The 53835-nt window shown below is 61.3% G+C and carries 58 protein-coding genes and 1 tRNA gene (1 of these 59 only partly in view); 39 read left to right on the top strand and 20 right to left on the bottom strand.

The genetic code is table 11. The features are described from left to right. From rplR to bfr, 13 genes are all read left to right on the top strand, one after another. Positions 1-122, top strand: partial view of a 50S ribosomal protein L18 gene (rplR, locus tag I5S59_RS20140; RefSeq protein ID WP_043861927.1) — the 3' end only. Its footprint begins 229 nt before the window's first position; the window shows 122 of its 351 coding nt (coding positions 230-351); the start codon falls outside the window, past its left edge; its stop codon occupies positions 120-122. 3 nt (positions 123-125) lie between these two features. After that, positions 126-626 (top strand): 30S ribosomal protein S5, encoded by a 501-nt coding sequence (rpsE, locus tag I5S59_RS20135; protein WP_128323184.1) that lies wholly within the window; start codon positions 126-128, stop codon positions 624-626. A gap of 2 nt (positions 627-628) precedes the next feature. Next, positions 629-805 carry a 50S ribosomal protein L30 gene (rpmD, locus tag I5S59_RS20130; protein ID WP_010220317.1) on the top strand — a complete coding sequence of 59 codons (177 nt, stop codon included), beginning with the start codon at positions 629-631 and terminating at the stop codon, positions 803-805. Positions 806-808: 3 nt separating this feature from the next. Beyond that, positions 809-1243: a 50S ribosomal protein L15 gene (gene rplO, locus I5S59_RS20125; protein WP_010220318.1), complete on the top strand. Its 435-nt coding sequence runs from the start codon at positions 809-811 to the stop codon at positions 1241-1243. Further along, on the top strand, positions 1244-2575 hold the full coding sequence (gene secY, locus I5S59_RS20120) for a preprotein translocase subunit SecY (RefSeq protein ID WP_010220319.1): 1332 nt from the start codon (positions 1244-1246) through the stop codon (positions 2573-2575). Positions 2576-2603: 28 nt separating this feature from the next. Further along, on the top strand, positions 2604-2720 hold the full coding sequence (rpmJ, locus tag I5S59_RS20115) for a 50S ribosomal protein L36 (RefSeq protein ID WP_002555468.1): 117 nt from the start codon (positions 2604-2606) through the stop codon (positions 2718-2720). Positions 2721-2851: 131 nt separating this feature from the next. Next, complete coding sequence (gene rpsM / locus I5S59_RS20110) at positions 2852-3208, top strand: 30S ribosomal protein S13 (RefSeq protein WP_128323183.1); 357 nt, start codon at positions 2852-2854, stop codon at positions 3206-3208. Between the two features lie 30 nt (positions 3209-3238). Next, positions 3239-3628 (top strand): 30S ribosomal protein S11, encoded by a 390-nt coding sequence (rpsK, locus tag I5S59_RS20105; RefSeq protein ID WP_002555466.1) that lies wholly within the window; start codon positions 3239-3241, stop codon positions 3626-3628. 15 nt (positions 3629-3643) lie between these two features. Continuing rightward, the gene (gene rpsD, locus I5S59_RS20100) at positions 3644-4264 is read left to right on the top strand and encodes a 30S ribosomal protein S4 (RefSeq protein WP_128323182.1); all 621 of its coding nucleotides are present in this window, start codon (positions 3644-3646) and stop codon (positions 4262-4264) included. A 22-nt stretch (positions 4265-4286) separates the two neighbouring features. Further along, the gene (locus I5S59_RS20095; protein ID WP_003186012.1) at positions 4287-5288 is read left to right on the top strand and encodes a DNA-directed RNA polymerase subunit alpha; all 1002 of its coding nucleotides are present in this window, start codon (positions 4287-4289) and stop codon (positions 5286-5288) included. Between the two features lie 42 nt (positions 5289-5330). After that, positions 5331-5717 carry a 50S ribosomal protein L17 gene (rplQ, locus tag I5S59_RS20090; RefSeq protein WP_002555463.1) on the top strand — a complete coding sequence of 129 codons (387 nt, stop codon included), beginning with the start codon at positions 5331-5333 and terminating at the stop codon, positions 5715-5717. A 204-nt stretch (positions 5718-5921) separates the two neighbouring features. After that, a complete protein-coding gene (locus tag I5S59_RS20085) occupies positions 5922-7370 on the top strand; it encodes a catalase (RefSeq protein WP_197878180.1) in 1449 nt (482 codons plus the stop codon). 155 nt (positions 7371-7525) lie between these two features. Next, positions 7526-7990 (top strand): bacterioferritin, encoded by a 465-nt coding sequence (bfr, locus tag I5S59_RS20080; protein WP_128323180.1) that lies wholly within the window; start codon positions 7526-7528, stop codon positions 7988-7990. Positions 7991-8047: 57 nt separating this feature from the next. Here bfr and uvrA read toward each other — a convergent pair whose 3' ends face one another. Next, positions 8048-10882, bottom strand: a complete 2835-nt coding sequence (gene uvrA, locus I5S59_RS20075; RefSeq protein ID WP_197878179.1) for an excinuclease ABC subunit UvrA — start codon at positions 10880-10882, stop codon at positions 8048-8050. Positions 10883-11011: 129 nt separating this feature from the next. Between uvrA and I5S59_RS20070 the strand changes: the two genes are divergently transcribed. Further along, complete coding sequence (locus I5S59_RS20070) at positions 11012-12406, top strand: MFS transporter (protein WP_197878178.1); 1395 nt, start codon at positions 11012-11014, stop codon at positions 12404-12406. A 9-nt stretch (positions 12407-12415) separates the two neighbouring features. Then, positions 12416-12946: a single-stranded DNA-binding protein gene (locus I5S59_RS20065; RefSeq protein WP_128323177.1), complete on the top strand. Its 531-nt coding sequence runs from the start codon at positions 12416-12418 to the stop codon at positions 12944-12946. A gap of 115 nt (positions 12947-13061) precedes the next feature. Here I5S59_RS20065 and I5S59_RS20060 read toward each other — a convergent pair whose 3' ends face one another. After that, positions 13062-13541: a GlcG/HbpS family heme-binding protein gene (locus I5S59_RS20060; RefSeq protein WP_232239875.1), complete on the bottom strand. Its 480-nt coding sequence runs from the start codon at positions 13539-13541 to the stop codon at positions 13062-13064. A 121-nt stretch (positions 13542-13662) separates the two neighbouring features. Beyond that, positions 13663-14187, bottom strand: a complete 525-nt coding sequence (locus I5S59_RS20055; protein ID WP_197878177.1) for a gamma carbonic anhydrase family protein — start codon at positions 14185-14187, stop codon at positions 13663-13665. A gap of 213 nt (positions 14188-14400) precedes the next feature. Between I5S59_RS20055 and I5S59_RS20050 the strand changes: the two genes are divergently transcribed. Next, on the top strand, positions 14401-15093 hold the full coding sequence (locus tag I5S59_RS20050; RefSeq protein ID WP_232239874.1) for a GntR family transcriptional regulator: 693 nt from the start codon (positions 14401-14403) through the stop codon (positions 15091-15093). 63 nt (positions 15094-15156) lie between these two features. On the opposite strand, the gene I5S59_RS20045 is transcribed toward I5S59_RS20050, so the two are convergent. From I5S59_RS20045 to I5S59_RS20025, 5 genes are all read right to left on the bottom strand, one after another. Beyond that, complete coding sequence (locus I5S59_RS20045) at positions 15157-16689, bottom strand: UxaA family hydrolase (protein WP_197878175.1); 1533 nt, start codon at positions 16687-16689, stop codon at positions 15157-15159. Continuing rightward, complete coding sequence (locus I5S59_RS20040; protein WP_197878174.1) at positions 16686-18053, bottom strand: MFS transporter; 1368 nt, start codon at positions 18051-18053, stop codon at positions 16686-16688. The genes I5S59_RS20045 and I5S59_RS20040 overlap by 4 nt, the downstream gene beginning before the upstream one ends. A 107-nt stretch (positions 18054-18160) precedes the next feature. Further along, positions 18161-19087: a 3-keto-5-aminohexanoate cleavage protein gene (locus I5S59_RS20035; protein ID WP_197878173.1), complete on the bottom strand. Its 927-nt coding sequence runs from the start codon at positions 19085-19087 to the stop codon at positions 18161-18163. A gap of 49 nt (positions 19088-19136) precedes the next feature. After that, positions 19137-20099: a 3-hydroxyacyl-CoA dehydrogenase gene (locus I5S59_RS20030; RefSeq protein ID WP_197878172.1), complete on the bottom strand. Its 963-nt coding sequence runs from the start codon at positions 20097-20099 to the stop codon at positions 19137-19139. 116 nt (positions 20100-20215) lie between these two features. Further along, positions 20216-21004 carry an SDR family oxidoreductase gene (locus tag I5S59_RS20025; protein ID WP_197878171.1) on the bottom strand — a complete coding sequence of 263 codons (789 nt, stop codon included), beginning with the start codon at positions 21002-21004 and terminating at the stop codon, positions 20216-20218. Between the two features lie 229 nt (positions 21005-21233). Here I5S59_RS20025 and fdnG point away from each other — a divergent pair, with 229 nt between their 5' ends. From fdnG to I5S59_RS19990, 7 genes are all read left to right on the top strand, one after another. After that, entirely contained in the window at positions 21234-24299 is a 3066-nt protein-coding gene (gene fdnG, locus I5S59_RS20020; RefSeq protein ID WP_197878170.1) for a formate dehydrogenase-N subunit alpha, read from the top strand. Then, positions 24299-25249, top strand: a complete 951-nt coding sequence (fdxH, locus tag I5S59_RS20015) for a formate dehydrogenase subunit beta (protein ID WP_197878169.1) — start codon at positions 24299-24301, stop codon at positions 25247-25249. Before fdnG ends, fdxH begins: the two co-directional genes overlap by 1 nt. Next, positions 25246-25899: a formate dehydrogenase subunit gamma gene (locus tag I5S59_RS20010; RefSeq protein WP_197878168.1), complete on the top strand. Its 654-nt coding sequence runs from the start codon at positions 25246-25248 to the stop codon at positions 25897-25899. The genes fdxH and I5S59_RS20010 overlap by 4 nt, the downstream gene beginning before the upstream one ends. 4 nt (positions 25900-25903) lie before the next feature. Beyond that, on the top strand, positions 25904-26830 hold the full coding sequence (gene fdhE, locus I5S59_RS20005) for a formate dehydrogenase accessory protein FdhE (protein WP_197878167.1): 927 nt from the start codon (positions 25904-25906) through the stop codon (positions 26828-26830). A 75-nt stretch (positions 26831-26905) separates the two neighbouring features. Further along, positions 26906-28336 carry an L-seryl-tRNA(Sec) selenium transferase gene (selA, locus tag I5S59_RS20000; RefSeq protein WP_197878166.1) on the top strand — a complete coding sequence of 477 codons (1431 nt, stop codon included), beginning with the start codon at positions 26906-26908 and terminating at the stop codon, positions 28334-28336. Continuing rightward, a complete protein-coding gene (gene selB / locus I5S59_RS19995; protein WP_197878165.1) occupies positions 28333-30252 on the top strand; it encodes a selenocysteine-specific translation elongation factor in 1920 nt (639 codons plus the stop codon). Before selA ends, selB begins: the two co-directional genes overlap by 4 nt. Before the next feature lie 6 nt (positions 30253-30258). After that, a tRNA-Sec gene (locus I5S59_RS19990) sits at positions 30259-30354 on the top strand. Between the two features lie 4 nt (positions 30355-30358). Here I5S59_RS19990 and I5S59_RS19985 read toward each other — a convergent pair. Both I5S59_RS19985 and I5S59_RS19980 read right to left on the bottom strand, forming a co-directional pair. Continuing rightward, on the bottom strand, positions 30359-31351 hold the full coding sequence (locus I5S59_RS19985) for an asparaginase (RefSeq protein WP_197878164.1): 993 nt from the start codon (positions 31349-31351) through the stop codon (positions 30359-30361). 1 nt (position 31352) lies between these two features. After that, a complete protein-coding gene (locus tag I5S59_RS19980; protein ID WP_197878163.1) occupies positions 31353-32795 on the bottom strand; it encodes an alanine/glycine:cation symporter family protein in 1443 nt (480 codons plus the stop codon). 176 nt (positions 32796-32971) lie between these two features. On the opposite strand from I5S59_RS19980, the gene I5S59_RS19975 reads away from it, so the two are divergent. Next, positions 32972-33790: a helix-turn-helix domain-containing protein gene (locus I5S59_RS19975; protein WP_197878162.1), complete on the top strand. Its 819-nt coding sequence runs from the start codon at positions 32972-32974 to the stop codon at positions 33788-33790. Here the strand turns inward: I5S59_RS19975 and I5S59_RS19970 are convergent, their stop codons facing one another. Next, entirely contained in the window at positions 33791-34636 is an 846-nt protein-coding gene (locus I5S59_RS19970; RefSeq protein WP_197878161.1) for an alpha/beta hydrolase, read from the bottom strand. Between the two features lie 164 nt (positions 34637-34800). Here I5S59_RS19970 and I5S59_RS19965 point away from each other — a divergent pair, with 164 nt between their 5' ends. Both I5S59_RS19965 and I5S59_RS19960 read left to right on the top strand, forming a co-directional pair. Next, positions 34801-35685: a sugar nucleotide-binding protein gene (locus tag I5S59_RS19965; RefSeq protein WP_128323157.1), complete on the top strand. Its 885-nt coding sequence runs from the start codon at positions 34801-34803 to the stop codon at positions 35683-35685. Then, complete coding sequence (locus I5S59_RS19960; protein WP_197878160.1) at positions 35678-36613, top strand: NAD-dependent epimerase/dehydratase family protein; 936 nt, start codon at positions 35678-35680, stop codon at positions 36611-36613. The genes I5S59_RS19965 and I5S59_RS19960 overlap by 8 nt, the downstream gene beginning before the upstream one ends. Before the next feature lie 48 nt (positions 36614-36661). Here I5S59_RS19960 and I5S59_RS19955 read toward each other — a convergent pair whose 3' ends face one another. From I5S59_RS19955 to I5S59_RS19935, 5 genes are all read right to left on the bottom strand, one after another. Further along, complete coding sequence (locus I5S59_RS19955) at positions 36662-37345, bottom strand: OmpW/AlkL family protein (RefSeq protein ID WP_197878159.1); 684 nt, start codon at positions 37343-37345, stop codon at positions 36662-36664. A 109-nt stretch (positions 37346-37454) separates the two neighbouring features. Further along, positions 37455-37973 (bottom strand): DUF3299 domain-containing protein, encoded by a 519-nt coding sequence (locus I5S59_RS19950; RefSeq protein WP_420066463.1) that lies wholly within the window; start codon positions 37971-37973, stop codon positions 37455-37457. A 5-nt stretch (positions 37974-37978) separates the two neighbouring features. Then, the gene (locus I5S59_RS19945) at positions 37979-39244 is read right to left on the bottom strand and encodes an ABC transporter permease (protein ID WP_197878158.1); all 1266 of its coding nucleotides are present in this window, start codon (positions 39242-39244) and stop codon (positions 37979-37981) included. After that, positions 39244-39954 (bottom strand): ABC transporter ATP-binding protein, encoded by a 711-nt coding sequence (locus tag I5S59_RS19940; protein ID WP_197878157.1) that lies wholly within the window; start codon positions 39952-39954, stop codon positions 39244-39246. The genes I5S59_RS19945 and I5S59_RS19940 overlap by 1 nt, the downstream gene beginning before the upstream one ends. Before the next feature lie 46 nt (positions 39955-40000). Next, entirely contained in the window at positions 40001-40573 is a 573-nt protein-coding gene (locus tag I5S59_RS19935) for a DUF2796 domain-containing protein (protein ID WP_197878156.1), read from the bottom strand. 132 nt (positions 40574-40705) lie between these two features. On the opposite strand from I5S59_RS19935, the gene I5S59_RS19930 reads away from it, so the two are divergent. Further along, complete coding sequence (locus tag I5S59_RS19930) at positions 40706-41050, top strand: hypothetical protein (RefSeq protein WP_197878155.1); 345 nt, start codon at positions 40706-40708, stop codon at positions 41048-41050. Positions 41051-41114: 64 nt separating this feature from the next. Here I5S59_RS19930 and trxA read toward each other — a convergent pair whose 3' ends face one another. Genes trxA through I5S59_RS19915 form a run of 3 tightly spaced genes read right to left on the bottom strand, consistent with a single transcriptional unit; the run spans position 41115 to position 43124 of the window. After that, positions 41115-41987 (bottom strand): thioredoxin, encoded by an 873-nt coding sequence (gene trxA, locus I5S59_RS19925; RefSeq protein ID WP_197878154.1) that lies wholly within the window; start codon positions 41985-41987, stop codon positions 41115-41117. Positions 41988-42018: 31 nt separating this feature from the next. Continuing rightward, entirely contained in the window at positions 42019-42678 is a 660-nt protein-coding gene (locus tag I5S59_RS19920) for a class I SAM-dependent methyltransferase (RefSeq protein WP_197878153.1), read from the bottom strand. Further along, positions 42678-43124, bottom strand: a complete 447-nt coding sequence (locus I5S59_RS19915) for a hypothetical protein (protein ID WP_197878152.1) — start codon at positions 43122-43124, stop codon at positions 42678-42680. The genes I5S59_RS19920 and I5S59_RS19915 overlap by 1 nt, the downstream gene beginning before the upstream one ends. A gap of 107 nt (positions 43125-43231) precedes the next feature. Between I5S59_RS19915 and nrdR the strand changes: the two genes are divergently transcribed. The 12 genes from nrdR (at position 43232) to I5S59_RS19855 (ending at position 51920) form a co-directional block, all read left to right on the top strand. After that, positions 43232-43696, top strand: a complete 465-nt coding sequence (gene nrdR / locus I5S59_RS19910; protein ID WP_164897222.1) for a transcriptional regulator NrdR — start codon at positions 43232-43234, stop codon at positions 43694-43696. A gap of 2 nt (positions 43697-43698) precedes the next feature. Continuing rightward, positions 43699-44829: a bifunctional diaminohydroxyphosphoribosylaminopyrimidine deaminase/5-amino-6-(5-phosphoribosylamino)uracil reductase RibD gene (gene ribD, locus I5S59_RS19905; protein ID WP_197878151.1), complete on the top strand. Its 1131-nt coding sequence runs from the start codon at positions 43699-43701 to the stop codon at positions 44827-44829. A gap of 42 nt (positions 44830-44871) precedes the next feature. Next, entirely contained in the window at positions 44872-45537 is a 666-nt protein-coding gene (locus tag I5S59_RS19900) for a riboflavin synthase (protein ID WP_128323144.1), read from the top strand. A gap of 18 nt (positions 45538-45555) precedes the next feature. After that, positions 45556-46647: a bifunctional 3,4-dihydroxy-2-butanone-4-phosphate synthase/GTP cyclohydrolase II gene (gene ribBA, locus I5S59_RS19895; RefSeq protein WP_128323143.1), complete on the top strand. Its 1092-nt coding sequence runs from the start codon at positions 45556-45558 to the stop codon at positions 46645-46647. 89 nt (positions 46648-46736) lie between these two features. Then, complete coding sequence (ribE, locus tag I5S59_RS19890; protein ID WP_028944446.1) at positions 46737-47213, top strand: 6,7-dimethyl-8-ribityllumazine synthase; 477 nt, start codon at positions 46737-46739, stop codon at positions 47211-47213. Further along, the gene (nusB, locus tag I5S59_RS19885) at positions 47210-47710 is read left to right on the top strand and encodes a transcription antitermination factor NusB (protein ID WP_128323142.1); all 501 of its coding nucleotides are present in this window, start codon (positions 47210-47212) and stop codon (positions 47708-47710) included. The genes ribE and nusB overlap by 4 nt, the downstream gene beginning before the upstream one ends. An 18-nt stretch (positions 47711-47728) precedes the next feature. Next, a complete protein-coding gene (gene thiL / locus I5S59_RS19880; protein ID WP_197878150.1) occupies positions 47729-48694 on the top strand; it encodes a thiamine-phosphate kinase in 966 nt (321 codons plus the stop codon). Continuing rightward, positions 48691-49194, top strand: coding sequence for a phosphatidylglycerophosphatase A (locus tag I5S59_RS19875; protein ID WP_128323140.1), 504 nt, complete (start codon positions 48691-48693; stop codon positions 49192-49194). The genes thiL and I5S59_RS19875 overlap by 4 nt, the downstream gene beginning before the upstream one ends. Before the next feature lie 14 nt (positions 49195-49208). Continuing rightward, the gene (locus I5S59_RS19870) at positions 49209-49964 is read left to right on the top strand and encodes a substrate-binding periplasmic protein (protein ID WP_197878149.1); all 756 of its coding nucleotides are present in this window, start codon (positions 49209-49211) and stop codon (positions 49962-49964) included. Positions 49965-50077: 113 nt separating this feature from the next. Further along, positions 50078-50695 (top strand): GTP cyclohydrolase II, encoded by a 618-nt coding sequence (ribA, locus tag I5S59_RS19865; protein WP_197878148.1) that lies wholly within the window; start codon positions 50078-50080, stop codon positions 50693-50695. Beyond that, positions 50692-51111, top strand: coding sequence for an MFS transporter (locus I5S59_RS19860; protein WP_197878147.1), 420 nt, complete (start codon positions 50692-50694; stop codon positions 51109-51111). Before ribA ends, I5S59_RS19860 begins: the two co-directional genes overlap by 4 nt. Beyond that, the gene (locus tag I5S59_RS19855; protein WP_197878146.1) at positions 51111-51920 is read left to right on the top strand and encodes a cobalamin-binding protein; all 810 of its coding nucleotides are present in this window, start codon (positions 51111-51113) and stop codon (positions 51918-51920) included. The genes I5S59_RS19860 and I5S59_RS19855 overlap by 1 nt, the downstream gene beginning before the upstream one ends. Here I5S59_RS19855 and I5S59_RS19850 read toward each other — a convergent pair. Then, complete coding sequence (locus tag I5S59_RS19850) at positions 51898-53778, bottom strand: TonB-dependent receptor domain-containing protein (RefSeq protein WP_197878145.1); 1881 nt, start codon at positions 53776-53778, stop codon at positions 51898-51900. The two genes, I5S59_RS19855 and I5S59_RS19850, sit on opposite strands and share 23 nt — an antisense overlap. Between the last annotated feature and the right edge of the window lie 57 nt (positions 53779-53835).

Raw genomic sequence — 53835 nt, 5'->3', positions numbered from 1 at the left:
TAGCTGAGCGCGCGAAAGCCGCCGGTGTATCTCAAGTTGCCTTTGACCGTTCTGGCTTCAAGTATCACGGCCGTGTGAAAGCGCTGGCTGATGGTGCTCGTGAAGGCGGACTGGAGTTCTAAGTTATGTCAAATAACGATCAAAAGCGCGACGAAGGCTACATCGAGAAGCTGGTTCAAGTTAACCGCGTAGCAAAAACCGTTAAAGGCGGCCGTATCTTCACTTTCACCGCGTTGACCGTGGTTGGTGATGGTAAAGGTCGTGTCGGCTTCGGCCGTGGCAAATCGCGCGAAGTACCTGCTGCGATCCAGAAAGCCATGGAAGCTGCCCGCCGCAACATGATTCAGGTTGACCTGAACGGCACCACTCTGCAGTACGCTACCAAGTCCGCCCATGGCGCGTCGAAGGTGTACATGCAGCCTGCCTCTGAAGGTACCGGTATCATCGCCGGTGGCGCAATGCGTGCCGTCCTGGAAGTTGCTGGCGTTCAGAACGTCCTGGCCAAGTGCTACGGCTCGACTAACCCTGTAAACGTGGTTCACGCCACTTTCAAGGGTCTGAAGGCTATGCAGTCTCCTGAATCCATTGCTGCCAAGCGCGGCAAGAGCGTTGAGGAGATCCGCTGATCATGGCTACCGTTAAAGTAACGCTGATCAAAAGCACCGCCGGCCGTCTCCCTAACCACAAACTGTGTGTTAAGGGTCTGGGTCTGCGCCGCATCGGTCACACTGTAGAAGTCCTGGATACTCCCGAGAATCGCGGGATGATCAACAAGGCTTACTACATGCTGCGCGTCGAGGGTTAATCGATGAAACTCAATGATCTGAGTCCAGCGCCGGGTTCCCGTCGCGAGAAGCATCGTCCGGGCCGTGGTATCGGTAGCGGTTTGGGTAAGACTGGTGGCCGTGGTCACAAAGGTCAAACCTCCCGTTCCGGTGGCACCATTGCTCCAGGCTTTGAAGGCGGTCAACAGCCGCTGCACCGTCGTCTGCCGAAATTCGGCTTCGTTTCCCTGAAAGCCATGGACCGCGCAGAAGTGCGTCTGTCCGAGCTGGCCAAAGTGGAAGGCGACGTTGTCACCGTGCAATCCCTGAAGGATGCCAACGTGATTAACCAGAACGTACAGCGTGTGAAAATCATGCTGTCGGGCGAAGTTACTCGCGCAGTCACCATCAAGGGTATCGCAGCCACCAAAGGTGCGCGTGCGGCTATCGAAGCAGCTGGCGGCAAGTTCGAGGAATAAATGGCTAAGCAAGGTGCTCTCTCTTCGCTCGGTAAAGGCGGGATGTCTGAACTTTGGGCTCGTCTGCGTTTTCTGTTCCTGGCGATCATCGTCTATCGGATAGGCGCACACATCCCAGTTCCAGGTATCAACCCGGACCGGCTGGCGGAACTGTTTCGACAGAATGAGGGGACCATTCTTAGCTTGTTCAACATGTTTTCCGGCGGCGCGCTGGAACGGATGAGCATCTTTGCACTGGGGATCATGCCGTACATTTCGGCATCGATCATCATGCAGCTGATGACCGCCGTCAGCCCGCAGCTGGAGCAGTTGAAGAAGGAAGGTGAAGCTGGCCGTCGCAAGATCAGCCAGTACACCCGCTACGGCACCGTAATCCTGGCGCTGGTCCAGGCCATTGGCATGTCCATTGGTCTGGCCGGTCAGGGCGTGGCGTTCTCTGCTGATTTTGGCTTCCATTTCGTTGCGGTCTCCACGTTTGTGGCTGGCGCAATGTTCATGATGTGGCTGGGTGAGCAGATCACGGAGCGCGGTGTAGGCAACGGTATCTCGATGTTGATCTTCGCAGGTATCGTCGCCGGTCTTCCGAGAGCAATCGGGCAGTCTTTCGAGTCTGCACGTACGGGCGATATCAACATTTTCGCTCTGGTCGCAATCGGTTTGCTGGCAGTAGCGATTATCGGTTTTGTGGTGTTCATTGAGCGTGGTCAGCGTCGAATCGCCGTTCACTACGCCAAGCGTCAGCAGGGCCGTAAGGTCTTCGCTGCGCAGACTAGCCACTTGCCGCTGAAGGTGAACATGGCGGGCGTAATTCCTGCCATTTTCGCGAGCAGCATTTTGCTGTTCCCGGCTTCGCTGGGTGCCTGGTTCGGTCAGTCCGAAGGTATGGGCTGGTTGCAGGACATCTCGCAGTCGATCGCTCCTGGTCAGCCGTTGAATATTCTGCTGTTTAGTGCAGGGATTATTTTCTTCTGCTTCTTCTATACGGCGTTGATGTTCAATCCGAAAGACGTAGCGGAAAACCTGAAGAAGTCCGGTGCCTTTATTCCGGGCATCCGTCCAGGTGAGCAGTCGGCGCGCTACATTGATGGCGTTCTGACCCGCTTGACCATGTTCGGTGCTCTTTATATGACGGCCGTCTGTCTGCTTCCCCAGTTCCTGGTGGTTGCGGCAAACGTTCCGTTCTACCTTGGCGGGACCTCGTTGCTGATTGTGGTAGTGGTTGTGATGGACTTCATGTCCCAAGTACAATCGCACCTCGTTTCGCACCAGTACGAATCCCTGATGAAGAAAGCCAACCTGAAAGGCTACGGCGGCAGCGGTTTGCTGCGCTGAGAGACCCTTAAGGTTCGAGGAGTTGGTGATGAAAGTTCGTGCATCGGTGAAAAAGCTGTGCCGTAACTGCAAAATTATTCGCCGCGAAGGTGTTGTTCGAGTAATTTGCAGTGCGGAACCACGTCACAAACAGCGCCAAGGCTGAGTGTGATCTGCGCTTCAAACCCAGCAGCTAGTGTGCTGCTGGGTTGATTATTTGTTTCTACAGCGATATTATCTCGCGCCCTATTTCTTGGCTTCCGGGGCGTAGGTAGCTGTCAATTGGAGTCCCACTGAATGGCCCGTATTGCAGGCGTCAACATTCCAGATAACAAGCATACTGTTATCTCGCTGACCTACATCTATGGTGTTGGTCGCACTACTTCGCAGAAAATCTGCGAAGCTACTGGGGTCAACCCAGCCGCAAAGATCAAGGATCTGAGCGACGAGCAGGTTGAATCGCTGCGTACTGAAGTTGCGAAGTACATCACCGAAGGTGATCTGCGTCGTGACATCAACATGAAAATCAAGCGTTTGATGGACCTGGGTTGCTACCGCGGCCTGCGTCATCGTCGGGGTCTGCCAGTACGCGGTCAGCGTACCAAGACCAATGCGCGTACCCGTAAAGGTCCGCGTAAGCCGATCCGCAAGTAATCGCACCAGCGAATCGACAGGAATTTAGAAATGGCAAAACCTGCTGCTCGTCCTCGTAAAAAAGTTAAAAAGACAGTGGTTGATGGCATCGCCCACATCCATGCCTCTTTTAACAACACCATCGTGACCATTACCGATCGTCAAGGTAACGCCCTGTCCTGGGCTACCTCCGGCGGTTCGGGTTTCCGCGGTTCCCGCAAGTCCACCCCGTTCGCTGCTCAAGTAGCTGCTGAGCGTGCTGGTCAAGCTGCGCTGGAATATGGTCTGAAGAACCTCGACGTAAACGTCAAGGGTCCAGGTCCAGGTCGTGAGTCCGCTGTTCGTGCTTTGAACGGTTGTGGCTATAAGATCGCCAGCATCACCGACGTGACGCCAATCCCGCATAACGGGTGCCGTCCGCCGAAGAAGCGCCGCGTGTAATCAGGAGACAGATAAATGGCACGTTACATTGGTCCAAAATGCAAACTGTCTCGTCGTGAAGGCACCGATCTGTTCCTGAAGAGCGGCGTTCGCGCTCTGGAATCGAAGTGCAACATCGAAGCAGCCCCAGGTATCCACGGCCAGCGCCGTGGCCGTCAGTCCGACTACGGTACCCAGCTGCGCGAGAAACAAAAAGTACGTCGCATCTATGGCGTTCTCGAGCGTCAGTTCAGTGGTTACTACAAGGAAGCAGCCGCCAAGAAGGGTGCTACCGGTGAGAACCTGCTGCAACTGCTCGAATGCCGTCTGGATAACGTCGTTTATCGTATGGGCTTTGGCGCTACTCGTGCCGAATCTCGTCAGCTGGTTTCGCATAAAGCGATCAGCATCAACGGCAAGACTGTAAACATTCCGTCCTACCAAGTTCGTCCGGGTGACGTGGTCGCAGTTCGCGAGAAATCGCTGAACCAGCTGCGCATTGTTCAAGCCCTTGAACTGTGCGCCCAGCGTGGCCGCGTTGAGTGGGTAGATGTGGATGCTGCCAAGAAGTCGGGCGTTTTCAAGAACGTTCCAGCTCGCAGTGACCTGTCCGCCGACATCAACGAAAGCCTGATTGTCGAGCTCTACTCCAAGTAAGGGCTAGAAAATAGGTGCATCCATGCAGATTTCGGTAAATGAGTTCCTGACGCCCCGCCACATTGATGTGCAGGTCGTCAGTCCAACCCGCGCTAAAATCACGCTCGAGCCTCTCGAGCGTGGCTTTGGCCATACCCTGGGCAACGCGCTGCGCCGCATCCTGTTGTCCTCTATGCCTGGCTGTGCAGTAGTCGAGGCCGAGATTGACGGTGTACTCCATGAGTACTCGGCAATCGAAGGTGTACAGGAAGATGTCATTGAAATCCTGTTGAACCTGAAAGGCCTGGCTATCAAACTGCACGGTCGTGACGAAGTTACGCTGACCTTGTCGAAAAAGGGTTCGGGGGTGGTTACCGCTGCCGATATTCAGCTGGATCATGATGTCGAGATCGTTAACCCCGATCACGTAATCGCTAACCTGGCGTCTAACGGCGCCCTGAACATGAAGCTCACCGTAGCTCGTGGTCGTGGTTATGAGCCGGCCGATTCGCGTCAGAGCGATGAAGACGAAAGCCGCAGCATTGGTCGCTTGCAGCTTGACTCTTCGTTCAGCCCGGTTCGCCGTATCGCATACGTGGTGGAAAACGCCCGTGTCGAGCAGCGTACCAACCTGGACAAGCTGGTTATTGATCTGGAAACCAACGGTACTCTGGATCCTGAAGAGGCTATCCGTCGTGCTGCAACCATTCTGCAACAGCAGTTGGCTGCGTTCGTCGACCTCAAAGGTGACAGCGAACCAGTGGTAGTCGAACAGGAAGACGAGATCGATCCGATCCTGCTTCGTCCGGTTGACGATCTGGAATTGACCGTACGTTCGGCCAACTGCCTTAAGGCGGAGAACATTTACTACATCGGCGATCTGATTCAGCGCACCGAAGTAGAACTGTTGAAGACTCCGAACCTGGGCAAGAAGTCCCTGACTGAAATCAAGGACGTTCTGGCCTCCCGTGGTCTGTCCCTCGGCATGCGCCTCGACAACTGGCCGCCTGCAAGTCTTAAGAAGGACGACAAGGCGACTGCCTGATCGTCGTAATCACCGAACGTAGTGTTTGGTAAGGAATGAATCATGCGTCATCGTAAAAGTGGACGTCACCTGAGCCGTACCAGCTCTCACCGCAAGGCTATGTTCCAGAACATGGCGGTGTCGCTGTTCGAGCACGAGCTGATCAAAACTACCCTGCCAAAAGCCAAGGAACTGCGCCGCGTTGCCGAGCCGCTGATCACCCTGGCCAAGGAAGACAGCGTAGCTAACCGTCGTCTGGCTTTCGACCGTACCCGTTCGAAAGAAATCGTCGGTAAGCTGTTCAACGATCTGGGCAAGCGCTATGCCACCCGTCAGGGCGGCTACCTGCGTATCCTCAAGTGCGGCTTCCGCGCTGGCGATAACGCACCAATGGCGTACGTCGAGCTGGTTGATCGTCCTGTCGGTGGCTCGGTAGAAGCTGCTGAATAAGACGTCAGTCTGAAACAAAAAACCGGGCCTAGTGTCCGGTTTTTTGTGTCTACATGTATTGTAATAATCTATTGATGTAAGTCAGGTAATAAATTTGTTGCTGTCATAGTTCTGGTCGATACTCACTGCAAGCCGATTAGCCGGCCGTTTGGGACCGATGCATGTCGAGACCGATGCAGTTCAAGACCGATAAGGAGATAGCGCATGAGCCAGACCAAGACACTGACGACCGCCAGCGGCGCACCGGTTGCCGATAACCAGAACTCGCGCTCTGCGGGTCCACGCGGGCCGTTGTTGCTGGATGATTTTCACCTGATTGAAAAGCTTGCCCACTTCAATCGCGAAAACATCCCCGAGCGTCGCGTACACGCGAAGGGTTCGGGCGCCTATGGCACCTTCACTGTGACGCGGGACATTTCCCAGTACAGCTATGCCAAGCTGTTCAGCGCTGTCGGCAAGCAGACCGAAACCTTCCTGCGCTTTTCCACTGTCGGCGGCGAGCGCGGCTCGGCGGATACCGAGCGTGACCCGCGTGGTTTTGCGGTCAAGTTCTATACCGAAGAGGGTAACTGGGACATCGTCGGTAACAACACCCCGGTGTTTTTCATTCGCGACCCGCTGAAATTCCCCGACTTCATCCACACCCAGAAGCGTCTGCCGCAAAGTAACCTGAAAAGTGCGCAGATGATGTGGGACTTCTGGTCGCACTCGCCCGAGGCGCTGCACCAGGTCACCATTCTGTTCTCCGACCGCGGCATTCCTGATGGCTATCGCCACATGCACGGTTTTGGCAGTCACACCTACAGCTTGATCAATGCCTGCGGTCAGCGCACCTGGGTCAAGTGGCACTTCAAGACCAAGCAGGGCATCAAGAACCTGGCACCTGCCGATGCAGCACGCCTGGCCGGTACTGACCCGGATTACGCCCAACGCGATCTGTTCGAAGCGATCGAGCGCGGCGACTTCCCGAAATGGGCAGTGTGCATCCAGGTAATGAGCGAAGAAGAAGCGGCAAGCCGCGACGAGAACCCGTTCGACGTGACCAAGACCTGGTCGCAAAAGGACTTCCCGCTGATCGAGATCGGCGAGCTGGAACTCAACCGCAACCCGCTCAACTACTTCGCCGAAGTCGAGCAGGCCGCGTTCGGGCCGAGCAACATGGTTCCGGGTGTTGGCCTGTCGCCTGACCGCATGCTCCAGGGGCGCGTGTTTGCCTATGCAGATGCCCACCGCTACCGTGTTGGTACCAACCATCAGCAATTGCCGGTAAACGCCCCACGTAGCCCGGTGAACAGCTACCAGCGCGATGGCAGCATGGCGTTTGGCACTAACGGTGGTGCGACCCCGAACTATGAGCCGAACAGCTACAGTAATGCGCCCAAACAGGCCCCACAGTTCGCCGAGCCGGCACTGGAGCTCAACGGTGTGGCGGATCGTTACGATCATCGCGAAGACACCGATTACTACAGCCACGCCGGTGCACTGTTCCGGTTGATGGACACTGACCAGAAAGCCCTGCTGATCAGCAACATTGCCGGCGCGATGGCCGGGGTTTCGGCGGATGTTGTGCAGCGTCAGCTGCAGCACTTCTTTAAGGCCGATCCGGCCTATGGAGAAGGCATTGCCAAGGCTTTGGGCATAAATCTCGCCTAAGTCGAAGTGATAAGAAGAACCGCCCTCATTTGGGCGGTTTTTCAATGAATATCACTACTGTTTACCCGCTTTTTTGCACTTTTTTGCCCAATCCCAAGTGACCTCTCGATGATCCTGGTTCAAACTATGACTTTCACACAGGGAGAGGCAGGGCGATGCAAGGTCACCCGGACGTAATCGATTATCTCAACACGTTGCTGACGGGCGAACTGGCGGCACGCGATCAGTATTTCATCCATTCGCGCATGTACGAAGACTGGGGCCTGAGCAAGCTCTACGAGCGTATCAACCACGAGATGGAAGAAGAGACCCAGCACGCCGATGCCCTGATGCGTCGTATCCTCATGCTTGAAGGTACACCGCGCATGCGTCCTGATGATCTGGACGTTGGCACCACTGTGCCGGAAATGATCGCTGCTGACCTGCGCCTGGAGTACAAAGTGCGCGCAGCGCTGTGTAAAGGCATCGAGTTGTGCGAGCTGCACAAGGACTACATCAGCCGCGATATCCTGCGCTTGCAGCTGGCCGACACCGAAGAAGATCACACCTACTGGCTGGAGAAGCAGCAGGGCCTGATCAAGTCCATCGGCCTGGAGAACTACCTGCAGTCGCAGATGTAATCTGCCTGCTGTTAAAAAGCCCCTGTCATGCGAATGACAGGGGCTTTTTCATGGGCGTCAGACCCGGTCGCGTTCCAGCAGCGGCTTGAGGTAGTAGCCGGTGTGGGACTGTTTCATCTCGGCCACTTCCTCCGGTGTACCGAAGCCGATGATCTGGCCGCCCTTGGAGCCCCCCTCGGGGCCGAGGTCGACAATCCAGTCGGCGGTCTTGATCACGTCTAGGTTGTGCTCGATCACCACCACGGTGTTGCCGTGATCGCGTAGGCGGTGCAGCACATCGAGCAATTGCTGAATGTCGGCAAAGTGCAAGCCTGTCGTCGGTTCGTCGAGGATGTACAGGGTCTTGCCGGTATCGCGCTTGGACAGCTCACGGGACAGTTTCACCCGCTGCGCTTCACCGCCGGAGAGGGTGGTCGCCGACTGCCCCAGCTTGATGTAGGACAGACCGACATCCATCAGGGTCTGCAGCTTGCGCGCCAAGGCGGGCACCGCGTCGAAGAACTCACGGGCTTCCTCGATGGTCATTTCCAGGACTTCGTGGATGTTCTTGCCCTTGTATTTGATTTCCAGGGTTTCGCGGTTGTAGCGCTTGCTCTTGCAGACATCGCAGGGCACGTAGATGTCCGGCAGAAAGTGCATCTCGACCTTGATCAGGCCGTCGCCCTGGCACGCTTCGCAGCGGCCGCCTTTGACGTTGAACGAAAAGCGCCCCGGCCCGTAACCACGCGAGCGTGACTCGGGCACGCCGGAAAACAGTTCGCGGATCGGGGTAAACAGCCCGGTGTAGGTCGCCGGGTTCGAGCGCGGCGTACGACCGATCGGGCTCTGGTCGATGTCCACCACTTTGTCCAGGTGCTGCAGGCCATCACAACTGTCGTGAGCCGCCGCCTCAAGGGTGCTGGCGCCGTTGAGGGCGGTGGCACTCAGCGGAAACAGCGTGTTGTTGATCAGCGTCGACTTGCCTGAGCCAGAGACTCCGGTGACACAGGTCAGCAGGCCGATCGGGATTTCCAGGTCGACGTTTTGCAGGTTGTTGCCGCGTGCGCCTTTGAGCTTGATCGACAGCTTCTTGTTACGAGGGGTGCGTTTGGCCGGTACCGCGATCTTGACCCGGCCCGACAGGTACTTGCCGGTCAACGAATCGGGATGGGCCATTACCTCGGCGGGGGTGCCTTCAGCGACGATCTGGCCGCCGTGCACGCCGGCACCGGGGCCGATGTCGACGACATAGTCGGCCAGACGGATCGCGTCTTCATCGTGCTCGACCACGATGACCGTGTTGCCGATGTCACGCAGGTGGTTGAGGGTGCCCAGCAGGCGGTCGTTGTCGCGCTGGTGCAGGCCGATGGACGGTTCGTCGAGGATGTACATCACCCCGACCAGGCCGGCGCCGATCTGGCTGGCCAGGCGAATGCGCTGGGCTTCACCGCCGGACAGGGTGTCGGCACTGCGGTCCAGGGTGAGGTAGTCGAGACCGACATTGACCAGAAACTGCAGGCGTTCGCAGATTTCCTTGAGGATCTTGTCGGCGATTTCGCCGCGACGGCCAGTCAGCTTGAGGCCACCGAAGTAATCGCTGGCATCGCCGATGGGCAGGTTGGTGACGGCCGGCAGGGTCTTCTCACCGACCCAGACGTGGCGCGCCTCGCGGCGCAAGCGCGTGCCGCGGCAATCGGGGCAGGGCTGGGTGCTGAGGAACTTGGCCAGCTCTTCGCGCACGGTCGCCGACTCGGTCTCGCGGTAGCGGCGCTCAAGGTTTGGCACGATCCCTTCGAACGGGTGCGAACGTTTGACGATGTCGCCGCGGTCGTTCAGGTACTTGAAGTCGACGTTTTGCTTGCCGCTGCCATTGAGGATGACTTTCTGCTGGTCGGCCGGCAGTTCGCCAAAAGGCACTTCCAGGCTGAAATCATAGTGGGCGGCCAGGGAGCCGAGCATCTGGAAGTAATAGACGTTGCGCCGGTCCCAGCCGCGGATCGCGCCTTCGGCCAGGGTGAGTTCGCTGTTGACCAGGCGCTTGATGTCGAAGAACTGCTTGACCCCCAGGCCATCGCAGGTCGGGCAGGCGCCCGCGGGGTTGTTGAACGAAAACAGCTTGGGCTCTAGCTCGCTGATGGCATGTCCGCAGATCGGGCAGGCGAAGCGGGCCGAGAAGATCATCTCCTCGAAGGGCTCATCGTCCATCGAGGCCACCAGGGCAATGCCGTCGGCCAGTTTCAGCGCAGTCTCGAACGACTCGGCCAGGCGCTGCTGCAGGTCCTCGCGGACTTTGAAGCGGTCCACCACGACTTCGATGGTGTGCTTTTTCTGTTTGTCGAGCTTGGGCAGTTCATCGAGCTCGAACAGTTTGCCGTTGACCCGGGCGCGAACGAAGCCTTGCGCGCGCAGTTCCTCAAACACCGCCAGGTGTTCGCCCTTGCGCTCGCGAATCACCGGGGCCAGCAGCATCAGCTTGCTGCCTTCGGGTTGGGCCAGCACCAGGTCGACCATCTGGCTGACAGTCTGGGCTTCCAGCGGGATGTCGTGATCCGGGCAGCGAGGAGTCCCCACACGGGCGTAGAGCAGGCGCAGGTAGTCGTAGATCTCGGTGATGGTGCCGACCGTCGAGCGCGGGTTGTGCGAGGTCGACTTCTGCTCGATGGAGATGGCGGGTGACAGTCCCTCGATCGTGTCGACATCAGGCTTTTCCATCATCGACAGGAATTGCCGCGCGTAGGCAGACAGCGATTCGACGTAGCGCCGCTGTCCTTCGGCATACAGCGTATCGAAGGCCAGCGACGACTTGCCGGAACCGGACAGGCCGGTGATAACGATCAGCTTGTCCCGGGGGAGCGTCAGGTCGATGTTCTTCAGGTTGTGGGTCCGTGCCCCACGAATCAGGATCTTGTCCACTGCGGCCTCGCTTGGCGGGCTTAAACGGTTGAGTATACGGCTCCCTGCCAGTACGCGGCAAAGCGTCACGTAGATGCCGTTACGCGATGGGACTGGTAGAATCGCCGCCGGTTCACACGAGGTTTATCCATGCACGATACCCACAGCGAACGCATGAGTGGCAGCGAAACCCGCGCCGCAGGCGGCCTGGCCCTGGTATTTGCCTTCCGCATGCTGGGCATGTTCATGGTCCTGCCGGTACTTGCCACCTATGGCATGGACCTGGCTGGTGCCACCCCCGCGTTGATTGGCCTGGCCATTGGTGCCTACGGCCTGACCCAGGCATTCCTGCAAATCCCGTTCGGGGTCATTTCCGATCGCATTGGTCGACGCCCGGTGATTTACCTGGGCCTGGTCATCTTTGCCCTTGGCAGCGTATTGGCGGCCCAGGCCGATTCGATCTGGGGCGTGATTGCCGGTCGTGTCCTGCAGGGCGCCGGGGCGATATCTGCCGCCGTGATGGCGCTGCTCTCGGACCTGACCCGCGAGCAACACCGGACCAAGGCCATGGCCATGATCGGCATGAGCATCGGTTTGTCGTTTGCCGTGGCCATGGTCGTGGGGCCCTTGCTAACCCGCGCCTTTGGCTTGTCGGGGCTGTTCCTGGCCACCGCGGCCATGGCCCTGGTCGGCATCGCCCTGATCGCGTTTGTCGTGCCGGCCTCGCATGGCGCATTGCAGCACCGTGAATCCGGTGTGGCCAAGCAGGCCTTGGGGCCGACCTTGCGCCATCCGGATCTGTTGCGCCTGGATGTTGGCATCTTCGTCCTGCATGCAATCCTGATGGCCAGCTTCGTTGCCTTGCCGCTGGCGTTCGTCGAACGTGGCGGGCTGCCTAAAGAAGAACACTGGTGGGTCTACCTGACAGCGCTGCTGATCTCATTTTTTGCAATGATCCCGTTCATTATCTACGGCGAAAAAAAGCGCAAGATGAAACGTGTCCTGCTGGGCGCGGTCAGTGTGTTGATGCTTACCGAACTGTTCTTCTGGCTGTCGGCTGACAACTTGCACGAACTGGTGATCGGCACCGTGATATTCTTTACGGCATTCAACCTGCTGGAGGCATCGCTGCCTTCGCTGGTGAGCAAGGTGTCGCCTGCCGGTGGCAAGGGTACGGCCATGGGGGTGTATTCCACCAGCCAGTTCCTGGGTGCCGCGCTGGGAGGAATTCTCGGTGGCTGGTTGTTCCAGCACGGTGGTCTGAGCACGGTGTTCCTGGGCTGTGCAGCCTTGTGTGCGGTGTGGTGGATCGTTGCCCTGAGCATGCGTGAGCCACCGTACGTGACCAGCCTGCGCATGCCGTTGTCGGCCGAGGCGGTCCGCGAGTCTGGACTGACCGAGCGGCTGTTGGCCGTTCCGGGTGTGACCGACGCAGTGGTGGTGGCCGATGAAGGCGCCATCTATATCAAACTTGATACACAAATTTTGGATCGTACGACTCTGGAGCGCCTGGTAAACCCGGCCTCCGCAGCGTGCGAAGCCTAGGAGAACGTTATGGCCCGTGGGGTTAACAAAGTCATTCTGGTCGGCACTTGCGGTCAGGATCCCGAAGTCCGCTACCTGCCCAACGGTAACGCCGTGACCAACCTGAGCCTGGCTACCAGCGAGCAGTGGACCGACAAGCAGACCGGCCAGAAGGTCGAGCGTACCGAGTGGCACCGCGTTTCGATGTTCGGCAAGGTTGCCGAAATCGCCGGCGAGTACCTGCGCAAAGGTTCGCAGGTCTACATCGAAGGCAAGCTGCAGACCCGCGAGTGGGAAAAAGACGGCATCAAGCGCTACACCACTGAAATCATCGTCGACATGCAGGGCACCATGCAGCTGCTGGGCGGCCGTCCGCAGAACCAGGAAGGTGGCAACCAGTACAACCAGGGTGGCAACCAGGGCGGTAACTACAACCAGGCGCCACGCCAGCAAGCACCGCGTCCGCAGCAGTCGGCACCGCAGCAGCGCCCTGCACCACAGCAGGCCGCTCCGCAGCCGGCTCCGGATTTCGACAGCTTTGATGACGACATTCCGTTCTGATTGCCAGGCGGCGAGGGTATTTGCCCCGGCCTGCTTTGAACTCAGCCCCGTCACCAGAAGGTGATGGGGCTTTTTATTGGGGGAGAGCTTCCCGGGATTCCGTGACGTACCGTGTTTACTGATTCAACCGATTAATCGCCGCTTGGGCAAATGCCGCATCCAGCTCAGGCGTTGCGCCGCTGATGCCAATGCCGCCGATATGCACACCGTTCTTGCTCATGATGGGCAATCCACCTTCCAGCAACAGGAAGCCTGGAATCGCGGCGTAGGGGTTACTTGCAAACCCGGTACTGCGTTCGGCCAGCACTTTGGTTGAGACCGGAAAATGAGCGGAGGTCGACGCCTTGAGTCGGGACACCTCGATGCTGCCAGCGCTGGTGTTATCCATGCGATGCAGGTGTTTGAGGTTGCCATGGTTATCGACAATGCTCACTACGATCGAAAAGCCCTTTTCCCGGGCAGCCTGTGCTGCGGCATCGGCCATGGTTTGCGCCATGTGCGATGTGATCGAAGCAGAGGCAGCCTGTGCGGGGGCAAAGAACATCAACGGCCCAATCAGGGCGATAAGCGCAGCCAGGTGACGTGCTGTTTTCATGGCGTTTCGCACTCCTTGAGTACGGCGTGCCAACGTAGCAAGGGACCTCTCGATGATGGAGTAGGCTTATTCCTCTAAAACAGTCAGCCCTTTCTGATCGCCTTCACGCAATTTCCTGAAGTCAGTTGTGATCGTCTACAAGCTCCGTCAGAAAGCGATGTGCATTGGCGACATAGCCCACTGCGTTGGCGCGAATGCCTGCTTGCTGCTGCTCGCTGAGTGTACGCACAACCTTGGCAGGCGAGCCCACTACCAACGACCCGTCCGGGATGACCATCTTTTCAGTGACAAGCGCCTTGGCGCCAATCAGGCAGTTCGCACCGACCTGGGCGCCGTTGAGGACAACCGCCTGAATGCCGATCAGGCTGCCATCACCAATTACACATCCATGAAGCATGGCTTGGTGACCAATGGTGACATCGTTCCCCACGGTCAATGGAAACCCTTCATCCGTGTGCAGAATGGCACCGTCCTGGACATTGGAGCCCTCACCAATCGTGATCAGTTCGTTGTCGCCGCGAATGACCGCACCGAACCAGACACTGGCATTCTTCTCCAGGCGCACCCGGCCTATCACGGTGGCGGTGGGGGCTACCCAGCTCTGTGGATGAGCATCAACGCTGAGGTCTCCCAAACGATATTTCATAACGTGTTACTTCCCTTTGGCGGTGTGGAGGAATGTTGTTTGTGAGTGATATGTGATCACGGTTGTGGTTCGTTGCACAAGCCTGAATTACGCAGGAAATACCGGTTGGCAGCTTGCTCTGGGCTGTGATCACAGATGCCATTTTGTTGTATGCCGGGGCGGTTGAATCTGCTTATAATCCTGTCCATGAACCTATCGACACTCGTAACACCCATGGTCCGCCAGACCCTCAGTGCGGACGTTTACGCCCAGCTGCGCGACCTGCTGATCAGCGGACGCGTGATGCCCGGGGAAAAACTTTCACTCAGGTCCATCGCGGATGCGCTGGGCGTCAGCGTCATGCCGGTTCGAGAGGCGGTGCACAGGCTGGTTGCCGAGCAGGCGCTGGAAATGTCGGCGAACCGCTTCATTCGCGTGCCAGTGCTGACTGTCAGCCAGTTCCGGGAAATCACCAGTATCCGCTTGAATCTGGAAGGGCAGGCGGCGGCGCGCGCTGCGGAACTGGTTGGCGCCAAGGCATTGCGGGAGATCGAGGGTATTCACGAAGCCTCTTGCCGCGAGTTTGCCAAGAGCACGCCTGATGAGTCCCGACTCATTGCACTGAATAAAGAATTGCATTTCGCAATCTACAACCAGGCGCAGATGCCTATCCTGCTTCAGATCGTTGAGTCGCTGTGGCTAAGAATCGGGCCCATCCTCAATTACGACTTGCGCTCCGGCACTGAACGGGTGGTTCAGCGGGTACAAGCCAGCCACCACGCGGCGATGGTCGAAGCGTTGAAGAATCGAGACCCTGTTGCTGCTTGTCAGTCACTGCAGAACGACATTACCAGTGCGGCTGAATTCATCCTGAATACGGGTGCACTGATCGTGGCCGATTCAGTTAAGCCTGCCGAAACTGAATAGTTTTATACGGCAACAAAACAGAGGCGATCTGGTAAACAGACCGCCTCTTTTTTTGCTTGCTACTTACATCTGGGCACCGATCATCCAGGGCACTGTTTCTTCGTTACCTACGCCCAACGCTTCACTTCTGGATTTTTCCCCAGACGCCACGCGAATGAACATGTCGAAGATTTCTTTTCCCTTCGACTCAAGTGTTGCATCGCCATCCATGACATCGCCGCAATTGATGTCCATGTCGTCCTTCATCCGTGTGTACATCCTGGTGTTGGTCGCAAGCTTGATCGACGGGGCAGGCTTGGCGCCAAAACACGAGCCTCGGCCGGTGGTGAACGCTACCAGGTTGGCGCCGCTGGCGATCTGGCCCGTAGCGCCCATCGGGTCATAGCCAGGTGCATCCATGAACACCAGGCCCCGGGCGGTAATGGGTTCGGCGTAACGGTACACCCCCATGAGTGCCGAGGAGCCGCTCTTGGCAACAGCGCCCAGCGACTTTTCCAGAATGGTCGTCAGGCCGCCCGCCTTGTTGCCGGGTGTGGGGTTGTTATCGATGCTGCCTTTTTCGCGGTCTGCATAGTTTTCCCACCATTTGATCAGGTCGACGATACCCTGGCCGACCTCACGGGTTGCCGCGCGGCGGGTCAGCAGGTGTTCGGCGCCGTAGATCTCGGGCGTTTCGCTCAGGATGGCCGTTCCGCCCTGGGCGACGAGCAGATCGACAGCTACACCGAGAGCGGGGTTGGCGGTGATTCCCGAGTACCCGTCTGAACCGCCGCACTGCAGCGCGACGGTCAGGTGTTTGGCCGATACCGGCTCGCGCCGGCACGCGTCGGCAACCGGCAGCATGGATTCCACTGCGGCAATGGCTGCATCTGCGGCATTGCGGGTTCCGCCCACGTCCTGAATCACCACAGGGGCGATAAGCGTGCCGGTTTCGATGCCCTGGGCCATGAACAGCGCGTCCATCTGGTTGGCTTCACAGCCAAGACCGATGACCACCACGCCAGCAAAGTTGGCGTGCTTGATGAAGCCGCCAAGCGTGCGCCGCAGCTGATTGACCCCCTCGCCGTTATGCTCGATGCAGCACCCAAAGCTGTGGGTGATCGGCACCACGCCATCCACGTTCGGGTAAGCCTCAAGTGCACCGCTGCGTGAGAAATGTTCGACGACCATCTTGGTCACCGTGGCGGAGCAGTTCACGGTGCTCACTACACCGATGTAGTTACGGGTGGCCACCCGACCGTCGGCGCGGACGAAGCCTTGAAAGGTGACGGGAGAGGCGGCGGGGGAGGCGATCCGGGCATCCTCACCGAAGGCGTAATCCCTCTCGAACGTTGCCATCTCCAGGTTGTGCGTGTGCACATAATCACCTGGCTCAATGGGTTGTGTAGCAAACCCGATGATTTGCCCATAGCGCAAAACAGGCTCGCCAGAGTTCACGTGTGCAAGCGCGATCTTGTGCGCCGCAGGTATATCGGCGCGCACCACGATAGGGGCATTGCCGAACTCGGTGACCACGTCGCCTTGAGAGACAGGCGCGCGTGCGATCGCGACGTTATCGTTGGGGTGCAGTTTCAGTGCCAGAGAAGTGCTGTTCATTTTGTCCTCGAGTTTTCAGCAATGCACGGTGTGGCGTGGGGCAATACGATGTTGTCCCGAGAGGGCGTGATTGTTTCGTGCGCCTGACGCAAACGCAGGCTCAGGAAGGCGGCCAGGGTCAAAAGAGCGGCAACAATGATCAGCCCGTTTTTGGTGCTTCCTGTTGTTTGCTCGACGAAACCCAGCAGTGAAGGGCCGAAGAAACCACCGGTGATGCCAAAGGTGTTTACCAGCGCAAGCCCGGCCGCCATACCGGCACCCGCCAGACGTGAACTGGCGAAGAGGAATATCACCGGTTGAACAACAAAAAACATCGAGGCCGTCAGCGTAAAGCCGATAAGGGCAACTAAGGGCGAGGTAAATGCGGCGAGGGTCAACCCGGCCGACATGAGCAGGAGGCCGGAAAACATTATGTTGCGGGATAACTTTGGCGTTGTTGCGTATTTGGGCAGGAACGCGGCGCCGAGTGCCGCAGCCACCCAGGGGATTGAGTTGAGCAGCCCGATTTGCACAGAGGTCAAACCGCCGTAGGTGCCGATAATGCCCGGCAAAAAGAAGATCACCGAGTAAACGCTGATCTGATGCAGGAAATACACAACGATGGCCAGCCACAGTTGCGGGATTTTAATGACACCCTTGAAAGAGTGGCCCACGTTGCCGGAAGCAACTTCCTCGTCATGTTCTTTCTTGAGGTTCTGCTCCACTTCACGGGCTTGTTCCTTTGACAGCCAGCGCGCAGTGGATGGCCCATCTGGCAGCTTGCGCCAAATGACGATAGAGAAGAGCACAGCAGGAATGCCTTCCAGAAAAAACAGCCATTGCCAGCCGTGCCAACCGAGCATTCCGTCCATCTCCAGCAACAGTCCGCCAATCGGGCCGCTGATGATGTTTGCCAGGCAGACCCCAATGAGGAAATAACCACTCGCCCGGGCCCTTTGCTCGCGGCCAAACCAATAGGTCAGATAGAGCATTACCCCCGGAAACAGCCCCGCTTCGGCGGCCCCGAGCAGGGCGCGGGCGATGTAGAACGAGGTTTCGTCGGTAATGAAGGCCATGCCGGCGGAGAGCAACCCCCAGGTGATCATGATCCTGGTTATCCACAGGCGGGCGCCGACGCGGTGCATGATCAGGTTGCTGGGTACTTCCATCAGCGCATAGGTGAGGAAAAAAAGCCCGGCACCAAATCCGTAGGCGGCCGCTGAGATACCCAGGTCGACGGCCATGTGGGTTTTGGCAAGAGAGATATTGGTTCTGTCCAGAAAGCTGATGACGTATGCAAACACCAACATCGGCATTAGTTTGCGAAACATCAAAGCGTTCAGCGTCGGTCCCTGTTGTGTTTTTGTGTGGGGCGTAGCGAACATGGCTCAGGTTCTCCTCATGAGGATAGAGTTCCAGGACGCTGCTGTGCAGCGCCCTGTTGCGAGCGATATATCCTCTGGATAGTTGTTAAGGGGGTTAACCCTCGTGCTTAGAAATTAACGTTATCGCCACCTTTGAGTTTGAGGATTTCCCGGGCGTCATCGGGTGTCGCCACCTCAAGGGAAAGGCCTTCAATAATCTTGCGCATGCGCGAAACCTGGTCCGCGTTGGTTTTTGCCAACTGACCGGGCCCGTCCCACAGGGAGTCTTCAAGCCCGACACGAACGTGTCCGCCCAACGTGGCCGATTGCGCACCAATACTCATCTGTTGCTTGCCTGCTGGCAGCACCGACCATTGATAGTCATCACCGAACAGCCGGTCTGCAGTGCGCCGCATGTGCAGCACATCTTCGGGGTGACCGCCGATGCCGCCGAGAATGCCGAATACCGACTGGATCAAAAATGGCGGTTTGATCAGCCCACGATCAATGAAGTGGGCAGCCGTGTAGAGATGCCCGATGTCGTAGCATTCAATCTCGAAGCGGGTGCCGTTTTCGCTGCACGACTGAAGAATGTGGGCGATGTCGGTAAAGGTATTTTTGAAGATACGGTCATGGCTGCCAGCGAGGTACGGTTCTTCCCAATCGTGTTTGAATTCCTTGAACCGGTTGAGCATTGGGTAGAGACCCATGTTCATCGTGCCCATGTTCAATGAGGCCACTTCCGGTTTGAACTGGTGTGCCGGGCGAAGTCGATCCTCCAGCGCCATGGTCGGTGCACCCCCTGTTGTCAGGTTGATCACCACATCGCTTGCCTCTTTGATCGCAGGAAGAAACTGTTTGAACAGTTCAGGATCCTGCGAGGGGCTGCCGTCAATCGGGTTACGCGCATGCAGGTGGACGATTGACGCGCCTGCCTCAGCGGCACCAATTGCAGCTTCGGCAATCTGGCCGGGTGTTACCGGCAGGTAGCGGGACATCGAAGGCGTGTGGATGGCGCCGGTAACGGCGCAGGTAATGATGACTTTACGGGTCATGGTGATCTCCTGTGGCTTTTATTCTGGTGTTCAGGATGAGGTATACAGGTCAGGCACTTGGCGCTTGGCGCTTATGGGCAGCCAGGGCCATCAGGCGTCGGTCGCGCCATGCGGAACGCGCTGCAATTGCTTCGAGCTCAAGGTGTTGGCGACGCTCTGCATGCACGCGGGCAACAGCGGGTTCCGACCAGCCAAACGCAGTGTCGGAGCCGATCGTTTCGCGATTTTGCTGGCCGTAACGTTTGGCATAGTCGGAGACGCCGGCCGGGGCATTAAGGTCGATCGTTTCGAAGGGGCCCATGAACGACCACCGGAGGGCGAGCCCGTCTTTGAGTACCCGGTCGATATCCTCCGCGCTTGCCAAGCCATCCTCATGCAATTTGAAGCACTCATTGAGGACGGCGGCCTGAACGCGATTGAGCAGAAAGCCGTGGATTTCCCGGGATAGCACGACAGGGCTCTGTCCGGCTGCGCTGTAGATGTCGTGCGCTCGAACCGTGACCTCGGCGTCTGTCCAAGGCGCAGGGCACAGCTCTACCAACGGAATCAGGTAAGGCGGGTTGGTAGGGTGAGCGACGATGCAGCGCCCGCGCCCAGGCAGGCCTTCGGTGAACCGGGAGGCGGGTAGCCATGATGTCGAACTGGCCAGGATCGCGCCCTTGGGGGCCAACGCGTCCATTCGGGTAAAAATGTCGATTTTTGCCTCGACCGTTTCCCGCACGTTTTCCTGTACGAGCACCACGTCACGCAATGCGTCTGCCAGATCGGGCACGCAGGTAATGCGCTCAAGCACGCTGAGCGGGGCGTCATCGAGAAGGTCGAAGGCGGCCAGCTCGTCGAGTCGTGCCTCGATGTAGGCATGGCTGTTGTGCAGGGTTTGCAGATCCATGTCGTGCAGGCGCACCGGGTGACCGGCACGAGCAAAAACAATTGCCCAGGCTCTGCCGATCAGGCCTGCGCCAACAATCGCAACGGGGCCGCGCTCAGTTGCAGAGACAGTCGTACTTCGCATGATGTTCTCCAGGTTTTTTCTTGTGGTTACTGGCCGTTGCGCTAATGGCTCGGGCTGTCCTGTTGACGCGCCAGACGGCTCACCAGCAAGCTATCTGGCGCTGGCGCTAAACCTGATCAGAGATACTCGACATTGCCGTCGATGCTGATCGCCTGGCCTGTCACATTGCGAGCGGCAGGCGAGCAGAGGAACAAGGCCATCGCTGCCACATCTTCTGGGGGCGTCATTCGGTGCAGGGAGATTTTCTTCAGCGTCTGTTGGAGCATCTCAGCCTCGGAGATGCCCAATTGCTTCGCGCGATCATGGATAACCCGATCTTGCCGAGGGCCTTCAATGATCCCTGGAAGCAGGGCGTTGACTCGAATGTCCCGGTCGCCCAGCTCGGCGGCCAGCGACTTCATCAGCCCGACAATCGCCCATTTGGTCGCCGCATACGGGGTACGCCAGGCGTAACCCAGGCGACCGGCGACGGAGGAGATGTGAATGATGTGGGCATGTTCTGAATCAACCAGCAGCGGGATCGCGTGATGGGCGAAGCGGTACTGCGCATTGAGGTTGATGTCTACGGTTTGCGCCCATTGCGCCTCACTGATGCTTTCTATCCCGGCCGTCGGCCCTGCGATACCGGCATTGTTGAGCAGTACATCCAGGCCGTTCGCCCACTCCCGCTGCAGGTCGAAGACACGCTTGACGTCGGCAGGGTTGGAAACATCGGCTTGTGTTGCCAGCGCTGCAGGGTAGCGCTCACGAAAGGCGGCGACAGCCTGCTCGCTGACATCACACACATGCACGCGCGCTCCGGTCTCGAGATAGGCGGCTGCGATCACCTCGCCGATACCGGCAGCGCCACCGGAAATCAAAACCTTCAAGCCGGAGTAAGGGGTAAGGCGTTCTACAACGTTCATGGCGGTTAATCCTGTCTTGTTTTTGTGTTGGATTCCTTTTTAGTGATATGTGATCACAGATCGCTTGTCAAGGCAGAATGCCGCGCGTGAACCGAAGGTCCGCTTTCATCGTGTTTTCGGAAATCTTGACTACAGTATCAACTGGTGACTGCTGCAAACGTCACCGCCGTGATCGTTCAAGAGACGCCGGCAACGTCCCGCGCGTCCACCACCTGATCAGGAGTGCACGATGGATCTCAACCGTCGGCAGTTCTTCAAGGTCGCCGCAATCGGCCTTGGAGGTTCGAGCCTGGCGGCGTTGGGCATGGCCCCGACGCCAGCCTTTGCCGAGCAGGTGCGTCACTTCAAGCTGGCGCATACCAAAGAAACCCGCAACACCTGCCCTTATTGCTCCGTCGGCTGTGGCTTGATCATGTACAGCCAGGGTGATGGAGCCAAAAACGTTGCGCAGAACATCATCCACATCGAAGGCGACGCCGATCACCCGGTAAACCGCGGCACGTTGTGCCCCAAAGGCGCCGGCCTGCTCGACTTTATCCACAGCCCCAACCGCCTGCAGTACCCGCAGGTGCGCAAGCCGGGCAGCAAAGAGTGGACGCGTATCTCGTGGGATGAGGCGCTGGACCGCGTGGCCGACCTGATGAAGGCCGATCGTGACGCCAACTTCATCGAGAAGAACGCTCAGGGCCAGACGGTCAATCGCTGGTTGAGCGTGGGCTTCCTGGCCGCTTCGGCGTCTTCGAACGAAGCCGGATACATGACCCACAAGGTCATCCGCAGTCTGGGCATGCTGGGGTTCGATAACCAGGCACGTGTCTGACATGGCCCGACGGTGGCAAGTCTTGCCCCGACGTACGGCCGTGGAGCCATGACCAATCACTGGACCGATATCGCCAACGCGAATCTGATCCTGGTGATGGGTGGCAACGCTGCAGAAGCCCACCCTTGCGGCTTCAAATGGGTAACCGAGGCCAAGGCCCACAACAAGGCCCGGCTGATCGTGGTCGACCCGCGTTTTACCCGAACCGCTTCGGTGGCCGACTATTACGCGCCGATTCGTACCGGCACGGATATCGCGTTCATGGGCGGGCTGATCAATTACCTGATCAGCAACGACAAGATCCAGCACGAATACGTACACAACTACACCGACGTGTCGTTCATCGTCAAAGCGGGCTTCACCTTCGAGGATGGCCTGTTCAGCGGTTATGACGCGGCCAAGCGCAGCTACACCGACAAGTCCGGCTGGAGCTACGAAATCGGTGAGGACGGTTTCGCCAAGGTCGACCCGACCCTGCAAGACCCGCGCTGCGTATTCCAGTTGATGAAGCAGCATTACAGCCGCTACACCCCGGAACTGGCCAGCCAGGTCTGCGGTATGCCGGTGGACAGCATGCGCAAGATCTGGGAAGAGATCGCCACCTGCTCGCAACCGGGCAAGACCATGACGATCCTTTATGCCCTGGGGTGGACCCAGCATTCGATCGGCTCGCAGATCATCCGCAGTGCGGCGATGGTGCAGTTGCTGCTGGGCAACGTCGGCATGCCGGGTGGCGGGGTCAACGCCTTGCGCGGGCACTCCAACATTCAGGGCCTGACCGACCTCGGCTTGTTGTCCAACCTGCTGCCGGGCTACCTGACTCTGCCGTCGGATGCCGAGCAGGATTACAACGCCTTCATTGCCAAGCGCGCGTCCAAGCCGCTGCGGCCGGGGCAGTTGTCCTACTGGCAGAACTACGGCAAGTTCCATGTCAGCCTGATGAAGGCCTGGTATGGCGCCAATGCCACGGCCGAGAACAACTGGGGCTACGACTACCTGCCCAAGCTGGATATTCCCGGCTACGACGTGTTGAAGATGTTCGACATGATGGCCAAGGAGCAGGTTAACGGCTACTTCTGCCAGGGCTTCAACCCGATTGCCGCGTTGCCTGACAAGAACCGTGTGACGGCCGCGCTGAGCAAGCTCAAGTGGCTGGTGGTGATGGACCCGCTGGCGACCGAGACCTCGGAGTTCTGGCGCAATGCCGGGCCGTTCAACGATGTCGACTCGGCGAATGTACAAACCGAGGTGATTCGCCTGCCCACCACCTGTTTTGCCGAGGAAGACGGCTCGCTGGTCAACAGCAGCCGCTGGCTGCAATGGCACTGGAAAGGCGCTGAAGGCCCGGGCCAGGCTCGCACCGACGTGTGGATCATGAGTGCGTTGTTCCTGCGCCTGCGCGAACGCTACCAGAAGGAAGGCGGGGCCTGGGCCGAGTCGATCCTCAAGCTCAACTGGCCGTATAAAACAGCCCACGAACCGACACCGGAAGAAATCGCCAAGGAGTTCAACGGCTACGCGGTAGCCGATGTCACCGATGCCAGCGGCGCAACGATCAAGGCCGGCCAGCAACTGGGCGCCTTCGCCCAGCTCAAGGACGATGGCAGTACTGCGTCCGGCTGCTGGATCTTCTGTGGCAGCTGGACCGAGCAGGGCAACCAGATGGCCCGGCGCGACAACGCCGACCCGTTCGGCATGAAACAGAACCTGGGTTGGGCCTGGGCCTGGCCTGCGAACCGGCGAATCCTCTACAACCGGGCATCGGCGGACGTGCAGGGCAAACCCTGGTCACCGGAAAAACGCCTGGTGTGGTGGAACGGCAAGGCCTGGGGCGGCACCGATGTACCCGACTACAAGGCCGACGTGCCGCCGGAAGCGGGGATGAACCCGTTCATCATGAACCCTGAGGGCGTGGCGCGTTTCTTTGCCCTGGACAAGATGGCCGAAGGGCCGTTCCCGGAGCATTACGAGCCGTTTGAAACGCCGATCGGGGTCAACCCCATGCACCCGAACAACAAGAAGGCGATCAGCAACCCGGCAGGCCGGGTATTCGATTCGGTCTGGGATACCCTGGGGCAAGCCAAGGACTTCCCCTATGCCGCCACCACCTACCGGCTGACCGAGCACTTCCACTTCTGGACCAAGCATTGCCCGATCAACGCGATCACCCAGCCGGAGCAGTTCGTCGAGATTGGTGAAGTGCTGGCCAAGGAGAAGGGCATTGCCGCCGGCGACCGGGTGCGCGTCTCCAGCAAGCGCGGGCATATCGAGGCCGTGGCCGTGGTAACCAAGCGGATTCGACCGCTGCAGGTCAACAACCAGACCGTGCACCAGATCGGTATCCCGTTGCACTGGGGCTTTACCGGGGTGACCCGGCACGGCTACCTGACTAACACCCTGGTGCCGTTCCTCGGTGACGGCAATACGCAAACGCCGGAATCCAAGTCGTTCCTGGTCAACGTGGAGAAAATCTGATGGCTAGCCAAGACATCATCGCCCGTTCGGCCACCACCACGGCGCCGCCTTCGATCCGCCAGCAGGAGGAAGTGGCCAAACTGATCGACACAACCAAGTGCATCGGTTGCAAGGCCTGCCAGGTGGCGTGTTCGGAATGGAACGAGTTGCGTGACGAAGTGGGGCACAGCTACGGCACCTACGATAACCCCCATGACCTGGGGGCCGAGACCTGGACCCTGATGCGCTTCACCGAGCATGAAAATGCCGACGGCAATCTGGAGTGGCTGATCCGCAAGGATGGCTGCATGCATTGCGCCGACCCGGGTTGCCTGAAGGCGTGCCCGAGCCCCGGCGCGATCATCAAGCACGCCAATGGCATCGTCGACTTCAACCAGGACCACTGCATCGGCTGCGGTTACTGCATCACCGGGTGTCCGTTCAACATTCCGCGGATTTCGCAGAAGGACCACAAAGCCTACAAGTGCACCTTGTGTTCCGACCGTGTCGCGGTAGGGCTGGAGCCTGCCTGTGTGAAGACCTGCCCGACCGGGGCGATCGTGTTCGGCAGCAAGGAAGACATGAAGGAGCATGCCGCCGAACGTATCGTCGACCTCAAGTCGCGCGGCTTCGACAACGCCGGCTTGTATGACCCTGACGGTGTCGGTGGCACCCACGTGATGTACGTGCTGCACCACGCCGATCAGCCCAAACTGTACGCCGGACTTCCGGACCAGCCGGTGATCAGCCCGCTGGTGGGCCTGTGGAAAGGCGTGAGCAAACCGCTGGCACTGTTGGCCATGGGCGCCGCCGTGCTCGCAGGCTTCTTCCACTATGTGCGCATTGGCCCGAACCGGGTCGAGGAGGACGAGCACCCGAGTGCACCTGATACCAGCGTGCATGTGGTTGATCCGGCCGTGCATGTGTACGACCCGCACAAGCCGGGTGGGCAAGGGGAGGAGCGGCCATGAAAGACAAACCCATCCTGCGCTACAACGCCAACGAGCGCACTAATCACTGGCTGGTGGCGATCCTGTTCATCATGGCCGCCTTGTCGGGACTGGCGCTGTTTCACCCGGCGCTGTTCTGGCTTAGCCATCTGTTCGGCGGGGGACCGTGGACGCGCATCTTGCACCCGTTTATCGGTGTGTTGATGTTCGTGTTCTTTTTCTTTCTGGTGCTGCGTTTCTGGCGGGCGAATTTCTTTATCGCCAACGACCGCCTGTGGCTCAAACGCATCGACCGGGTGATGCGCAACGAAGAGGAGGGGGTGCCGCCGATCGGCAAGTACAACCCCGGGCAGAAGCTGCTGTTCTGGACCCTGCTGCTGTGCATGCTGATTCTGCTGTTCAGCGGCATCGTGATCTGGCGCGCCTGGTTCAGCCAGTACTTTGATATTGGCGCGATCCGCCTGGCGACCTTGCTGCACGCGCTGGCTGCTTTCGTGCTGGTGCTGAGCATCATCGTGCACATCTATGCCGGGATCTGGATCAAGGGCTCGGTCGGCGCCATGCTGCATGGCTGGGTCAGCCGTGCCTGGGCGAAAAAACACCATGAGCTATGGTATCGGGACGTGACACGCGAGGATCCGCCGGACTCGCAGATCAGTAAAAAAGGATGATCACTTGAGCACCATTCTTGAACCTGGACAGATCGAAGCGGCGGCCAGCACGCCGCCGTTTCTGTATCTGCCACCCGCGAACCTGTTCGCCTTGCGCGCGGCCCGCCTGGACGCCCTCGCGGAGGGCAATGCCCTGGGGGACTACCTGCGCCTGATCGCCGAACTGTGCCGAATCCAGCAAAGCCTGCTCGACCAGCCCCCGGTGGCGGTGCCGGCCGAAACCGAGCGCCAGCGTTTGTGTCTGGAGCACGGCTTGCCGCCGCTGGCCGCCGACAGTCTGGTGCGTGAGGGGCAGTGGCTGGCCTATCTCGACGCCTTGTTGCTGCGCGTTGCCAGGCCACTCAGTTCAAAACTGGAGGCGGCAGTCAGCGCCTTGAGCGCGTCCAGTGCCGAGCAGCGCAAGCTCTGGGGCATTGCCTTGCTGACCGGGCAGTTCAGCGCCGTGCCGGCAGCGCTGGTACCGTTTCTCGGGGCTGCACTTCAGGCTGCCTGGAGTCACTGGTTGCTGAGTCTGGCCGATACCGGGCTGAAGGCCGGCGACAGCCTGTGTCAGTGCCCGGCATGCGGGTCGCCGCCGATGGCCGGGGTGATCCGTCACCGTGGCAAGTACAACGGCCTGCGGTATCTGGTGTGCTCGCTGTGCGCGTGCGAGTGGCATGTGGTGCGGGTCAAATGCATCTACTGCGAGCAGAGCAAAGGGCTGACCTACTTCAACCTTGAGGACGATCGCCATGCAGCCGGCAAGGCGCCGCTGCGGGCCGAATGTTGTCCGGGGTGCAAAAGCTACCTGAAGCAGATCTACCTGGAGTGCGATGCCGAGGCTGAGGCGCTGTCTACAGACCTGGCGAGCCTGGCCCTGGACCTGCGCCTGGATCAGGAGGGGTATCAGCGGCTGGCGCCGAATCTGATGCTGGCGCCGGGAGGGGAGTGAGCGCTACGTCTACACTCAGGTTTTGTACTGTAGCCATCGCCGGGCAAGTCCCCCCTGTTGAAGGTAACCTCGTTAATGCCCTCCAGTCTCGCCACGCTGCCGACCCGTTTACCGTCCATCGATACCCTGTTGCGTCACCCCGCCTGCCAGCCGTTGATCGAGCGCTATGGCCGTGACGCGTTGCTGGCCACCTTGCGCCAGTTGCTCGACGACCTGCGCGAACCGGCCCGACAGGGCCAGCTGGACGCCGCAGAGCTGGCCCCGGCGGTGCTCGCCGGCCGCGCTGGCGAACGGCTTGCGGCCCAGCACCGCAGCCAGGTGCGGCGGGTGTTCAACCTCACGGGGACAGTACTGCACACCAACCTCGGCCGGGCGCTGCTGCCCGAAGAGGCCATCGAGGCGGTACAGCGGGCGGCGCGCTACCCGTTGAACCTCGAATACAACCTGGCCACCGGCAAGCGCGGCGACCGCGATGACCTGATCGAAGGGCTGATCCGCGAGCTGACCGGCGCCGAAGCGGTCACGGTGGTCAACAACAACGCCGCCGCAGTGCTGCTGGCGCTCAACAGCCTGGGATCGCGCAAAGAAGGCATCATCTCCCGTGGCGAGCTGATCGAAATCGGCGGTGCGTTTCGCATTCCCGACATCATGGCCCGGGCCGGGGTCAAACTGCATGAAGTCGGCACTACCAATCGCACCCACGCGCGCGATTACGAAGCGGCCATTGGGCCGCGCAGCGGCTTGGTGATGCGTGTGCACTGCAGCAACTACAGCATTCAGGGCTTCACCACCCAGGTGGCAACAGCGGAGCTTGCGCAACTGGCGCACCGCCACGCGTTGCCACTGCTCGAAGACCTCGGCAGTGGCAGCTTGCTCGACCTTACGCGCTGGGGCCTGCCCGCCGCGCCCCCGGTGCGCCAGGCCTTGGCCGATGGCGCCGACATCGTCACCTTCAGTGGCGACAAACTGCTCGGCGGGCCCCAGGCGGGGATCATTGTCGGGCGCAAGGAACTGATCGCGAAGATCAAGAAGAACCCGCTCAAGCGTGCACTGCGTGTCGACAAGCTGACGCTGGCGGCCCTCGAGGCTGTGCTGGGGCTGTACCGCAATCCTGACCTGCTTGCCGAGCGCCTGCCCAGCTTGCGCTTGCTGACCCGACCCCAGGCGGAGATTCTGGCTCAGGCTGAGCGCCTGGCGCCGGTACTGGCGCAGGTGCTGGGGACCGGCTGGCAAGTAGACGCGGTGCCTGCGCAGAGCATGATCGGCAGTGGCAGCCAGCCCGTGGCGCGCTTGCCCAGCGGTGCCTTGTGCCTGCGCCCGCACCAGTCCAGGCGTTTGCGCGGGCGCAGCTTGCGCCTGCTGGAAGAGGCCTTGCGCGAATTGCCGGTGCCGGTGCTTGGTCGCATCGACGATGACGCACTGTGGCTTGATCTTCGCCAGCTTGATGACGAGTCGGGTTGGCTGGCGCAACTGCCGCAGTTGCAACGGATGGAGCCCGTGAGGTGATTGTCGGGACGGCGGGGCACATCGACCACGGCAAGACCGCGTTGCTTGAAGCCTTGACGGGCCAGGCCGGCGATCAGCGCCAGGAAGAGCGTGCGCGGGGCATGACCATCGACCTGGGCTATCGCTACGCAAGCCTGGAAGCCGGGGCGCCACTGACCGGTTTTATCGACGTACCCGGGCATGAGCGTTTTATCCACAACATGCTGGCCGGGGCGCAGGGTATCGATGTGGTGGTGCTAGTGGTGGCGGCCGATGACGGGGTGATGCCGCAGACCCGTGAGCACCTGGCGATTGTGCAGCTGTTGGGTATCCCGCAAGCCGTGGTGGCCATCAGCAAGTGTGACCGAGTAGAGCCGCGTCGGGTGCATGAGGTCCAGGCCCAGGTCAGCAATCTGCTCGCCGCCGGACCTTATGCCGGTGCGGCGCAGTTTCCGCTGTCCAGCATCACCGGTGACGGAGTCGATGCCTTGCGCCAGGCCTTGCTTGAAGCCCAGCGGCAGAGTGTCGTGCGCAGTCGGCGGGGCGGTTTTCGCCTGGCCATCGACCGCGCGTTTGCCGTGGCGGGGGCAGGTATCGTGGTGACCGGCACGGCACTCGATGGCCAGGTGCAACTGGGGGATACGCTGGTGCTTGGCAAAGCTGGCAAACCGGTGCGGGTACGGGGGCTGCACGCCCAGAACCAGGCCGTAGCCGAGGCGTGGGCCGGGCAACGTGTAGCGCTGAACATCAGCGCCGAACGCCTGGAGCTGGCGCAGATTCACCGCGGTGACTGGTTGCTTGCCGAGTGGCTACACGGGCCGACCCAGCGGGTGGATATCGAACTGCAGCTGCTCGCCAGTGAAACCCGCAGTTTCACCCACTTCAGCCCGGTGCATGTGCATTTGGGCACGCAGGACGTGACTGCGCGCGTGGCGTTGCTGGAGGGTGAACAGCTGCGTGCGGGTGGGCGCATGTTTGCCCAGTTGCAACTCAACGCGCCGCTGCAGGCGGTGCATGGCGACCGCCTGGTGCTACGCGATCACAGTGCGCAACGGACCCTCGGCGGCGGCCGTGTGCTCGATCCCTATGCCCCGGCGCGCCAGCGTCGCAGCGAGGCGCGTCTGGCACAGTTGCAGGGGCTGGCGCGTGCCGACAGCCTGGAACAGGCGCTGCCGGCATTGCTGGCGAACGATGAGACCGGTCTTGATCCGCAGCGTCTGGAGCGCCAGTTCAATCGCCTGCGCAGCAGCTGGCAACTGCCGGCCGATGTGCAGGTGGTCGCCACGCGCCAGGGGCAATTGCTGTTCACCACGGTACGCTGGCAAGCGCTTAAGCAAACGGTATTGCAAGTGCTGGCGCACTTTCACGAGCAGGAACCGGATCAACTGGGCCCCGACCGCGACCGCTTGCGTCGCTTTGCAGCCCTGGCGCTGGAGCGGCCAGCGTTTGTCAGCTTGCTGGATGAGCTGATTGCCAGCGGTGCCATTGCCGGCAGCGGGCCCTGGTTGCATCTGCCCGAACACCAGGTGCGCCTGAGCGACGCAGATGCCGCGTTGTGGCTGCAGCTGCAACCACTGCTTGAACTGGGACGATTCGATCCTCCCTGGGTGCGTGATCTGGCGACGTCGGCAGGGCAGGAGGAGGCGGACGTTCGCTTGCTGCTGCGCAAACTGGCGCGTATGGGGCAGGTGCACCAGGTGGTGCGCGATCTGTTCTATCCTGAGCTCACCATCCGACAAATGGCAGCTATGCTCTTGCAGCTGGCCAGTGACGACCCGGTGGTACAGGTGGCGGCTTTTCGCGATGTGCTGGGCATTGGCCGCAAACGCAGCATTCAGGTGCTGGAGTATTTCGATCGTATCGGCCTGACCCGTCGCCTGGGTGACCGGCGTCAAATCCGCGCCGATAACGCCCTGGCACAATCGTCAGGGCATTGATTTCAAGGAAGGCAATCGCGCCCGGTGGCGCGGCCGGGCTTCAAACCCGGTTGGGGACGGCAGCCGTTCCTGGGCAGGTTCGACTCCCGCTGCCTTCCGCCATTTTCTACTGCACGCGCTCACCGCACAGGTCCAGCGCGAACCAGTACTCGGCAGCTTGCACATCCAGTCCGGCCCCCAGCAAGGCAAACATCTTGCCCAGCGCAGCTTCGCGGGTCATGCCTCCGCCACTGATCAGCCCGGTATCGCGCAGGCGGCTGCCGGCGGCGTAGGTGTCGAAGTGCACGGCACCTTGCGGGCACTGGCTGATGGCCGCGATCAGCACGCCACCCTCGCGGGCATCGTGCAATGCATCCAGCAGCGCCTGGTCATCGGAAGGCCCCGTTCCGCTGCCATAGCACTCCAGCAACACGCCGTGCACGCCGCTACCCAGCAAGGCGCGCAGGTGGCCGACCTGCAGCCCCGGGAACACCGGCAGCACGGCCAGGTTCACGGTCTGGCGCGGTTGGCGGTAGTCCAGGCAGGCGGGCACGGACGGAGCGGATTGCCCCTCCCGCTGGCGCGGCAAGCAGGCAAAGGCATCGAAGGCGTCGCTGCGCAGTTTCGAGGCTCTTGCGCCGTGCAGCAACTGGCCATGAAAGTACAGCTGTACGCCGTTCTTGATACCGCTGGCCATTACCTTGAGGGCGCCACACAGGTTGTCCCAGGCATCGCTGTCCGCAGCACCGGCCGGTAGCATGGAGCCGGTGAGCAGCACCGGCGCCTGCAAGCCGAGCAGCAGGAACGACAAGGCTGCCGCGCTGTAGGCCAGGGTGTCGGTGCCGTGCAGCAGCAACACGGCGTCATGGCCGTCGCGTTCTACGGCCTCGACGATGGCATCGCGCATGGCCAGCCAGTTGGCTTGCTGCATGTTGGCGCTGTCGAGCAGGGGCGTCAGTTCGCGCAGTCGCCAGTTCAACGTCGGCGCGTCTACACGTTGCTGCAGGTGGGCGCGCATCCGTGCCTCGAATCCACCGGCAGGCGCCAGGCCTTGCGGCGTCTGCAGCATGCCGATGGTGCCCCCGGTGTAGAGGATCAGCGGGTTGTTGACGACGTGCATTTCAGTTCTGCGTCTGTGCAGCAGCGAGGTTCACCTCGACCTGCGCCGCGTTCGCCGGGTTGGCGGGCCAGGCCTCGCGGTCCAGGTCCAGGTCGGCAAAGCGTGCGGAGTCGAACACCGGCTGCTGGATACCGGCCTTGCGCTGCTCGTCGTAGTCACGCATGACCCGCAGGCCGACCTTGAACAGCAACGCCAGGGCGATCAGGTTGACGAACGCCAGGCAGGTCATGGTGATGTCGGCGAAGGCGAACACGGTGGACAGGTTCTGCACCGAACCCCAGACAATCAGCGCCAGCACCAGGGCGCGGTAGCCCAGCAGCACCAGGCGGTTGCGGCTGAGGAATTGCAGGCTGGTTTCGCCCAGGTAGTAGTTGTAGAGGATGCAGGTGAAGACGAACAGCGACAGCGCCACGCTGACGAACAGGCGACCCCAGTCGCCGACCACGGCCGCCAGGGAGTTCTGCGTCAGGACGATGCCGTCACCTTCAAAGCCCGGGGTGTAGAAGCCCGACAGCAGGATCAGCAGCGCCGTGCAGGTGCAGATCACGAAGGTGTCGAGGAACACGCTGAACGCTTGCACCACGCCTTGCGCACCCGGGTGTTTCACTGCGGCCACTGCCGCCACGTTAGGTGCGCTGCCAAGGCCCGCTTCGTTGGCGAACACGCCGCGCTTCACGCCCATGACAATGGCGCTGCCGAGCAGGCCGCCGAAGGCCGGGTCCAGGCCGAAGGCGCTTTTGAAGATGGTTTCCAGCATCGCCGGCACGTGCTCGATCTGGCTGCCGATCACGTACAGGGTCACGCCGATGTAGGCCAGGGTCTTGACCGGCACCAGCAGGTCGGACACCGAGGCGATGCGCTTGATGCCGCCCAGGAAGACGATCGCCAGCAGCACGGCCAGGGCGATGCCGGTGTGCTCGGGGGCGAAACCAAAGGCGTTTTGCAGCGAGTGGGTCACGGTGTACGACTGCAGGCCGTTGAAGGCGAAGCCGTAGGTCACCAGCAGCAGGAGCGAGAACACCACCGCCATTTTCTTCAGTTTCAGGCCATGCAGGATGTAGTACGCCGGGCCACCGCGGTACAGGCCATCACCGTCGCTACGTTTGTAGACCTGGGCCAGGGTGCATTCAAAAAAGCTGCTGGACATCCCCACCAGCGCCGTTACCCACATCCAGAACACCGCGCCCGGGCCGCCCAGGGTTACCGCGATGCCGACACCGGCGATGTTACCGGCGCCGACGCGGCCGGCCAGGCTCAGCATCAGCGCCTGGAACGAGCTCAGCTGGCCAGCCTGGCCGCGCAACGATTCCTTGAAAACACCGAACATGTGGCCGAAGTGGCGGAACTGGACGAAACGGGAGCGAATGGTGAAATAGCTGCCGAGTCCGACGATGAGCACGATGAGGAGTTTCCCCGAAAGGAAATCGTTGAGCGCTTCGAGCATGGAGTGACCTCGATTCTTATTCTTTGCATGAAAGACGGCAGAACCGGCGTCGACGCGCCGATTCCCAGGGGCGCATGGTTGGCCAAGTTAAATATGGTTACAATTTCGCGCCTTGCTCTGAGTTGATGCGACTTGATGCTAAAATGGCATCTGTCGCATCACCTGGAACAGCTCACATGAGCGAATACCTCGGCACCAATCTGAAACTCGCCTGCAGCCACTACCGCTCTATTTCAGAGGTTTGTCGGCAGCTGTCGATCAATCGCGCGCAGTTCAACAAATACCTGAGCGGGCAAAGCCAGCCCACGGCCTTCAACCTCAAGCGCATCGGTGATTTCTTCGGTGTGGAGGATTACGAACTCGGTTTGCCGCCAGAACAGTTCGCCAGGCTGATCGGAGCGCGCAACCCAGCCACGGTTGCCAGCCAGCAGGGTGACCCGCTGAGTGAACTGCTGCGCCCGCTGCGCGAGCAGGGCGGTAACCTTTCGCGTTACTGCGGCTACTACTTCGAGTACTCAAACTGCATGTCGGTACCGGGCTCGATACTGTTGTCGCTGGTTCACCTGCGTGAGGAGCGCGGCACCTTCCTGTTCGAGCGCCAGGAACGTCAGGAGCGCTCCAGCAGCACGGATGTGCAGGCCGAGGACTGGGTTCGCTGTCGCTATCTGGGCGCGGCGTTCCAGTTGCAGGACCGCCTGTTTCTCATCGACTACGAGTCGCTGACGGTCAACGAAATGAGCCAGACCATCCTCATTCCCAGCTTCAAAAGCCGCATCACCCGCCTGAACGGCCTGAAAACCGGCGTATCCAGTGGTGACCGGCGCACCCCGGCCTGCACCCGGGTGGTCTGGGAATACCTGGGCACCGAGATCAACCGCATCAGCGCCTACCGCCAGGTGAAACTCTACAGGCCGGACGACCCGCGCATCGACGATGATGTGCGCGAGCGCCTGAGTGTCGGGCCGATCAGCAATGGGCTGTTCGAGATCGAGTAGTCACCCGTCACCAAGGATGAACTCCACCACCGTCTGCGTCACCTGATCGGCAACAGCCGGGGTTGCGCGCAGGTGCGCGGCGATGCCGTGGTCGCAGTTGGAGAGCAGCAGGCACTCCAGGTGCGGCGGCGGCACCGACTTGAGCAGGGCGCGTGTGACTTCCTCGGGGATCGGGCTGTAGCGCTGCGCGCCCGCCAGCCACAAGGTGCCGGCCGAGGTGCCTTCGCCTTGGCCGTAGACCTTGGAGTTCAGCCCGTCGAACTCGCCGAGCACCAACAGCACGCGGCCCGCAAAGGTGCGCAGGAACTCGAAACTGTCGCAGTCCAGAAAGCCATAGGGTTTGCTGATGGCGGCCTTGAACGCGGGGCCGAACGGTGCGTCATGGGCGTCATCCGGGTAGACGGCGGGGCAGATCAGGATCAACTTGTCCACAGCCGGTTGCTGCGCCGCCAGTTTCAGTGCAATGGACGCGCCCAGGCTATGCCCGATGATGGTCTGGCAGCGTTGTGCAATGTGGCGGTGAAAGCGCAGGGCTTCTTCGCGGTTGGTGGCGAGCGAGGGTGCTACGGCACCGGGTTCACTGGCAAGGCTGTGGCCTGAGAGGTTGGCGGTCAGCGAGCCGATCCCCGAAGCCTGCAGGCGGTAGAGCAGGGGGTTGAGGCGGGTGAAATCCGATTGCGCACCGCCCACTACGAACAGCGGTGGGGCACGCTCCTCGTCGGGGACCAGCAGCCGCGCCTGTTGCCGGTAACCGTGGAACGCTTCGGTCACGAACCGCTCTGTGCCGGGGCTGGGCTCATCGTATTGCCAGGTAGAGCGCTGGGGGGAGGTCGCTTCAAGTTCCATGGACGCCGCCTTGAGAAGCCGAGAATACGTGTACCCGGCGCATTATAGGTCGTTTGCCAATCAGCATAGATAAGGCTTTAGCCCGCCGCAGGTTGGACTTCCCAAGCCGGAAAACGCAAAATGTGCCCTTGCTCTCAATCAATCTGACCGGACCTGCTGACTCTATGCGAATGCGCCTGATGCTGTTGGGTGGTGGAAATGCCCTTGGGCAAGCGCTGATTCGCCTCGGGGCCGAGGAAGATATCGGCTTTCTGGCACCGCGCCCGCCAGAGAACGGCTGGGACCCGGCCAGCCTCACCCAGTTGCTGGACGATACCCGCCCGGACGCGCTGGTGAACCTTGCCTACTATTTCGACTGGTTTCAGGCAGAGTCCGTCAGCGAAAAACGCCTGGCCCTGCAGGAACGGTCGGTAGAGCGGTTGGCCGAGCTGTGCCAGCACCACAACATCATTCTGGTTCAGCCATCGAGCTACCGGGTGTTTGATGGTTCGCGCGCCACGGCCTACAGCGAGAAAGACGAGCCGGTGCCACTGGGCTTGCGTGGCCAGGCGCTGTGGCGCATCGAACAGAGCGTGCGGGCGACCTGCCCGCAGCATGTGTTGCTGCGCTTTGGCTGGCTGCTGGATGAAAGCATCGATGGCGTGCTCGGTCGCTTCCTGACCCGTGCCGAGCAACCGCAGGAATTGCTCCTGGCCGATGACCGCCGGGGCAACCCGACGCCGGTAGACGATGCCGCGCGGGTGATTCTGTCGGTGCTCAAGCAGCTCGACTGCGCAGCACCGCTGTGGGGCACCTATCACTACGCAGGTAACGAAGCCACCACGCCACTGGCGCTGGGGCAGGCTATCCTTTCCGAGGCTGCGCAGCTGCACAAGCTGGCCGTTACCGCACCGACCGCGCAGGCCCATGCCGCACGCCCGGATGCGAGTGAAGAGCCGCAGCATGCAGTACTGGCCTGCAAGAAAATTCTTCATACTTTCGGTATCAAACCCCGCGCCTGGCGCTCGGGTTTGCCACCTCTACTGGATCGATTCTACCGTCATGGCTGAAGCCCCCATTCTGATCACCGGTGGCGCTGGCTTCATCGGTTCCCACCTGAGCGATGCGTTGCTGGCAAAAGGTTATGCCGTGCGGATCCTTGATGATCTGTCGACCGGCAAGCCGGAAAACCTGCAAATGGACAACGCCAGGCTCGAGCTGATCGAAGGCGATGTGGCCGACGCCGAGCTGGTCCTGCGCGCGGCTGCCGGTTGCCAGGCGGTGGTGCACCTGGCCGCCGTGGCGTCGGTGCAGGCGTCTGTGGAAAACCCGGTGAAGACCCACCAGAGCAACTTCATTGGCACGCTGAATGTCTGCGAGGCCATGCGCCTCAATGGCATCAAGCGCATCGTGTTCGCTTCCAGCGCAGCGGTATACGGCAACAACGGCGAAGGCCAGTCAATCGATGAAGACACGCCCAAGGCGCCGTTGACGCCCTACGCAGTGGACAAGCTGGCCAGCGAGCAGTACCTGGATTTCTATCGTCGCCAGCATGGCCTGGAGCCAGTGGTATTCCGTTTTTTCAATATCTTCGGACCACGCCAGGACCCGTCCTCGCCGTATTCCGGGGTGATCAGCATTTTTTGCGAGCGGGCCTTGAGTGGTCAGCCGATCGCCCTGTTCGGCGACGGCGAGCAGACCCGCGACTTTCTCTATGTGGCCGACCTGGTCAATGTGATGGTTCAGGCGCTGGAGATGGACGCGGTCGAAGAAGGTGCAGTGAACATCGGCTTGAACCAGGCCACGTCGCTGAACCAGTTGCTGGATGCCCTGAAGTCGGTGGTGGGCGCTTTGCCGGCCATTACCCACGGGCCGGCGCGCTCCGGTGACATCCGCCACTCGCGCGCCAACAACCAGCGTTTGCTGGCGCGCTTTCGCTTTCCCGAACCCACTCCGCTGGCGGTTGGTCTTGCGCGATTGCTCGGTAAGCAGGCATAAAAAAAGCGGCGATCAAATCGCCGCTTTTTCGTTCCAGGGCCTGCAGCCTTAGAACTTGTAACCCACACCGACCATGTAGACCCACGGATCGACATCGACGTCGACCTTGGTCTTGCCTACGCCCAGGGCGGTAGGGCCATCCATGGTGGCCTTGGTGTCGATGTCGACGTACCAGACGGCGGCGTTGACCATGAAGTGCTCGTCGATCATGTAGTCCATGCCCAGCTGGCCGGCCAGGCCGACCGAGTCCTTGAGCTTCAGGTCGCTGAAGCCCTGGGCCTTGCGGTTGCTGCTCAGGTCTTCGTCAAAGAACATGGTGTAGTTCAGACCGATACCGGCGTACGGCTGGAACTTCGAGCTTGGCTCCATCGGGTAGTACTGCAGCGACAGGGTCGGTGGCAGTTGTTTGATGTCGCCCAGCTTGCCGTCCAGGCCAGCGCCCAGGCCTTTTACGCCAACGGTGTGCTGGAACGGGGTGGCGGCCAGCAGCTCCAGACCGATGTGGTCGGTCAGCATGTAGGCAAACGCCAGGCCCAGCTGGGTGTCGCTGTCCAGCGTCGCTTTGGTGCCCGATACCTTGGTGCCGTCGAGCTTGATATCACCACTGTTTTCATTGGGAGCGGTAGTGATTGCGCCTGCACGCAGAATGAAGTCACCCGCCTGGTGGGCGTGAGCAACAGGGGCTGCGAGCGCCAGGGTTATGAGCGAGGCGCTGAGCAAGGACTTGTTCATGGAAGCTCCCAAAGGACGTTTAGAATTAAGTGCCTCCATGGTAAGTAATCGCCGGATTGGCAAATTTGACCCAGCTCAAGAAAACCTCAACGCCTTGATTCTGTGCGGTTCATTCCAGCTCGTAAGCGTAGATTTTTTCTGCCTCCATCTGGTACCCGGCATCGGCCAGTTCACTGCTGGTGTTTTTTACCTGCATCCGGCCTTCGATCCAGTAGGGCTGGTACAGGTCTTCGACGCGCACGCCCATCTCGCTGACGATGTGCACGATCTGGTTTGACGGGGGTGGCGGCACGTGGATGCAGGCGCCGTAATAGGGCACCAGGAGAAACTCTGTGGTGCGGCCTTCTTCACTGACCTCAAGCGGCACGATGTAGCCCGGTAGCCTGACCTGCTGACCGTCGAGGGCCTTGACCACCGGTGCATCGGGCGCCTGCTGACGGGCCGCCGGGGCGGCTTCGGCGGCCAGCGCGTCGCTCAGTTGCGACAGGTCGTGCAGGGGCGCCATCTGCGGCGCAATGACCGGCGCACCGGCGGGGATCAATTGTGGCCATTCCAGGGTGCGTGGCCCGTCAGCCCACACCGGGGTGGTCAGCAGCAACACAATCGACAGCAACAGGTGCGGCATCATGGTTCTCACAAGTGAATGGACAGGCCGTCGGCCAAGGACTGTCGATAAGCTCGCCAGGCGGGCACGCTGCCCATCAGCAGGGCGGCGCCAAGAATGATCGCCAGCAGGCTCCACTCATGTGCGCTGGGCCACGCCAGCGGCAGGAACAGCCCGTAGTTGGCTTGCACATAACCTTGGGCCAGGGCGATGCCGGCGTACAACAAGCCAAGCCCGGCGACGATGCCGGCCACGGCCAGCGCCAGTGCTTCGAGTATCAGCAGCCCGGCGATGTGCCACGGACGGGCGCCAACGGATCGCAGGATCGCCATCTCCCGGCGCCGCTCGTTCAGGCTGGTAAGGATCGCGGTGAGCATGCCGATCAAGCCGGTCAGCACCACGAACAGCGACACCACGAACAAGGCCTGCTCGGCCGTTCCCATCAGGCTCCAGAGCTCTTGCAGGGCGACCCCCGGCAGGATCGCCAGCAGCGGTTCGTTGCGGTAGTCGTTGATTTCGCGCTGCAGGCTGAAGGTGGCGATCTTGTTGTTCAGGCCGAGCATGAAGGCGGTGATGGCTGCTGGCTGAAGGTCCATGCTGCGCGCCTGCTCGGCGCTGATGCGCCCGGCACCACGGGCCGGTACACCGTTGTGCCAGTCAATGTGGATGGCCTCCATGCCGCCCAGGCTGATGTGCAGGGTGCGGTCGACCGGCGTGCCGGTGCGCGCCAGTACCCCGACGACGGTGAACGGCTTGTCGTCGTGCTTGACCAGGCTGATGGCCGCAACGCCGTGGGCCAGCACCAGCTTGTCACCGAGTTTGTAATGCAGCGCCTCGGCGACTTCGGCCCCCAGCACCACTTCGAACGGATCGTTGGCGAAGGCCCGGCCCTGGGCCAGTTCCAGGTTCTGTTTGCGTGCGTACTGGTAATGCTCGAAATAGGCCGGGGTCGTGCCCATCACACGATAGCCACGGTGCGAGTCGCCAAGCGAGATGGGGATGGCCCATTTCACGCGCTTGTCGTTGGCGAAGTGCTCGTAGCTGTCCCAGCGGATATTGTTGGTGGCGTTGCCGATGCGAAACACCGAGTACAGCAACAGGTTCACCGAGCCGGAGCGCGCGCCGACAATCAGGTCGGTGCCGCTGATGGTGCTGGCGAAGCTGGCGCGGGCTTCGGTGCGCACGCGCTCGACCGCCAGCAGCAGGCATACCGACAGGGCGATGGCGAAGGCAGTAAGAAAGGCGGTGAAGCGACGGTTGGCGAGGCTCGCCAAGGCCAGACGAAGCAGGTACATCAAGCCTCCCGGGGGCTGGTCGCGCGATTAAGCTCGGCCAGCGACAGATGACGATCAAATAGTGGTGCCAGGCTTTGGTCGTGGCTGACGAACAACAGGCTGGAGCCGGCGGCCTGGCATTCGGCAAACAGCAGGCGAATGAAGGCTTCGCGCGTGTCGGCGTCCAGTGCCGAGGTCGGCTCGTCGGCGATCACCAGTTCGGGTTGGCCGATCAGCGCGCGCGCAGCGGCCACGCGTTGCTGCTGGCCGATCGACAGGCTGTCGGCACGGCGGGCGAGCAGCAGCGGGTCGCTCAGTCCCAGATGCGCCAGCAGCAGGCTGGCGGCCTGGTCAACGCTGCCATGACGCTGCGTGGCGCGGGCGGCCCGGCTGCGCGAGAAGCGGCAGGGCAGTTCGACGTTCTCGCGTACCGACAGGAAAGGCAGCAGGTTGAACTGCTGGAAAATGTAGCCGGTGTGGTCGACCCGGAAGCGGTCACGGGCGGCCAGCTTCAATTCACTCAAGTCCTGGCCGAGCAGGCGGATGCTGCCGCGGTCAGGTTTTTGCACGCCGCCCAGCAGGCCGAGCAGGGTGGTCTTGCCACTGCCACTGGGGCCTTTGAGAAAGAGGGATTCACCGGCTTCCAGGCGCAAGGCGGGAATGTCCAGCAAGGGGGCTTGGCCCGGCCAGGCAAAGCCCAGGTCGGTCAGTTCAATCAGTGCCTGGCTCATAGATGAACGCCCGGGTTACCTCGGGCGCTTCGCTGCAAAAGGGCTGTCAGAAGTTGATCGTAGCGTTGGCTGGCGTGGCTTCAACACCCTGCTGGCCGTTCGGACCGATCAGTTGTACCTGAATTTTGCGAGTGGCAGGGAAGGCCTTGAACAGCGGGCTCAGGTCGAGACGCTTTAGTGCATCGGGGTTGGCACAGGTCAGCTGGTAGTGGGCGTGGATATCACTGTGTTCATGGCCCTCATGTGCGTCGCCGTCGTCATCGACAGCCGGTTTGTCGCCGAACAGCGGGCTTTCCAGTTCCTGGTCCGTTTCGCTGCAGTTGGCCGCATTGTTAAGGCCGAACAGCGTCAGGGGTTTTTCCAGCTGGACGCGTACGGCGGCGACCTTGGCCTTGTCGGTAGCGCTGGTGGCAGCGTGCTCGAACCCGACCAGGTTCATCGCCGGGCTGTCCAGCTCAAGCTCCAGGGTGGCGTTGTCGAGTACCACACTGAGGCGGGCGGCGCCGTGCTCGTGGGCAGCAAGGCTGCCATGGGCGTGGTCATGATCATGGTCGTCATGGGCATGAGCGACGGCCAGGGGCAACACGGCAAACGGCAAGGCAAGCAACAGACGACGCATGGAAGAACTCCGCGAGGGCGCTGGATAGATTTGGTTATGTTATAACAACTTGTTTGCCGTGCGCCAGTGTGCTTGGCGATGAGTCGTTGGCGTGGGAGCATGTGACCATTGATGGCGCACAAGGACATACCCATGCGAATTCGCGGACACATCGGTGACTGGCCGGTAGACCTGACCCTGGAGCTGGAACCGGCGGAATGGGCGCAACTGGGCGGTCAGTTGACGACTGCCGTGCCTGCACCGCCAGTGACATCGCCCGCTGCAGCCCCGGCGCGGCCGGATGATGCGTTATGGCAGGCTGCGCGCGAAGTGTTGCGTAACGCCGGGCAGCTCAACGGGCCGGAACTGCTTGAGCACCTGGAAGGGTTGGCGGGCAATACCACAGCAGGCAAGCGGCTGCTGGTGCGCTTGCGCCATAGCGCCGAGGTGAAGGTAGAAAGCGGGGCGGATGCGCCGGTGTATCACTGGGTGGGTTGAGGCTTATCGCCAGCAAGCCGGCTCCTACACGGACTGGTAGGCGCTGGCTTGCCAGCGATGCTGTTCAGTACAGCGCGGCAAACAGCTTGCGCCGGTAGGTCCCCACCAGCGGATGATCATTGCCCAGCAGCTCGAACACCTGCAGCAGCGTCTTGTGCGGCAAGCCGCCTTCATAGCCGCGATTGCGCGTGAACAGTTTCAGCAGACCATCAAGCGCAGGCTCGTATTGCTGGCGAGCCAGTTGCTGGATGCACAGCTGGTAGGCAGCCTCATCGTCCTCACCGTTTTGTGCCAGGCGTGCCTTGAGGTCTGCGGCGTCAGGCAGGTTCGCGGCCTGGCGCAGGAAGGTCAGCTGGGCCTTGGCACCGGCCAGGGCGGCCTTGTGCTCGTCGCTCTTGACCGCATCGAGCACGGTCTGGGCTTCACCCAGCTCACCGCGTTCAGCCAGGCAACGTGCATACAGGATCAACGCGCCGGCATTGCTGTTGTCTTCGGTCAGCAAGGCTTGCAGCGTGGCTTCGGCTTCGCTGAAACGACCTTCGGCAAACAGGCCCTGGGCCAGCTCCAGCGGGTCGGCAGCGGCCGGTGGCGGCATTTGCACATGCGGTTCGAGCAGGGCACGAATGGCCGACTCGGGCTGGGCGCCGGCAAAGCCGTCAACCGGTTGACCATCCTTGAACAGCACCACGGTCGGCAGGCTGCGAATGCCGAAGCGGGCGACGATGTCCTGCTCGATGTCGCAGTTGACCTTGGCCAGCAACAGCTCGCCCTGGTAGCTCTCGGTGATTTGCGCGAGCAGCGGCATCAGCGCCTTGCAGGGGGCACACCACTCGGCCCAGAAATCCACCAGTACCGGTTTGTGATGGGAGTTGGCGATGACCAGCTGATCGAAATCGGCGGCGCTGGTATCGAAAACATAAGGCGTGTCTTGGCTCATCGCGACTCTCGAAAATCCGTGAATGACATCACTATAAAGGCTGGCGGCTAGCGTGGTACAGGCTGACCCGGCGGAATTCGTGGGGTTCGGCCAGATCCGGCAGGGTCAGGGCTTCCAGCACGCCGAGGGGCTGATACAGCGGGTGGCTGAAGTCGCGTACCCGTGAGTCGGCAACCAAGGCCTGCTGACCGCGGCTGAGAAACGCATCCAGCAGCGGCAGGTTGGCCCGGTCATACAATACGTCGGCCACCAGAATCAGGTCGAAACGGTCGGCTTCCTGAAAGAAGTCACTGGAATAGCTCAGCGTCACGCCATTGAGTTCGGCGTTGGCCTGACAGGCCTGCAGGGCCAGGGGATCGAGGTCGCATGCGACCACCTCGAGGGCACCGGCACGGGCGGCGGCAATTCCGGCAATCCCGGAGCCGGCGCCGAAGTCCAGCACGCGCTTGCCCGCTACCCAGTGGCGGTGCTCGTCCAGGTAGCGGGCCATGGCCAGTCCGCTGGCCCAGCAAAAGCTCCAGTACGGCGGCTCGTGGAGGATGCGCCGGGTTTCTTCGGAGCTGAATTCGCGGTCCATGTTCTCGGCGTCGATGAGCCACAGCTTGAGCGCGCACTCGGGCAGGTCGCTGATGACCAGGCGGGCATCGCCCAGCAATTGGCCCAGGGCCTGCTGCAATGGAGCCGGCGCCATCACGGTGCCTGTTCGAAACGCAGCGGGCCGGTGGCCTGGGTCTGAGCCTGGGCGATGCGCAGCGGCGGCAGATGCAGGATCAACTGGCCAGATTTGCTGGCGCGACCGCGCAACTCGACGCGGGCCCCCGCCGGAAACGCCTCGGGGTTGAAGCGCAACTTGAACGGCAGGTCCAGGCCGTTGCCGCTAAGGGTGCTGCTGGCCAACAGGTCTTGTGGCCGACCGCGGTCATCGATCACCAGCAGGGCCAGTTCGACCTCGGCACCGGATGGCACATTGAGCAAAGTGCCACTCAGTTCGCGCTGATAGGCCGGCAACGGCCCGAGTTCTTTGGCGGTAGTGCTTGCCACCGGCGCTTTCGGGGCAAGTTCGGTCTGGGGTTTGTCGCTGCTGCAGGCCGCCAGCAAGGCAGCAAAACCGAGCACAACGAGCGCTCTAAATGGCATGGGGAATTCCTTCGCGGCATTTTTCCTCAGTGGATGGTAACCCCTTTGGCTTGTCTTGCCAGTGGGATGCGCTACCATGGCCCTCCCTTTTTTTGTTGCCTGCCACCATGCACTGTCCCTTCTGCGGTGCCAACGACACCAAGGTCATCGACTCTCGACTGGTTGCCGAGGGCGAGCAAGTGCGCCGTCGGCGCGAATGCGTCGCCTGCGGTGAGCGCTTCACTACGTTCGAAACGGCCGAACTGGTGTTGCCGCGCCTGATCAAGCAAGACGGCAGCCGCCAACCGTTCGACGAAGAAAAACTGCGTGCCGGTATGCAGCGCGCCCTGGAAAAACGCCCGGTCAGCGTCGAGCGCCTGGAAGCGGCGCTGGCGCATATCAAGCACAAGCTGCGGGCCACCGGCGAGCGCGAGGTCAAGTCGCTGGTTGTCGGTGAACTGGTCATGGCCGAGCTGCAGAAGCTCGATGAAGTGGCGTATATCCGCTTCGCCTCGGTGTACCGGCGCTTCCAGGACCTGGATGAGTTCCGCGAAGAAATCGACCGCCTGGCTCGCGAGCCGGCTAAAGAGTAAGTATGTCCAGCGAACGCGCGGTACTCGACGCCCACTACATGGCCCGGGCCCTGGAACTGGCCCGCAAGGGCCTGTATTCGACGCACCCTAATCCACGGGTTGGCTGCGTGATCGTCCGCGACGGCCAGATTGTCGGCGAAGGCTGGCATGTGCGTGCGGGTGAGCCGCATGCCGAAGTGCATGCCTTGCGCCAGGCTGGCGAGCTGGCCCGTGGCGCCTGCGCCTACGTAACCCTTGAGCCATGCAGCCACCACGGGCGTACGCCGCCCTGTGCCGAGGCGCTGGTCAAGGCGGGCGTGGCACGCGTCGTTGCCGCCATGCAGGACCCTAATCCGCAAGTTGCAGGCCAAGGCCTCAAGCGCCTGGCCGATGTTGGTATCGAGGTCAGCAGCGGCGTGCTGGAAGCCGAAGCACGAGCGCTTAACCCGGGCTTTCTCAAGCGTATGGAATGCGGGCTGCCGTTCGTTCGGGCCAAGCTGGCGATGAGCCTGGACGGTCGTACGGCCATGGCCAACGGTGAAAGTCAGTGGATCACCGGCCCGTCCGCGCGCGCTGCCGTACAGCGTCTGCGCGCCCGCTCCAGCGTGGTGCTGAGCAGTGCTGAAAGCGTGCTGGCTGATAACGCACGGATGACCGTGCGCGGCGACGAGCTTGGCCTTGACCCGCAAACCACGGCCCTGGCGCTGGCGCGACCGCCCCTGCGCGTGCTGATCGACGGACGTCTGCGCCTGCCGCTGGACGCGCCGTTCTTCAAGGCCGGCCCAGCGCTGGTGGTCACGGCCGCCGCCGTTGACCCACGTTATGCCGACGCTGGCCATGAGCTGCTGAGCCTGCCGGGCGAAGGGGGGCAGGTCGACTTGCCCGTCCTGATGCGCGAGCTGGCCGCCCGTGGCACCAGCGAGGTACTGCTGGAGGCGGGTGCACGCCTGGTCGGCGCCTTTGCCCAGCTTGGCCTGATCGACGAGTACCAGATCTTTGTCGCCGGCAAGTTCCTGGGGTCCAGCGCCCGTCCGTTACTGGACTGGCCGTTGAACCACATGAGCGAAGCCGTGCCCCTGAAAATCACTGAAATGCGCGCAGTAGGCGATGACTGGCGAGTCACTGCGGTTCCTGTGCCGGCGCCCGGCGTATAATTCCAGGCTAGCCACGCGCAGCCCTGTTCTCGAGGAGGACTCATGTTCACCGGCATTATCGAATCCATAGGCAGCATCCGCTCCCTGACACCCAAAGGCGGCGACGTGCGGGTGTATGTCGAAACCGGCAAGCTCGACCTGGCCGACGTCAAACTGGGCGACAGCATCGCCGTCAATGGCGTCTGCCTGACGGCGGTCGAGCTGCCTGGCGATGGCTTCTGGGCCGACGTCAGCCGCGAAACCCTGGACTGCACGGCCTTCAACGACCTCAAGAGTGGCAGCCGGGTGAACCTGGAGAAGGCCCTGACGCCGACCACCCGCCTGGGCGGTCACCTGGTCAGCGGTCATGTCGACGGTGTCGGTGAAGTGGTGTCGCGCAGCGATAACGCCCGCGCCATCCAGTTCCGCATCCGTGCACCCAAAGAGCTGGCCAAGTACATTGCCCACAAGGGCTCGATCACCGTCGACGGCACCAGCCTGACCGTCAACGTTGTAGATGGCGCCGAATTCGAGCTGACCATCGTTCCGCATACCCTGGCCGAAACCATCATGGCCGACTACCGTCCAGGTCGTCGGGTCAACCTTGAGGTCGACCTGCTGGCCCGTTACCTGGAGCGCCTGCTGCTGGGTGACAAAGCCGCCGAGCCAAGCAACGGCAGCGGCATTACCGAAAGTTTCCTGGCCGCCAACGGCTACCTGAAATCCTGATTTGAAAGGGGGTGCCGCGTGGCGCTCAACAGCATCGAAGAACTGGTTGAAGACATCCGCCAGGGCAAAATGGTCATCCTCATGGATGACGAAGACCGCGAGAACGAAGGCGACCTGATCATGGCCGCCGAGTGCTGCAAGGCCGAACACATCAACTTCATGGCCAAGCATGCCCGTGGCCTGATCTGCATGCCAATGTCGCGCGAGCGTTGCGAAACGCTCAAGCTGCCATTGATGGCACCGCGCAACGGCTCGGGTTTCGGCACCAAGTTCACCGTGTCGATCGAAGCCGCCGAAGGCGTGACCACCGGCATCTCTGCCGCTGACCGTGCGCGCACCGTGCAAGCGGCCGCGGCCAAAGATGCCAAGGCCGACGATATCGTCAGCCCCGGGCACATCTTCCCGCTGATGGCGCAGCCTGGCGGTACCCTGGCGCGTGCCGGCCACACCGAGGCGGCCTGTGACCTGGCGCGCATGGCCGGGTTCGAGCCTAGCGGCGTGATCTGCGAAGTGATGAACGACGACGGCACCATGTCGCGTCGCCCGGAACTCGAAGCCTTCGCTGCCGAGCACAACATCAAGATCGGCACCATTGCCGACCTGATCCACTACCGGATGATCCACGAACGTACCATTCAGCGGATTTCCGAGCAGCCGCTGGACAGCGAACTGGGCAGTTTTAACCTGGTGACCTACCGTGATTCGGTGGAAGGCGACGTGCACATGGCACTGACCCTGGGCCACATCTGCGCCGAAGAACCGACCCTGGTGCGGGTGCACAACATGGACCCGTTGCGTGACCTGCTGATGGTCAAGCAACCGGGCCGCTGGAGCCTGCGCGCCGCCATGACCGCGGTTGCCGAGGCGGGCAGCGGTGTGGTGTTGCTGCTCGGCCATCCGCTGGAAGGCGACGTGCTGCTTGCGCATATCCGCGAAAGTGCCGATGCCGCGCCAGCGAAAACCCCGACCACCTACAGCACCGTCGGTGCCGGTTCGCAGATCCTGCGCGACCTGGGCGTACGTAAAATGCGCCTGATGAGTTCGCCAATGAAGTTCAATGCGATATCCGGATTCGATCTGGAAGTTGTAGAATACGTGCCCTCCGAATAAAGCAGGCGCTTCGTCGCGCTGCCATTCGTGTCCAAACCCTCCACAGGCCGCTGATTTGCGGCCTGGCTCTTTAGAATGAGAACTCCGGAATGACCCTGAAGACCATCGAAGGTACCTTCATCGCCCCCAAAGGTCGCTATGCTTTGGTGGTTGGCCGCTTCAACAGCTTCGTCGTCGAAAGCCTGGTGAGCGGTGCCGTTGACGCCCTGGTACGCCACGGTGTGAGCGAAAGCGACATCACCATCATCCGTGCCCCGGGTGCCTTCGAAATCCCGCTGGTGGCACAGAAAGTCGCCCAGCAAAGCGAATACGCCGCGATCATCGCCCTGGGCGCCGTGATCCGTGGCGGTACCCCGCACTTTGAATACGTAGCGGGCGAGTGCACCAAGGGCCTGGCCCAGGTGTCCATGGAGTTCGGCGTACCGGTTGCTTTCGGTGTCCTGACTGTCGATTCGATCGAACAGGCCATTGAGCGTTCCGGCACCAAGGCCGGCAATAAGGGCGCTGAAGCTGCACTGTCCGCCCTGGAAATGGTCAGCCTGCTGGCGCAGTTGGAGGCCAAGTGATTAGCGACGAGCACGATCGTTTCAACCCGCGCGATCCAAAACCTGCGGATGCTGGCAAACCATCGAAAAGCGCCAAGCGTCGCGAAGCCCGTCAGCTCGCGACCCAGGCCCTGTATCAATGGCACATGGCTCGGCAGTCGCTGAACGAGATCGAAGCGCAGTTCCGGGTCGATAACGATTTCACCGATGTCGACGGTGCCTACTTCCGCGAAATCCTTCACGGGGTTCCAACGAAGAAAGTCGAAATCGACGAAGCACTGAAGCCGTGCCTGGACCTGGCCCTTGAAGAACTCGACCCGGTTGAACTGGCGGTTTTGCGCCTGTCCACCTGGGAGTTCATGATGCGTGCGGACGTACCGTACCGCGTCGTGATCAACGAAGGCGTCGAGCTGGCCAAGGTCTTCGGTGCCACCGACGGCCACAAGTTCGTCAACGGCGTGCTCGACAAGCTGGCTCCACGGCTGCGTGAAGCCGAAGTAAAGGCGTTCAAGCGCTGAGTGCGGCGCTGATTGCCAATGGGTGAGTTCGAGCTGATTCGCCACTACTTCGCCGCTGCGCCCTGTGCGCAAGGCGGCGAAGCGGTTGCGCTGGGCATTGGTGACGATTGCGCCTTGCTCAGCCTGCCGCCAGGTGAACAGTTGGCGATCTCCACCGACACGCTGGTGGCCGGGGTGCATTTCCCGGCTGTCTGCGACCCTTTTCTGCTCGGTCAGCGTTCGCTGGCCGTTGCCGCCAGTGACCTGGCTGCCATGGGCGCCACGCCCATCGGCTTTACCCTTGCCCTGACCCTGCCTGCGGTGCGTGCCGACTGGCTGCAGGCCTATGCCGGTGGCCTGAACCAGATGGCCCAGGCCTGCGGGCTGAGCCTGATCGGCGGCGATACCACCCGTGGGCCCTTGAGCCTGACCATGACCGTGTTCGGCCGCGTGCCGGGCGGCCAGGCGCTGACCCGCAGTGGTGCCCGTGTCGGCGACCTGCTGTGTGTTGGCGGCGATCTGGGCAACGCTGCCGGGGCATTGCCACTGGTATTGGCCGAGCGCCAGGCAGAGGCCCAGGTGGCCGAGCCGTTGCTGGCCCATTACTGGTCGCCGCAACCGCAGTTGGCGCTGGGCCAGGCACTGCGTGGCAAGGCAACGTCGGCACTGGACATCTCCGATGGCCTGCTGGCCGATTGCGGCCACATTGCCAAGGCCTCCGGCGTCGCTTTGCAGGTAGAGCTGGAACGCTTGCCGCTGTCTGCGGCCCTGCAAGCGCTGTTCGGCCGTGAAGGCGCGCAACAGGCGGCGCTGACCGGCGGGGATGACTATGTGCTGGCGTTCACCTTGCCCGAAACCGAACTTGCTCCGCTGCTGGCGGCCGGGTGGCCGATCCATGTCGTGGGGTGTGCAACCACTGGAGCCGGTGTCAGCCTGGTCGATGGCCAGGGACTGGACATCACCCCGGCAACCCGGGGCTATCAACATTTTAGGGAGCAACCGTGACCGATCACCCCAATCAGGTGCCTGCGGAAAACGTTCCGCCGTCGGTCTGGCGCAATCCGTGGCATTTCCTCGCCTTTGGCTTCGGCTCCGGGACCTTGCCCAAGGCCCCGGGGACCTGGGGTTCGCTGGTAGCATTGCCGTTCATCCCGTTGTGGCAGATGCTGCCCGACTGGGGCTACTGGCTGATGCTCGGCGTGACCATGCTGTTCGGCTTCTGGCTGTGCGGAAAAGTGGCCGATGACTTGCGCGTTCACGACCATGAAGGCATTGTCTGGGATGAAATGGTCGGTATGTGGATCACCCTGTGGTTGGTCCCGGAAGGCTGGCAATGGTTGTTGGCGGGCTTTTTGATGTTCCGGTTTTTTGACATCCTCAAGCCCTGGCCGATCCGCTGGGTCGACCGCCATGTGCACGGCGGTGTCGGCATCATGCTTGACGATGTGCTGGCGGGCGTCTTCGCTTGGTTGGGTATGCAAGTTCTGGTATGGAGCTTCACTTAAAAGGGAGTCGTACGATGCGCGGATGGCGAGTGGTCCTGTTGATGTTGGCGATGGTTGTCGGCGGCGTTCACGCCAGCGAGACAATTGAAGTGCCCGCGCAGGTACGACTGGCCAGCGAGCGTTGGGAGGATTACACCAACGCCGACGGCACCGGCATTGCCTGGGACTTGCTGCGCAAGGTATTCGAGCCTGCCGGGGTCAAGGTGGTGGTGCTGAGCGTGCCGTACAGCCGCGCCATCGGCCTGGTCAAGCGCAACGAAGCCGATGCCTGGGTGGGTTCCTACCATGAGGAAAGCGCCGACAACCTCTACCCGCGCTGGAACTTCGACACCGACCACATCTACGCCCTGAGCCTGGCCAGCAAACCTGTGCCTACTCAGCAAACCCTGGGACAGTTCAAGCTGTCCTGGGTGCGGGGCTACGACTACCAGCGCTACCTGCCGCATGTCGGCGAGTACCGTGAAGTGCAGCGCCGCGAAGGGATTTTGCCCATGCTCGAGCGGGGACGCGTGGACTACTACATCGACGCGCAAACCGAAGTCGACTACGTGATGGGCCAGGCACCGGAAAGCGAGCGCAGCAAGTTTCGCAGCACGCATATCGCCGAATTGCCCATGTACCTGGCGTTTGGCAAGACCGAAAGAGGCCGGGCGCTGCAGGCATTGTTCGATCAGCGCATGGACAAACTGGTCGCCAGTGGCGAGTTGCGCGAGATCTTCAAGCACTGGTCGCAACCCTACCCCTTCGACAAGGCCAAGCACCTGGAGTAGGACCAATCGTACTGTACGATGGGTTTGAACAAACATTCGGCCTAAGCAGCGCGTCCACATACTGATACAATCGGTTCACTTTATTCTTCAAGCTTTCAGATCAGGAGCACAAAGTGCCCGTCGTCTTTGTTGCCGCTTCCAAGCTGCCTACCCCGTTTGCAACGTTCACCATGCATGGTTTTCTCGACGAAGCCACAGGCCGCGAGCACGTTGTGCTCAGCCTGGGTGATGTAGCCGATGGGCAACCGGTGTTGGGGCGCCTGCATTCCGAGTGCCTGACCGGCGATGCCTTGTTCAGCCAGCGTTGCGACTGCGGCTCGCAACTTGAAGCGGCGTTGCAGGCCATCGCCCGCGAAGGCCGTGGCGTGCTGTTGTACCTGCGTCAGGAAGGCCGTGGTATCGGCTTGCTGAACAAGATTCGCGCTTACGAGCTGCAAGATGGCGGCGCCGACACCGTCGAGGCCAACGAGCGCCTGGGCTTTGCCGCCGACCAGCGTGACTACGGCATGTGCCAGCCGATGCTCGAGCACCTGGGGGTCAAGTCGCTGCGACTGATGACCAACAACCCGCGCAAGGTCAAAGCCTTGACCGGCATGGGGATTCCGGTAGCCGAGCGTGTGCCGCTGCACACCGGCCACAACCCGCACAACAAACACTACCTGGCGACCAAAGCCGGCAAGCTCGGCCACATGATGGGCAACGAGCACCAGAGCGAGGCCGGTCGGGCGTGACCCGCGCCGAGGTGCGTCGGCGTCTGGAGCTGGCCTGGTGGCAGTACCTGGCGGTGGCGCTGGCGCCATTGCTGGTGTTCGCCTGGGCGTTCGGTGATGTGCAGTCGCTGATCCCGATTCTGGCCATGCCGGTGTTTATCGCCGGCGTGGCCTCGATGTTTCTCAGCCTGCCGCGCTTCGGTGCCTACAAGCACGCACTGATCGCCACCCAGCAAGCCTTGAACACTGACGCCGAGCCCGCAGCCTGGATCGAACTGGCGCGGGTCCGGCGTGTGGGCATGCTGTTTGCCTGCCTGCCGGCTTGGGTGTCTGCGCTGTCGGTGTTTGTCGGCCTGGAAGCGGTACCGCAGATCCTGCTGGCCATTTCCACCCTGGTGTTGATGTACCTCTACCGTATCCCGCGTCAGCTGGGCTGATGCGCGGCATTGTGCTGCTGATCCTGCTGGCCGTGGCGGCACCGCTTGCGGCCGCGACGCGGGTGGTCAGCCTCGCGCCTTCACTGTCCGAAATCGTTGTCGAGTTGCAGGCCGCTGATGTACTGGTGGGCATGCTCGACGGCGGTGAGCGCCCGCCTGCATTGGCCGATGTGCCTTCGATCGGGCGCTACGGCCAGATCGATATGGAGCGCCTGCTCAGCCTCAAACCGGATTTGCTGCTGCTTTGGCCGGGCAGCGTGCCGCCGGCCCAGCGTGACCAGCTCAAGCGCCTGCGCATTCCTACTTACAGTGCCGAACCGCATGGCATCGATGAACTGATCGATCAGATTGAAGCTATCGGTGCGCAAATCGGGCGCCCGCAGCAAGGGCGGGTGCGGGCGCAGCAACTGCGTGAGCGGTTGCAGGTGTTACGTGCGCAGTACCATCGTGATCAGCCGATCCGGGTGTTTTATCAGGTCTGGGACAAACCCTTGTACACCGTGGGAGGCGGCCAGATTGTCAGCGATGCCCTGGCCGTTTGCGGCGCCCGCAATGTGTTCGCCGAGCTCAAGGTGCCGGCACCGCAGGTGAACCTGGAGACGGTGCTGTTGCGCGATCCCCAAGTGATTCTGGCCGGCGACCAGGCCCAGCTCGATGCCTGGAACGCCTGGCCGCAGGTCGATGCTGTGCGCCATGGGCGCTTGCTGCTGGTGCCGGACAAGGGCCTGGAGCGGCCCAGTGGGCAGATGATCGAGGCGACGGCGCGTCTGTGCCAGGTGATTGAGGCTAAAGTGCCGGCGTCCAGGTGACGCCGAGCAACCAGGTGCGGCCTTCTTCGCGATAGCCGTAGCTGGCGCCTTCATAACTGTACAAAGCCCGTGAATAGCCCTTGTCGAACAGGTTGTCGAGCTTGAGGTCGAGCTTGATTTCCGGGTTCAGCGTCCAGCTCCCGCGCAGGCCCAACAGGCCATAACCGCCCAGTTTGTTGCGATTGGCCTCGTCATCATAGCTGCTGCTCACGGCCTGCCAGCTGGCGCCCAGGCCCAACTGATCGAACTGCCGGTCCAGGTCCAGGCTCAGGGTGCGGCGGGCGCGACGGGCCAGGGTATGGCCGCTGTCGCGGTCGCGTGGGTCGATCATGGCTATGCCCAGGTTGCTTTGCCAGCCGAACCATTGCTGGTGCAGGGCGGTTTCGAAGCCGTTGATACGCGCGGAGGCAACGTTGGCCGGAATCGAATCGGCGCCAAAGATGATGGCATCACGCAGGTCGGTGCGATAAAGCGAGGTTTCGAGGCGGCTGGTTTCGCTTAACTGGCTGCGCCACTGCAGTTCGTAGCTTTTCGAGTGCTCGGGCTTGAGGTTCGGGTTGCTGTACTGCGGGTAATACAGGTCGTTGAACGTCGGGGCCCGAAAGCCTTCGGTATAGGAGAGCAGCAGGTCGTTGTTCGGGTTGACCGGCAGGGTGAGGCTGCCGCTCCAGCTGTTTTGTCCGCCGAACTGCTGGTTCTGGTCGCGGCGCAGGCCCAGTTCGGTGGAAAAGCTTTCACCCTTGAAACGGTGCTGGATGAAGGCGGCGCGGTTCCAGCGGCTGTCTTCGTCAAAGTCGGTGCTGCCATGGACACGGTCCTGGTACCAGTCGCCGCCAAGCATCAGGCTGTTCTGGTCGTCGAGGGTCAGGTCGTTCTGCCAGCTGACGGAATCGCGATAGGTATTGAACTCACTGGCGTCGTCGCTGAGCTTGTCGCGCTTTTTGTCGCGGTTTTCGCTGTGGCCCAGCTCCAGGCGCGAGTACCACAGTTCGCTGAACTGGGCACCGACGTAGGTGCCCAGGCTACTGACGGTGTAGTCGGTGTACGGCGCCTGGGCAAAGCTCTGGAAGGTGTCGAGGTCGAAGCGGCCATACGGATTGTCGTATTCGCTGCGGCCGCGGCTGTCGAGCAGGTTGAGGCCGGCTTCGACGTTGTCAGTGAAGCTGTGGCTAAGGCTCAGGTTGACCGACTTGTTGCGGTAGGCGTCATGGTCGCCGTCGCTGGGGTACGAGGTGTGGCTCCAGTCGATGCCCTGGCTTTCATCGAGGCTGGCCCCGAGGTTGAAGCGGGTGTTCTGGTCGCCACCGGACAGGCCCAGGCTGCGCTGCCAGGTCTGATTGCTCCCGGCCGCCAGGCGCAGGCGTGGTTGCAGGCCTTGTTGTGCACTGCGGCGGGTGAAGATCTGGATCACCCCGCCAATCGCATCGCTGCCGTAAACCGCAGAGCGTGAGCCGCGCAATACCTCGACCCGCTCGATCTGATCGACATTGAGAAATTGCAGGCCACTGTCGCCAGAGGTGGCATTGGCGATGCGCACGCCGTCCACCAGTACCAGGCTCTGGGCGGTCTTGCTGCCACGGATGTAGATGCCCGGGACACTGCCGCGCCCGCCGGTGGGGGCGACTTGAACACCGGGAACCCGGGTCAGCAGGTCAGTAACGCTGGACGGCTGCAGGCGGTCGATATCATCACGAGTGAACACCGTGTTGGCGGCGCTGGTCTGCGTGCGGTCCTCAACCTGGCGGTTGGCGCTGATCAGGGTGTCGGGCAGCTTCAGGGCGCTGTCGCGGTCGATGGGGTCGGCCAGCAGGGTGGCGGGCAGGCAGAGCAGGAGCGGGGTCAGGCGATAGAGCTTCATGGTTGTTCCATTGCTATCGCGGGCAAGCCCGCTCCCACAAAATCCTGTGGGAGCGGG

Origin of the sequence: Pseudomonas alkylphenolica, assembly GCF_016009175.1 — a bacterium.
Lineage (GTDB): Bacteria > Pseudomonadota > Gammaproteobacteria > Pseudomonadales > Pseudomonadaceae > Aquipseudomonas > Aquipseudomonas alkylphenolica_B.
This window is presented reverse-complemented; position numbering and strand designations above follow the sequence as displayed.

What these genes read in the sequence shown, in the direction of transcription:
- rpsE (WP_128323184.1), top strand. Translation starts at nt 126, where the DNA reads ATGTCAAATAACGATCAAAAGCGCGACGAAGGCTACATCGAGAAGCTG.
- rpmD (WP_010220317.1), top strand. Translation starts at nt 629, where the DNA reads ATGGCTACCGTTAAAGTAACGCTGATCAAAAGCACCGCCGGCCGTCTC.
- rplO (WP_010220318.1), top strand. Translation starts at nt 809, where the DNA reads ATGAAACTCAATGATCTGAGTCCAGCGCCGGGTTCCCGTCGCGAGAAG.
- secY (WP_010220319.1), top strand. Translation starts at nt 1,244, where the DNA reads ATGGCTAAGCAAGGTGCTCTCTCTTCGCTCGGTAAAGGCGGGATGTCT.
- rpmJ (WP_002555468.1), top strand. Translation starts at nt 2,604, where the DNA reads ATGAAAGTTCGTGCATCGGTGAAAAAGCTGTGCCGTAACTGCAAAATT.
- rpsM (WP_128323183.1), top strand. Translation starts at nt 2,852, where the DNA reads ATGGCCCGTATTGCAGGCGTCAACATTCCAGATAACAAGCATACTGTT.
- rpsK (WP_002555466.1), top strand. Translation starts at nt 3,239, where the DNA reads ATGGCAAAACCTGCTGCTCGTCCTCGTAAAAAAGTTAAAAAGACAGTG.
- rpsD (WP_128323182.1), top strand. Translation starts at nt 3,644, where the DNA reads ATGGCACGTTACATTGGTCCAAAATGCAAACTGTCTCGTCGTGAAGGC.
- I5S59_RS20095 (WP_003186012.1), top strand. Translation starts at nt 4,287, where the DNA reads ATGCAGATTTCGGTAAATGAGTTCCTGACGCCCCGCCACATTGATGTG.
- rplQ (WP_002555463.1), top strand. Translation starts at nt 5,331, where the DNA reads ATGCGTCATCGTAAAAGTGGACGTCACCTGAGCCGTACCAGCTCTCAC.
- I5S59_RS20085 (WP_197878180.1), top strand. Translation starts at nt 5,922, where the DNA reads ATGAGCCAGACCAAGACACTGACGACCGCCAGCGGCGCACCGGTTGCC.
- bfr (WP_128323180.1), top strand. Translation starts at nt 7,526, where the DNA reads ATGCAAGGTCACCCGGACGTAATCGATTATCTCAACACGTTGCTGACG.
- I5S59_RS20070 (WP_197878178.1), top strand. Translation starts at nt 11,012, where the DNA reads ATGCACGATACCCACAGCGAACGCATGAGTGGCAGCGAAACCCGCGCC.
- I5S59_RS20065 (WP_128323177.1), top strand. Translation starts at nt 12,416, where the DNA reads ATGGCCCGTGGGGTTAACAAAGTCATTCTGGTCGGCACTTGCGGTCAG.
- I5S59_RS20060 (WP_232239875.1), bottom strand. Translation starts at nt 13,541, where the DNA reads ATGAAAACAGCACGTCACCTGGCTGCGCTTATCGCCCTGATTGGGCCG.
- I5S59_RS20055 (WP_197878177.1), bottom strand. Translation starts at nt 14,187, where the DNA reads ATGAAATATCGTTTGGGAGACCTCAGCGTTGATGCTCATCCACAGAGC.
- I5S59_RS20050 (WP_232239874.1), top strand. Translation starts at nt 14,401, where the DNA reads ATGGTCCGCCAGACCCTCAGTGCGGACGTTTACGCCCAGCTGCGCGAC.
- I5S59_RS20045 (WP_197878175.1), bottom strand. Translation starts at nt 16,689, where the DNA reads ATGAACAGCACTTCTCTGGCACTGAAACTGCACCCCAACGATAACGTC.
- I5S59_RS20040 (WP_197878174.1), bottom strand. Translation starts at nt 18,053, where the DNA reads ATGTTCGCTACGCCCCACACAAAAACACAACAGGGACCGACGCTGAAC.
- I5S59_RS20035 (WP_197878173.1), bottom strand. Translation starts at nt 19,087, where the DNA reads ATGACCCGTAAAGTCATCATTACCTGCGCCGTTACCGGCGCCATCCAC.
- I5S59_RS20030 (WP_197878172.1), bottom strand. Translation starts at nt 20,099, where the DNA reads ATGCGAAGTACGACTGTCTCTGCAACTGAGCGCGGCCCCGTTGCGATT.
- I5S59_RS20025 (WP_197878171.1), bottom strand. Translation starts at nt 21,004, where the DNA reads ATGAACGTTGTAGAACGCCTTACCCCTTACTCCGGCTTGAAGGTTTTG.
- fdxH (WP_197878169.1), top strand. Translation starts at nt 24,299, where the DNA reads ATGGCTAGCCAAGACATCATCGCCCGTTCGGCCACCACCACGGCGCCG.
- I5S59_RS20010 (WP_197878168.1), top strand. Translation starts at nt 25,246, where the DNA reads ATGAAAGACAAACCCATCCTGCGCTACAACGCCAACGAGCGCACTAAT.
- selA (WP_197878166.1), top strand. Translation starts at nt 26,906, where the DNA reads ATGCCCTCCAGTCTCGCCACGCTGCCGACCCGTTTACCGTCCATCGAT.
- I5S59_RS19985 (WP_197878164.1), bottom strand. Translation starts at nt 31,351, where the DNA reads ATGCACGTCGTCAACAACCCGCTGATCCTCTACACCGGGGGCACCATC.
- I5S59_RS19980 (WP_197878163.1), bottom strand. Translation starts at nt 32,795, where the DNA reads ATGCTCGAAGCGCTCAACGATTTCCTTTCGGGGAAACTCCTCATCGTG.
- I5S59_RS19975 (WP_197878162.1), top strand. Translation starts at nt 32,972, where the DNA reads ATGAGCGAATACCTCGGCACCAATCTGAAACTCGCCTGCAGCCACTAC.
- I5S59_RS19970 (WP_197878161.1), bottom strand. Translation starts at nt 34,636, where the DNA reads ATGGAACTTGAAGCGACCTCCCCCCAGCGCTCTACCTGGCAATACGAT.
- I5S59_RS19965 (WP_128323157.1), top strand. Translation starts at nt 34,801, where the DNA reads ATGCGAATGCGCCTGATGCTGTTGGGTGGTGGAAATGCCCTTGGGCAA.
- I5S59_RS19960 (WP_197878160.1), top strand. Translation starts at nt 35,678, where the DNA reads ATGGCTGAAGCCCCCATTCTGATCACCGGTGGCGCTGGCTTCATCGGT.
- I5S59_RS19955 (WP_197878159.1), bottom strand. Translation starts at nt 37,345, where the DNA reads ATGAACAAGTCCTTGCTCAGCGCCTCGCTCATAACCCTGGCGCTCGCA.
- I5S59_RS19950 (WP_420066463.1), bottom strand. Translation starts at nt 37,973, where the DNA reads ATGATGCCGCACCTGTTGCTGTCGATTGTGTTGCTGCTGACCACCCCG.
- I5S59_RS19945 (WP_197878158.1), bottom strand. Translation starts at nt 39,244, where the DNA reads ATGTACCTGCTTCGTCTGGCCTTGGCGAGCCTCGCCAACCGTCGCTTC.
- I5S59_RS19940 (WP_197878157.1), bottom strand. Translation starts at nt 39,954, where the DNA reads ATGAGCCAGGCACTGATTGAACTGACCGACCTGGGCTTTGCCTGGCCG.
- I5S59_RS19935 (WP_197878156.1), bottom strand. Translation starts at nt 40,573, where the DNA reads ATGCGTCGTCTGTTGCTTGCCTTGCCGTTTGCCGTGTTGCCCCTGGCC.
- I5S59_RS19930 (WP_197878155.1), top strand. Translation starts at nt 40,706, where the DNA reads ATGCGAATTCGCGGACACATCGGTGACTGGCCGGTAGACCTGACCCTG.
- trxA (WP_197878154.1), bottom strand. Translation starts at nt 41,987, where the DNA reads ATGAGCCAAGACACGCCTTATGTTTTCGATACCAGCGCCGCCGATTTC.
- I5S59_RS19920 (WP_197878153.1), bottom strand. Translation starts at nt 42,678, where the DNA reads ATGGCGCCGGCTCCATTGCAGCAGGCCCTGGGCCAATTGCTGGGCGAT.
- I5S59_RS19915 (WP_197878152.1), bottom strand. Translation starts at nt 43,124, where the DNA reads ATGCCATTTAGAGCGCTCGTTGTGCTCGGTTTTGCTGCCTTGCTGGCG.
- nrdR (WP_164897222.1), top strand. Translation starts at nt 43,232, where the DNA reads ATGCACTGTCCCTTCTGCGGTGCCAACGACACCAAGGTCATCGACTCT.
- ribD (WP_197878151.1), top strand. Translation starts at nt 43,699, where the DNA reads ATGTCCAGCGAACGCGCGGTACTCGACGCCCACTACATGGCCCGGGCC.
- I5S59_RS19900 (WP_128323144.1), top strand. Translation starts at nt 44,872, where the DNA reads ATGTTCACCGGCATTATCGAATCCATAGGCAGCATCCGCTCCCTGACA.
- ribE (WP_028944446.1), top strand. Translation starts at nt 46,737, where the DNA reads ATGACCCTGAAGACCATCGAAGGTACCTTCATCGCCCCCAAAGGTCGC.
- thiL (WP_197878150.1), top strand. Translation starts at nt 47,729, where the DNA reads ATGGGTGAGTTCGAGCTGATTCGCCACTACTTCGCCGCTGCGCCCTGT.
- I5S59_RS19870 (WP_197878149.1), top strand. Translation starts at nt 49,209, where the DNA reads ATGCGCGGATGGCGAGTGGTCCTGTTGATGTTGGCGATGGTTGTCGGC.
- I5S59_RS19855 (WP_197878146.1), top strand. Translation starts at nt 51,111, where the DNA reads ATGCGCGGCATTGTGCTGCTGATCCTGCTGGCCGTGGCGGCACCGCTT.
- I5S59_RS19850 (WP_197878145.1), bottom strand. Translation starts at nt 53,778, where the DNA reads ATGAAGCTCTATCGCCTGACCCCGCTCCTGCTCTGCCTGCCCGCCACC.